This is a genomic window from Escherichia sp. E14S1, assembly GCF_004211995.1.
GTDB lineage: Bacteria > Pseudomonadota > Gammaproteobacteria > Enterobacterales > Enterobacteriaceae > Escherichia.
The window spans coordinates 184,561-241,218 of the sequence record NZ_RHJQ01000004.1 but is presented as its reverse complement, the minus strand read 5'-3'; the positions used below and the strand labels follow the sequence as shown (position 1 = coordinate 241,218).

Here is a 56,658-nt window from a genome sequence, read left to right as displayed (position 1 = left end):
TTTACGCCGTATTTAATTAAAGACACCGAAGTGGTCGATAAAGACGGGAAAAAACAGACGCTGAAAATTGGCTACATTGGCGTCGTGCCACCGCAGATTATGAGCTGGGATAAAGCCAATTTATCCGGCAAAGTCACCGTTAACGATATTACTGAAACAGTGCGCAAGTACGTACCAGAAATGCGCGAGAAAGGGGCCGATGTTGTTGTCGTCCTGGCGCATTCTGGTTTGTCTGCCGATCCGTATAAAGTGATGGCGGAAAACTCAGTTTATTATCTCAGTGAAATTCCGGGCGTTGACGCCATTATGTTTGGCCATGCTCACGCCGTCTTCCCGAGTAAAGATTTTGCCGATATTAAAGGCGCGGATATTGCCAAAGGTACGCTGAACGGCGTTCCGGCGGTAATGCCTGGCATGTGGGGCGATCATCTGGGCGTGGTTGATCTGCAACTCAATAATGACAGCGGGAAATGGCAGGTGACGCAGGCCAAAGCCGAAGCACGGCCTATTTACGATATCACCAATAAAAAATCTCTCGCGGCGGAAGACAGTCAACTGGTAGAAACGCTAAAGGTCGATCACGACGCCACACGCCAGTTTGTCAGCAAACCGATCGGTAAATCTGCCGACAATATGTATAGCTATCTGGCGCTGGTGCAGGATGATCCGACCGTGCAGGTGGTGAACAACGCGCAAAAAGCGTATGTCGAACATTACATTCAGGGCGATCCGGACCTGGCAAAACTGCCGGTGCTCTCTGCTGCCGCGCCGTTTAAAGTCGGTGGGCGTAAGAACGACCCTGCCAGTTATGTCGAAGTGGAAAAAGGCCAGTTGACCTTCCGTAATGCCGCCGATCTCTATCTCTATCCCAATACGCTTATCGTGGTGAAAGCCAGCGGTAAAGAGGTGAAAGAGTGGCTGGAATGCTCCGCCGGGCAGTTTAATCAGATAGACCCCAACAGCACTCAACCACAGTCACTCATCAACTGGGATGGTTTCCGTACCTATAACTTTGATGTGATTGATGGCGTGAATTATCAGATTGATGTTACCCAGCCCGCCCGCTATGACGGCGAATGTCAGGTGGTTAATGCCAATGCAGAGCGGATTAAGAACCTGACCTTTAACGGTAAACCCATTGATCCGAACGCCATGTTCCTCGTTGCCACCAATAACTATCGCGCTTACGGCGGCAAATTTGCCGGAACAGGTGATAGCCATATTGCCTTTGCTTCACCGGATGAGAACCGTTCGGTACTGGCAGCGTGGATTGCTGAAGAGTCTAAACGTGCGGGAGAAATCCACCCGGCGGCAGATAACAACTGGCGTCTAGCGCCGATTGCTGGCGATAAGAAACTGGATATCCGTTTCGAAACTTCCCCGTCAGATAAAGCCGCAGCATTTATTAAAGAGAAAGGGCTGTATCCGATGAATAAAGTCGCGACCGATGATATCGGCTTTGCGATTTATCAGGTGGATTTGAGTAAGTAAAACACTTCATTTTCGGCCTACAAATCATCAACCGCATCCGGCATTTATTGGCGGATGCGATGCTGGCGCATCTTATCCGCCCTACAAGCCATGAACCGTAGACCGGATAAGCGCAGCTCATCCGGCTCTTCCTGGCGGATGCGATGCTGGCGCATCTTATCCGCCCTACAAGCCATGAATCGTAGACCGGATAAGCGCAGCTCATCCGGCTCTTCCTGGCGGATGCGATACTGACGCATCTTATCCGCCTTACAAGCTATGAACCGTAGGCCGTAGAAGCGCAGCGCATCCGGCTGTTATGCCGCACGTTCATCCCGCACCGCCAACACCTCGGGCAAATTCAACTCAATCCAGTCCGCCAGTGCAGCAACCTTTTCGCTCACCTGCTCGCCCAGCGGCGTGAGGCTATATTCCACATGCGGCGGCACCACCGGATACGCGATACGGTTAAGAAAACCATCCTGCTCTAACGCCTGTAACGACTGCGCAAGCATCTTTTCACTCACCCCGCCGATTTTGCGCCGCAGGTCGCTAAAGCGATGAGTACCTTCGCGTAGCGCCACCAGAATCAATACCCCCCAACGGCTGGTGACGTGTTTCAACACCTCGCGCGAAGGGCACTGTTCAGCAAAGAGATTTCCCTCTTTCAGTTGTTGCGACAGGCTAACCTGACTCATCCCATACTTACCTTTTTGTACGTACTTACTAAAAGTAAGTTTAGGTGTTAGCGTATTTAAACACAAGACAAACAGATGGAGACTTCCCATGATCGCTATTACTGGCGCAACTGGCCAACTTGGTCACTATGTTATTGAATCCTTGATGAAATCGGTTTCTGCCAGCCAAATAGTGGCTATTGTCCGCAATCCGGAAAAAGCCCATGCATTGAACGCACAAGGCATTGCCGTGCGTCAGGCTGACTACGGAAATGAAGCCGCACTGACATCTGCGCTACAGGGCGTGGAAAAACTGCTGCTGATCTCTTCCAGCGAAGTGGGTCAACGTGCCCCGCAGCATCGTAATGTTATTAATGCCGCAAAAGCGGCTGGCGTGAAATTTATCGCTTATACCAGCCTGCTACATGCAGATACCTCACCGCTCGGCCTCGCCGATGAGCACATCGAAACCGAGAAAATGCTGGCTGATTCTGGCATCGTTTACACCCTGCTGCGCAACGGCTGGTACACCGAAAACTACCTCGCCAGCGCCCCGGCAGCACTGGAACACGGCGTATTTATCGGTGCGGCGGGCGATGGCAAAATCGCCTCAGCCATGCGCGCAGATTATGCAGAAGCTGCGGCGCGCGTAATGAGCGAAACAGGCCACGAAGGCAAAATTTATGAACTGGCAGGTGATAGTGCCTGGACGCTGACACAGTTAGCGGCAGAGCTGACCAAACAGAGCGGCAAACAGGTTACCTATCAAAACCTGAGTGAAGCCGATTTCGCCGCGGCACTGAAAAGCGTCGGACTGCCTGGCGGACTGGCGGATATGCTGGCGGATTCTGACGTTGGCGCATCGAAAGGCGGTCTGTTTGATGACAGCAAAACGCTTAGCAAATTAATTGGCTGCCCAACGACAACGTTAGCCGAAAGCGTAAGCCATCTTTTTAATGTTAATAACTAGTTAATTAAAGTGGCATCCTCCCGCATCCTCTCTGATAATGACGGGATGCCGGGAGCAATCACGTCTGCTTCCTGAACTTTCTTCTGACAGACCAATGGATGCCAGTAATGATTAGCGGCGTGCTGTACGCCCTGTTAGCAGGGTTGATGTGGGGGCTTATTTTTGTCGGGCCGTTGATCGTGCCAGAATACCCGGCGATGTTGCAGTCGATGGGGCGTTATCTGGCGTTAGGGTTAATTGCGCTGCCCATTGCCTGGCTGGGACGCGTGCGTCTGCGTCAGTTGGCGCGTCGCGACTGGCTTACCGCACTAATGCTCACCATGATGGGCAACCTCATCTATTACTTCTGTCTCGCCAGTGCCATTCAACGTACCGGCGCGCCTGTTTCCACGATGATTATCGGAACTCTGCCGGTAGTTATTCCTGTCTTCGCCAATCTGCTTTATAGCCAGCGCGACGGCAAACTCGCATGGGGGAAACTCGCCCCGGCGCTGGTTTGTATTGGCATCGGCCTGTCGTGTGTGAATATTGCTGAGTTAAACCACGGACTCCCCGATTTTGACTGGGCTCGTTATACCTCAGGCATCGTGCTGGCGTCAGTCTCTGTAGTCTGTTGGGCGTGGTATGCCCTGCGCAACGCCCGCTGGCTGCGGGAAAACCCAGACAAACATCCAATGATGTGGGCGACGGCCCAGGCACTGGTCACACTGCCGGTTTCTCTCATCGGCTATCTCGTCGCTTGTTACTGGCTGAATACCCAAACGCCGGACTTCTCCCTACCCTTTGGCCCCCGTCCGCTGGTGTTTATCAGCCTGATGATTGCGATTGCCGTGCTTTGCTCATGGGTCGGCGCGCTTTGCTGGAACGTCGCCAGCCAGCGATTACCGACAGTGATTCTCGGGCCGCTGATTGTTTTCGAAACGCTGGCAGGTTTGCTGTACACCTTTTTGCTACGCCAACAAATTCCACCGCTGATGACGCTGAGCGGTATCGCGCTGTTAGTGGTTGGCGTGGTCATTGCAGTCAGAGCAAAACCGGAAAAGCCTTTAACTGAATCTGTCTCAGAAAGTTGACATGCTGGCAGTGAGTTAAATAAGCCTCTGCTACGCAAGGGTTATAGCTTTTGCCTTAAAGATGCATTTAAAATACATCTTATATTATTAAGAATGAGGTATCCGCTATGGCTTATCGCGACCAACCTTTAGGTGAACTGGCGCTCTCTATTCCTCGCGCTTCGGCTCTGTTTCGTCAATATGATATGGATTACTGCTGTGGCGGTAAGCAGACGCTGGCTCGTGCTGCGGCACGTAAAGAGCTGGATGTTGACGTCATTGAGGCCGAGCTGGCAAAGCTTGCTGAACAACCGATTGAGAAAGACTGGCGTAGCGCGCCGCTGGCAGAAATCATCGACCATATCATCGTGCGCTACCACGATCGTCACCGCGAGCAACTGCCGGAGCTGATCCTGCAAGCGACTAAAGTCGAGCGCGTTCACGCCGACAAACCGAGCGTTCCAAAAGGGCTGACAAAATATCTGACTATGCTGCATGAAGAGCTTTCCAGCCACATGATGAAAGAAGAGCAGATCCTCTTCCCGATGATCAAACAAGGCATGGGCAGCCAGGCAATGGGGCCAATCAGCGTGATGGAAAGCGAGCACGATGAAGCGGGTGAACTGCTGGAAGTGATTAAACACACCACCAATAACGTCACACCGCCGCCGGAAGCCTGCACCACCTGGAAAGCGATGTATAACGGCATTAATGAACTGATTGATGACCTGATGGAGCACATCAGTCTGGAAAACAATGTACTGTTCCCGCGCGCGCTGGCGGGTGAGTGATTTGTTCGATCAACGATCCTGACATGAGCAGGATCGTTGATTATTAAGTGATTCAGTCATTCAATGGAAGTAATTCATTGTTGTAACTGGTGTATCTGCCTTCAACGGTAAGCAGACTGCCATTTTTATCAAGATGCGCCGCATTGAGTTGTCGAGTCTCATTACGCCGCTTCGCATCACGAACCAGCCCATCGCCTACGTAATAAATATAATGGTCATCATGAGCAAAGGTATCTGATAATCGACCATTAGCGTCTTTAAACCAGGTCCATTGGCCTTTCAGTTCAAAATGCTCAACCGTGTCTCCATTAATAAAATACGTATAGCGATCGTCATGTGCTAAATAATTTAATGGTGTGCCATCGGAGCTTTTATACCACTGCCATTGCCCATTGATATCAAAAATAGTCACATCATCGCTCGCAATGAAATAAACTTTGTTCCCTACAACATTAGCACCTTCCTGTAATTCTTGTTGTGGGCCTGGTAAATGTATGACCGACAGCGTTTTTTCGACTGCAGATATATATTTCACCAGATAGAGCGAATCTTTATATTGCGCCACATTCTCCGTCAGCGGGCGAAAATATTCCGGATCAACATCAGGAATAGTCGCAACCCGGCAATCATTAGCGTGCCGGGAAGCATCACGCGTCAACCATGTTACTTTATCCCGCTGCAGGTCAAACGTACTCCGGCAATTTTTACCGAACGCATAACGTTTCTCCCCGTCTTTATCGCGATAAATCAGCAGTGAACCGGCTATCCAGCGCACAATATGAAAGGTATCCGGATCGGCGTTGATGGCATCTCCATTCACAAAGACCTGCGATTTAGTCCGCCAGATTGTATCCCAGGGTCCCGGATTACTTTTGCTTTCGCAGCTATTAGGTGAATAAATAATGGGACGACGTGTCCAGGGTTTAATGTCAAGAATAGAATACCCTTGCGCACTACCTAACCAGCGCCCCTGAAAGTAAAGATTGCGACGATCTTTCAGCACATCCGCGGAATCAATTGAATTCATCCTCCCTCCCACCTGTTGCAGCGAATCCATATCGACCTGCTTTTCGCCGTGATTATCATCCGTGCGTTCGCCATCAAAATAGAGGCTGTCTTTATCGGCAGCAAAACGCCCCCATGCGCGGAATGTTGCGGCATCGACTTTCGGTATTCCCGGCGGGTTCTGAACTATTTTCCCTGCCCATAAAATATGGCGGCCATCAGTCAACCAGTCGAAACGCCAACCACCGTTGGTTCTGATATAAGCGCCACCATCCACCCGCACAAAATCATTATTGATATCATCAGGAGAATCATATTCATCATCAGTGCCGTCAGATACACGGCGCAGTTGTTTGAACTTCACCTGTGGTATATGAATATCCGGGAAATAGAGTCCGTAACCGTCGCTATCTTCAACGATATATTTTGTGCCTTGCCCCCACGGCTGGTAATAAAACACAGCAGTAGGCACACCGGAGCAGGCTAGTGAGGAGGTTGAAAATAAAGCCAGTGCGAGACAAAAGGGTTTAATTGGCAACATAGCGTCATCCTGAAGCTGTTAGCGTGAAGAGGTTATTTAAATAAGGGTTTAAGACCGCTCGGGGGTTGCTTCACCGATGACCAACCTCCCTTACCTAAGTTATAACGCAGCCATTCACCTTGTTGGGCGTGCTCTTTCCCAATTCCAGTCGCTTGTTGAGTGTAAAGCTGCCCGTCTGTTGATATAAACGTGTTAGTTAATCCCCAACTACCACCTGCTTCAAGTGAGTCGGAGAGATCCTCTGGCTTGAGATTAATCAACTCCCCTTCGCCCAGGGCGTTGGTTGTGACTTTATAAATTTGGTTCTTATATAAACCGGTATTCCGAACAAATAGATAAAAATATTCCGGATCAACTCCCGCCAGCGTTTCATAAATACACTCACTGCCCGCTGGAGTGGCTTTATGTTTGAGCCAGGACACGTTATTCAGACCAATATTAAAAGGTGCACAGCGATAGCTGGTATCCTCCAGCTCATAGTCATGCTCACCGCTTTTATCGCGATAAACCAACCGTTCGCCAGGCATCCAACGTTTAATCTGAAAGGTTTTGCGATCGGCGGGCAGCGGCTTGCCATTAACAATCACCTGCGAATTTGTCAGCACAACAAATTGCAGGGATGAATCATGCCGCACGATTTGAAACCCGTCAGTGCCTCCCAACCAGCGCCCCTTATGCCAAAGACTATTTTTATCACGCAGTAAATTCCAGATGTCCGTCTCTTCCAGAGTTGACATATCTACCTGCTTATCACCGCTATTATCATCGGTACGCTGACCGTCAAAATAGACGCTGCGTTTATCAGCAGCGAAAGCACCGAATGCCTGGAAACTGGCGGCATCGACATTAGGTTCACCGGATGGATTTTTCAGGACTTTGCCTGCCCAAAGGACAGAACGTCCATCGGTGAGCCAGGTATGCTGGCAATCCCCCTCATCATCGCAATCGAACTTATCGGGATTAAAATCGGACAGTAAACGGGTTTCTTGTTTATTGGCTAAATTGGCAATGCGCCAGAGGCGGGAAAAATTAACGTCCGGCAATTTGGAGAGGATCTCATCTTTTTCCCCCTTCTGTTCGGCAACATAAACCGTGCTTTTCTCCTGCTGGCGGTAATAAAAATCTGCGCCCCAGGAAGGTGAAATGGAGAGAGGTAATGCGGCGATTAATAACCAACTGTGCTTAGCCATAGTGAACTCTGCAATGAGTGGCAAAGATCCACGGTAAGCCCGCGCCTGAGAGCTGTCGATGACAGGAAGTATTTTTAGGAATGTATAAAGACAAAGGAGATTGCTGACAAAGTGTGCTTTGTTCATGCCGGATGCGGCGTAAACGCCTTATCCGGCCTACAAAAGCACGCAAATTCAATATATTGCAGAGGTTCTGTAGGCCTGATAAGCGTAGCGCATCAGGCAATTTTGCAGCCTGAAAGACACCCGCAGGTGCCTTAGCGGCATTACTTCGCCATGCGTTTTTTACCAATAAACAACCAGCCCAGCCCCAGCGCGATAAACCACAGTGGGGTAACCAGCAGCGCCTGGCGGGTGTCATCTTCCAGCGTCAGCAGCACGATGACGAACACAAAGAACGCCATACATACCCAGCACATCAGCTTGCCGAGCGGCATCTTGTAGATTGACTTCTCATGCAGGTGCGGACGCTGTTTGCGATACACAAGGTATGAGCAAAGGATAATCGTCCAGACAAACATAAACAGAATCGCGGAAACCGTCGTGATCATCGTGAACGCGCCAATCACGCTTGGATTCACGTACAACATCACCACGCCGCCGAGCAGACAGATACAAGAGAAGGTCAGCCCTTTCGCTGGTACGGCGCGTTTAGAGAGTTTAGCGAACGCTTTCGGCGCCACACCTTCCTGCGCCAGACCAAACAGCATGCGACTAGTAGAGAAGACACCACTGTTAGCGGAAGAAGCCGCAGACGTCAGCACCACAAAGTTGATCACGCTGGCAGCAGCAGGCAGCCCCACCAACACGAACAGTTCAACAAACGGGCTTTTATCCGGGACTACCGAACTCCACGGCGTCACGGACATAATCACGATCAGCGCGAAGACGTAGAACATAATGATGCGGATCGGAATAGAGTTAATTGCGCGCGGCAGTGATTTCTCTGGATCTTTGGTTTCCGCAGCAGTAGTACCTACCAGCTCAATCCCCACGAAAGCGAAAACCGCTATCTGGAATCCGGCAAAGAAGCCGCTTAAGCCTTTCGGGAACCAGCCGCCGTCATTCCACAAATGCGCAAATGACGCTTCCACACCGGTCGGAGACTGGAAGTGCATCATCACCATGACCAGGCCGACGATAATCAACGACACGATGGCGACGATTTTGATCATCGCAAACCAGAACTCCATCTCACCGAACATTTTCACGGTGGCGAGGTTCAGGGTCAGCAACAGCACAATAACCGCCAGCGAGGCGACCCAGTCAGATAGCCCCGGAAACCAGAACTGCGCATAAGCCGTGATGGCAACCACGTCCGCCATACCGGTAACCACCCAGCAGAACCAATAAGTCCAGCCAGTGAAATATCCTGCCCACGGCCCTAATAAATCGGAAGCGAAGTCACTAAAAGATTTGTATTCCAGATTCGAAAGCAGCAATTCCCCCATTGCCCGCATCACGAAAAAGAGCATAAAACCGATGATCATATAAACGAAAATGATCGACGGCCCGGCAAGACTGATTGTTTTACCGGAGCCCATAAACAACCCCGTACCAATGGCGCCGCCAATGGCAATAAGCTGAATATGCCGGTTTGTGAGATTGCGCCGTAGCGACTGTTCAGCCGGAGCCTGATCATCGGCAACGACTTTTACCTGATCTACCATGTTTTTTCTTCCTGTCTGTGTTATTCAGGCTCTGCGGCCTTTAGTCAGTCTATGATACGACGAATCTGTATCGGGACTCATCGATATTAGGAAACAATACGTGGGATGAATACTAAGATTTAGATCTAATGTTAATTTTATGTTTAAAGTGAGTGTCATATCACGGTGATAACGCGAAACAGCTCACAAAAATACACGCTTACGGAGTGTTTGCAACACAAAATATCGCCTATTGGCAAACTGAAGGGTTTATTGCTAAATGCCTGCTCCCCTCTGGCTCGAGGGGAACAGAATACGCTGTTTAGAGGATTTCCAGCAGCTCGACTTCAAACACCAGGGTGCTGAACGGAGGGATGGACGCGCCAGCGCCGCGCTCGCCATAGGCCAGTTCCTGCGGGATAGTCAGTTCCCACTTAGAACCTACTGGCATCAGAGTCAGTGCTTCAATCCAGCCAGGGATCACGCCGTTCACCGGGAATTCAGCCGGTTCGCCACGGGCAACAGAGCTGTCAAATACAGTGCCGTCGATCAATTTACCGGTGTAATGAACGCGGACGCGGTCGGTACGGGCAGGAATTGCGCCTTCGCCCTGGTTGATCACGCGGAATTGCAGGCCGGATTCAGTGCTGTTCACGCCTTCTTTTTTAGCGTTTTCTTCAAGATATTTCACACCTTCAGCAGCCATCGACTGGAAACGCTGACGACGAACAGCATCGGCACGTTCATGGATTTCACGCAGCGCGCGGTGCACCACATCAACCGGAACAGCCGGATGTTTGCCTTCCAGCGCGTCGGCAATACCTGCAACCAGCGCTTCTGGCAGCAGCCCTTCCAGACCAGATTCACTCAGTTGTTGCCCTACCTGCAAACCAATGCCGTAGCTTGCTTGCGCTTCGATGGTGTCAAAAGTTGGGGTGGTCATCGTATTTCCTTCCTCAGGGTATAAAGTAACGGGCAGCATATCAGCCACACTTCCTTGGGTAAAACTTTGTCGCGAGAGTGATGACAAATCCCGGGGAAAAAGAAACAATAGCAATATCCCGTATGAATATAATAGAGGCGGGTTTACCACGGACATCATAGCGTTAGCTTATTCATAGGCTATGATTGAGGAACAAGACGCGGAGCAGGAGGAAACCATGCCCGGGCGCTTTGAACTAAAACCAACCCTGGAGAAGGTCTGGCACGCGCCGGACAACTTTCGCTTCATGGATCCGCTACCACCGATGCATCGTCGGGGGATTATTATTGCCGCCATTATTTTGGTGGTCGGTTTTCTGCTTCCGTCTGAGGATGCGCCCGACTCCCCCGTCGTGACGCGTGAAGCGCAGCTGGATATTCAGTCGCAATCTCAGCCGCCGACAGAAGAACAACTTCGGGCGCAGCTAGTTACGCCGCAAAACGATCCGGATCAAGTTGCCCCGGTCGCTCCAGAACCAATACAGGAAGGTCAACCGGAAGAGCAGCAAACTACGCAAGCGCAACCTTTCCAGCCAGATAGCGGTATTAACAATCAATGGCGCTCTTATCGTGTTGAAGCCGGTAAAACGATGGCACAACTGTTCCGCGACCACGGTCTGCCTCCTACCGATGTATACGCAATGGCACAGGTAGAAGGCGCAGGTAAACCATTAAGTAATTTGCAAAACGGGCAGATAGTGAAAATCCGCCAGAACGCCAGCGGCGTGGTGACGGGCTTAACCATTGATACGGGGAATAATCAACAAGTCTTGTTTACCCGCCAGCCGGATGGCAGTTTTATTCGCGCTCGATAGCTGAAGGGTCAATCAGAAGCCAGCTAAGGACCGTTTCTTTGATGACCTTACGTCTGGCTTCCAGCGCCTGCGGTGAAACCATACTGATGTGATAAACCAGGCCAAGTGTATGCTGGTTTATCAAATAATATCCCCCGAGTGCAGCAATATTAATATTCACCTGCAGCGGGTCGATATCTGGCTTAAAAATATTACGTTTCTTCCCTTCAGCCAATAATGACTCCATTAACTGCAAGTGCGCGTGGTTAATATCCTGGAGGCGCTGTGATTTCGCATAATGCACACCTTTACTTTGGTTTTCGCTATGCACGATCTTTAGAAACCAGGGGTTAGATATATAATAATCCCAGGTGAAATCGATAATTTCCTCTATGGCTTTTTGTGGCGGAAGGCCAGAAACATCAAGGGATCTTTCTTTTTGCCGAATATCATTCCAGGTATATTCCAGAACTTCAATAAATAAATTTTCTTTGTTCCCGAAGTGGTGATAAACCGTCTGTTTACTGCACCCTGCGGCCTTCACAATATTATCGACTCTGGCCCCTTCGTAGCCATATTCGGCAAATTCATTGACTGCGCATAACAACAATTTTTCCTTCAGGTTTTGCGCGTGACTGGTATCAAGATACATTCCGCTTCCCCACGTCTTCTTCGTGATGGCTATCATAACCGTATTTGATCTCAGCGACAGCAAAAAGGCAAAACATTGTCTTTCATCGAGTTATCAAATGTCCTGTGATCATTATCGCAGATCAACCAACCAGATGGTTGATCTTTTTGCTAACTAGTTGCAAGCTAACCATCACTTAAGGAAACAATATTCAAAAAAAGAGGATTAACCTATGAAATCCACTCGTCCTGTTGCTGTCATCACTGGCGCTGCACGTGGTATTGGAAAGGGTTGTGCGCTGGAACTTGCTCGTGGCGGGTTTAACCTGCTGATTAACGATCGCCCTGATGCCGACAGCGTAGAAAAACTGCATATCACACAACAAGAATGTATAGCAGAAGGCGTGGAAGTCATTTGCTTCCCTGCCGATGTCGGCGATCTCTCCCTACATGAAGAGATGCTCGACGCGGCGCAAAACCAGTGGGGGCGTCTGGACTGTCTGCTCAACAACGCAGGGATTTCAGTGAAAAAGCGCGGTGACCTCCTCGATCTCGAACCAGACAGTTTCGACCAAAACATTGCCATCAATACCCGCGCACCGTTCTTCCTCGCTCAGGCATTCAGTAAACGTCTGCTCGCACAGCCGAAGCCGGAAGCGGAGCTGCCGCACCGTTCGATTATTTTTGTCAGTTCCATAAACGCCATCATGCTGGCGATGAATCGCGGCGAATACACCATTGCCAAAACCGCCGTTTCTGCCGCTGCTCGTCTGTTTGCCGCTCGCCTTTGTAACGAACAAATTGGCGTCTATGAAGTGCGCCCTGGCCTAATAAAAACCGATATGACCATTCCGGCAACCGCCTATTACGACGAATTGATTGCCAAAGGTCTGGTGCCGTGGGGACGTTGGGGTTATCCGGCTGATATCGCCTCCACTGTCCGCGCGATGGCGGAAGGCAAACTGATTTACACCTGTGGTCAGGCGGTCGCCATCGACGGCGGCTTAAGTATGCCGCGCTTCTGAGGCTGAATCATGAGAGATCTGTTACAACGCCCTGATTTATTCAGCATTAATACCGCGACGCTGGGTTATAAAACGCCGCTGCCCGCCATTATTGACGCTTGCGCCGCGCGCGGTATTGGCGCAATCGCTCCCTGGCGCAGAGAATTGCAGGGCGAAGATCTCCAGCAGATCGCCCGCCAACTCGCCGCCAGTAACATGAGCGTTTCCGGTTTGTGCCGTAGCACTTACTACACCGCACCGACGCTGGCGGAACGCAAACTAGCGATTGATGATAACCGCCGGGCGCTGGACGACGCCGCCGTGCTTAACGCCGCCTGTTATATGCAGGTGGTTGGTGGACTGCCAACGGGTACAAAAGATCTGTATGAGGCGCGGGAACAGGTGAAACAAGGGATTCGCCAGTTACTACCGCATTCGAAAGAGGTCGGCGTGCCGATTGCGCTGGAACCGCTGCACCCGATGACCGCAGCCGATCGTTCCTGTTTGTGCACGTTACGCCAGGCGCTGGACTGGTGTGATGAACTCGATCCCGATGGCGAATTTGGCCTCGGCGTCGCGGTAGATGTCTACCACGTTTGGTGGGACCCGGAGCTCGCCAGCCAAATCCTGCGTGCCGGAAAACGCATTCTCGCGTTTCATGTTTCCGACTGGTTAGTACCAACCACCGATCTGGTCAATGATCGGGGAATGCCGGGAGATGGCGTCATCAATATTCCGTCAATCCGTCGGCTGGTTGAAAACGCCGGATTTAATGGCGCTATTGAACTGGAAATATTCTCGCCGTACTGGTGGCAGAAAGATATTAACAGCACGCTGGATATTAGCGTCGATCGCATCGCGCATTATTGTTAAGGAATGAACATGAGTGACCAACCCGTTCTGTTCAGCAGAGCGGCGGCTTCCTGCCGCCTGACATTGAACCGTGAAGATAAATGTCATGCTATTAATGAAGAAATGATCGAATCTCTCGATCATTATTTAAATGAAATTGAAAACGACACCACATTACGATTAGTCGAATTAACTGCTACCGGCGATAAATTCTTTTGTGCAGGCGGCGATATTAAATCGTGGTCAGCCTATTCGCCATTAGATATGGGCAGAAAATGGATTAAACGCGGTAATGAGGTTTTTAATCGCCTGCGCAATTTACCCCAATTAACCGTTGCGAATCTCAACGGTCATACCATTGGCGGTGGGATTGAACTCGCCTTGTGCTGTGATATTCGTATCGCTCGCCCCCACGCGAAATTCTCTAATCCTGAAGTGATCCTCGGCATGGTGCCAGGCTGGATGGGCATCGAGCGCGTGCTTAATCAGGTCGGTCCGGTGGTCGGTCGCCAGATGCTGATGCTGGGGAAACGTCTGACGGCACATGAAGCCCAGGCGGCGAATTTAATTGATGAAGTGGTGGAAAAAGAACAGGTAGAAAGCTGGATGGCGAATCAGTTAGCGCAGCTGGAAAAATATGGTCCGGTGGCACTGGCGCATATTAAGCAACTGATTCTGGCGCTGGAAAATAAACACGCCGATTACTCGCACCAGTTACTGGCAGGGTTAATGTCCGCCACTCAGGATTGCCAGCAGGCGACGCGCGCGTTTGCCGAAAAAAGTAGCGTGAGCTTCCACAATCAATAAGGAAATTGTATGCGTAAGATAACAACCGCCGAGGCACTGGCGGCGCAAATTCAGGACGGCGCAACCATTGCCATTAGCGGTAACGGCGGCGGCATGGTGGAAGCTGACCATATTCTGGCAGCCATTGAAGCTCGTTTCCTACAAACCGGACACCCGCGCGATCTGACATTAATCCACTCGCTGGGTATTGGCGATCGCGACAGCAAAGGTACCAATCGCTTCGCTCATGCCGAAATGCTCAAACGCATAATTGCCGGACACTTTACCTGGTCGCCCAAAATGCAGGAACTGGTGAAAAACAATGCCATTGAAGCCTACTGCTTCCCGGGCGGCGTAATTCAGGCTCTGCTGCGGGAGATCGGCGCCGGACGTCCGGGACTTTTTACCCACGTAGGGTTGGGATCGTTTGTTGATCCGCGTAATGGCGGCGGGAAGTCAAACGCTTGCACCACCGATGATCTGGTAGAACTGATTGAAATTGATGGTGAAACCAAACTCCGCTATCGCCCTTTCAAAGTGGACTATGCCATTTTGCGCGGCACTTATGCCGATCCGCGTGGCAACGTCAGCCTCGAAGAAGAAGCGATTGATATGGATAGCTATTCAATGGCGCTGGCAGCACACAACAGCGGCGGCAAAGTGTTCGTACAGGTGCGCGATGTACTGGAAGCAGGCGCGCTTGAACCACGTAGAGTCAAGCTTCCGGGGATTCTGGTCGATGGCATCGTTGAACACCGCGAACAACCGCAAACCTATCTTGGTGGTTACGACCTGACAATTAGTGGTCAACATCGCCGTCTGAGTTCTAACGACGCTATTGAACTGGTTAGTCATCCGGTGCGTCGTCTGATTGCCCGTCGGGCAGCGCGCGAACTGGTGGCTGGCGCTTCAACCAACTTTGGCTTTGGTATTCCGGGCGGTATTCCTGGCGTTGCGCTGCGTGAAGGCGTGCCTTATCAAAGTTTGTGGCTAAGTGTTGAGCAAGGCGTACATAACGGCATGATGCTGGATGACGCGTTTTTTGGCTGCGCCCGTAACGCCGACGCCATTATCCCTTCGCTGGATCAATTCGAATTCTACAGCGGCGGCGGTATCGATATCACTTTCCTCGGCATGGGCGAGATGGATCAGCACGGCAACGTCAACGTTTCGCATCTCAACGGCAATCTGATCGGCCCCGGCGGCTTCCTCGAAATTGCACAAAACGCCCGAAAAGTGGTGTTCTGCGGCACGTTTGACGCCAAAGGCAGCAAAATCGATGTAACGCCAGATGGCCTGCATATCGCCCAGTCAGGTCAAATCCCCAAACTGGTTACTCAGGTGGAAAAAATTACCTTTAGCGCCGCGTACGCACAGCAAAGCGGTCAGGAGGTGCTGTATATCACCGAACGCGCGGTATTCCAGTTAACGGCAGAAGGCGTTGAATTAATTGAGATCGCACCAGGTGTGGAGATTGAGCGCGACATTCTGCCGTTCATGGCCTTCCGCCCGATTATCAGGCAACCACGTCTGATGGAAAGCAGCCTGTTTACGCCGATGGAGGATGCATGAGCCAGCTTGATGACGCCATCCTCGATTCGCTGACGCACGTCACTTTTCCAAAGGGGTTTGTGTCAGCAGAACCAACGTCAATTGTCACCGTTGAGGATGTTGATTACCCGATCTGGCAAGTTGATGCGCTGGTCGTTGGTAGCGGCGCAGCAGGATTACGTGCGGCGGTTGAGCTGAAACGTCGCCAGCAAAATGTACTGATCGCGACCGCCGGGTTATACATGGGGACGTCAGCGTGTTCCGGTTCTGATAAACAAACACTGTTTACCGCCGCTACTGCGGGCAATGGTGACAACTTCGCCAAACTGGCCGAGGCACTGGCGAGCGGTGGCGCAATGGATCACGACACCGCTTATGTCGAGGCGGTCGGTTCTCTGCATACCCTCGGCGGTCTGCAATATCTTGGTCTGGAATTACCGGAAGATCGCTATGGCGCAATTCTCCGTTATCAAACCGACCATGACGAAGCCGGACGCGCAACCTCCTGTGGACCGCGGACATCTCGCCTGATGGTAAAAGTATTGCTGGAGGAAGTGCAGCGCCTCGCCATCCCAATGTTGACCAGTGCAACGGTGATTAAGCTCCTGCATCAGTGCGGAGAGAATGGCGAAGATCGCGTTGCGGGGGCTATTCTCGCAACCGGTTCCCGCGCTCATAACCCCTGGGGGCTGGCCATTGTGACTACGCCCAATGTGGTACTGGCAACGGGCGGACCGGGCGAGCTTTATCGCGACAGTGTTTATCCACATAAATGCTTCGGCTCGCTGGGACTGGCCCTGGAAGAAGGTCTGACGCTAACCAATCTGACAGAAAGCCAGTTTGGTATAGGCACGCCACGCAGCACGTTTCCGTGGAATTTATCCGGCACCTATGTGCAGGTGATCCCGTATATCTATTCTGTGGATGCTGAGGGCAACGAGTATAACTTCCTTGCAGATTACTATCGCACCACCCAGGAACTGGCTTCAAACATCTTCCGTAAAGGCTATCAGTGGTCATTCCACGCCACACGAGTGATGGATTTTGGTTCAAGCTTGTTAGACATGGCGGTGGCGCAGGAACAGCAATCAGGTCGCCAGGTATTTATGGATTTCAATCGCAATCCTGAAGCGGTGCCTGGTGATTTGCCGTTCTCATTGGATCGATTGGACGACGACGTTCGCGCATATCTTGAAAACAACGGCGCCCTAGCGCAATCGCCCATCGAACGCCTGCAACGAATGAATCCGCTGTCTATCTCGCTGTACAAGATGCACGGCTACGATCTCACCACGCAGCCATTGCAGTTTGCCATGAATAATCAGCACATGAATGGCGGTATTGCGGTAGATATCTGGGGGCAAACCACCCTCCCCGGCTGTTTTGCCGTGGGGGAAGTTGCTGGTACGCACGGCGTCACTCGCCCCGGCGGCGCGGCGCTGAATGCCGGACAGGTTTTTGCAGTGCGCCTGGCGCGTTTTATTGGTTGCACGCAGAAGCAGTCTGTTGATGGGGATATTGCACAACTGACCGCTCCGGCCCTGGCGTCCATAAGAGAGATCATTACTCAGGCGCACGATAACGGGACCGGGATGCCATTGTCATTGGTTAAGGAAAAAATTCAGGCACGAATGTCTGATCATGCGGGGTTTATTTGCCATGCCGATAAAGTCCGACGTGCCACTCGTGATGCCCTGCTATTGAACGAATTTGTCCAACAGCATGGATTGGCTATCAAACATGTGGGCGAAGTTGCCGAGCTGTTTATGTGGCGGCATATGACGCTGACCTCTGCTGCCGTATTGACACAGTTGACGCATTATATTGATGCCGATGGTGGTAGCCGTGGGGCTCGTATTATTCTCGACGGAGATGGAAATTCGATTCCGCAAACACGAAATGGTTTTTGTGATGCTTGGCGCTTTCGTTCAGAGCGTACTGAGGATAAAAAAGATAAGCTACTTATTCATTATTGCAATGGTATCTTTCACGTCAGAAAAGCACCTGTTCGTGAGTTTCCCATTATCCGCGGCATTTGGTTTGAAAAAAACTGGCCTGGTTTTCTTAATGGGACAATTTACCAGCCACAGGATGAATGATATTGCAAAGGTTAATCACTATGCGAAATATAATTAGATCTATTAATGCTCTGCTTGCAACATTGAATATTACCATTTTGGCGATCATTGTGGCATGTGTGACATGGCAGGTGGTAGCACGATTTATATTTAAAAGCCCCAGTATATTTACGGATGAGCTCAGTCGTTTGCTTTTTATTTGTCTTGGCCTTTTTGGTGGTGCCTATACCGCGGGGCAGAACCGGCACCTGGCGATTGACCTGCTTCCTATGATGCTGAAAGGAAAAGCACGGCGTCATTTATTTTTGTGTATTCAGACTATCGTTATTATCTTCGCCACCATCATTATGGTATATGGTGGTGGGCTATTAACTATGGACACATTCGATTCAGGTCAAACCTCACCCGCTTTAGGCTGGCAGATGGGATATATCTATATGAGTATCCCGATTAGTGGTGTACTTATTATTATATACACCATAGATATGGTTTTAACAGAATTTAAACAACCGCTCTAAAGATAATAAACAACAACCAACCATAGTAGGAATGGAGAAATTATGGATTACTGGTTACCGATTATTGTGTTATTTGGTGCCTTCTTTTTTATGTTGGCATTAGGTGTACCTATTGTTTATGCCATTGGTTTATCGACACTGGCATCAATTTCCACACAACTCGATTTCAACTCAGCATTGAGTGTGGTTTCCCAAAAGTTAGCCTCCGGGTTAGATAGTTTTACGTTGTTGGCAATCCCATTTTTTATCTTGTCTGGCAACATTATGAATCATGGAGGAATAGCACGAAGGCTAATTAACTTTGCGCGAATTCTTGGCGGTCGTCTGCCTGGCTCACTTGCCCACTGTAATATTCTCGCCAATATGCTGTTCGGGGCAATTTCTGGTTCAGCCGTTGCTTCGGCGGCGGCGATGGGCGGTGTCATGCATCCGCAACAGGTTAAAGAAGGCTACGACCCGGCATTCAGCACTGCGGTTAACGTTGCTTCTGCTCCTACTGGTTTACTTATTCCACCAAGCAATACGTTGATCGTCTATTCACTGGTCAGCGGCGGTACGTCTATTGCTGCACTGTTCCTGGCAGGGTATGTTCCGGGAATTTTACTGGGCCTGGCGCTGATGGTCGTCGCCGGTATTATCGCGGTACGTCGCGGATACCCCAAACCAGAACGCCCAACTTTACGCCAGGCTGGAGTGGCTATATGGATGGCGATCCCCAGTATTTTCCTGATTGTGTTAATTATGGGCGGTGTACTAAGCGGTGTTTTTACCCCGACAGAGGCTTCGGCAATTGCGGTAATTTATACCCTTTTCCTTGCGCTGGTTCTTTATCGTGAAATCTCAGTTAAAGATTTGCCTAAAATATTTCTGGAATCCGTCATTACCACCGCAATTGTTTTGTTATTGATCGGTTCTTCAATGGGCATGTCATGGGCTATGTCCAACGCTGACGTACCCTTCCTGATCCTCGATTTGCTCAATACCATTTCTGATAATCCAATAGTAATCCTGCTTATTATCAATATTATCTTGTTGATCATTGGCACATTTATGGATATGACGCCAGCGGTACTGATTTTCACCCCGATATTCTTACCCGTCGTCACCGAGTTGGGCATGGACCCGATTCACTTTGGTATTGTCATGGTACTGAACATGTGTATCGGTATTTGTACTCCGCCTGTAGGCAGTGTGTTATTTGTCGGTTGTAGTGTATCTAAATTACCGATTAATAAAATTATCAAACCTATGCTGCCATTCTATGCCGTGATGGTATTGGTGCTGGCAATGGTGACCTATATTCCGCAAATCAGTATGGCATTGCCAAGAGCACTGGGCTACTGATATGCATTCACTGGCGGCACCTGCCGCCATATTTATTAGAAAAGGAACATCTATGAAAATAAAAGTATCCGCTGGCATTATTGGTGCTGTTCTTATGTTATCCGCAAGCCAGTCCTGGGCAGTGACATTAAAACTGAGTCATAATCAGGATAAGTCTCATCCTGTTCATAAAGCGATGGAGTTCTTTGCGAAAAAGAGCAAAGAGTACTCTAACGGTGATATTACTATTCGTATTTATCCAAATGGAACATTGGGTACTCAACGAGAAACAATGGAGCTGATTCGTTCTGGCGCTATTCCGCTGGTAAAAACCAATGCGGCAGAAATGGAAGCATTTGAAAATTCTTATAAATTATTTAGCCTGCCTTATTTGTTCCGCGATCGTGATCATTATTATCAGGTGATGCAGGGCGATATCGGGAGAAAAATCCTCGACTCAACGAAAAGCAAAGGTTATTTCGGGCTGACTTTTTATGATGGAGGCGCCCGCAGCTTCTACGGCAATAAACCGGTACTGAAACCAGACGATCTGAAAGGCATGAAAGTCCGTGTCCAGCCAAGTCCTGGCGCAGTTGAAATGATCAAAGTCATGGGCGGTAACCCGACGCCACTGGATTACGGCGAGCTGTATACAGCCTTACAGCAGGGCGTCGTCGATATGGCGGAAAACAGTGTGATGGCGCTGACCACCATGCGTCACGGTGAAGTGGCAAAATCCTTCAGCCTTGACGAACACACTATGGTTCCCGATGTGGTTCTGATGAGCAATGCTGCGTTTGATAAACTTAGCCCGGAAAATCAGGCTGCTATATTAAAAGCATCTAAAGAATCAATGAGCTACATGAAAGACTTGTGGAGCGAAGAAGAGAAACAAGAATTTGCGAAACTGGATAAAATGGGCGTGAAAGTCTACCAGGTTGATAAAGCTCCGTTTATCGAGAAAGTACAGCCAATGTACGCAAACTTCGCTAAGGATAACCCTGCCCTTGCCCCAATGCTGGCCGACATTCAGGCGACGAAGTAATTATCTTAATAGGGCTGCTTATTGCGGCCCTCATCGAATATATCGAAATAACTATTCTAAATTGACGCCCTGAACGCCTCTGCCATTAACTCTTGTTCACGACCAGGTAATCTAAGACGCTCGGCAATGGTTCGCCACTGACTGACAATTCCTCTAAAATTAGCAATAATGTCATCTGCTTCTGTCAAACCAAGTCGAAAATACTCCGCAACTTCTCGAGCTAATTCCAAATCAAGTGCATTAACGACCATTTCCCATCCACCAACATCATACTCATCTTTTACACTGGGAAATTTAGCGATGTAGAGATGTCCTGCTTCATCAACAACACTGGCTTTCGGACGTGCCCCTCCTAATGATCCCCCCGGAGCGATTAGCATTCTTAACCATTTTTGCCCCATGAGTTCTCTATTATCAGGATCTTCTTCAATTGCCCGGCTAGCTCTTTCCAGACTCGCTATTTCGGTAAATGGTGGGGCTGCAACATCAATGCGGTTATCAAGAAACTCTCCAGTGTCTTCAAGTTTATATCGAAGAGCCCCAACCCGATAAAGATCATGTACACCTAATAAATAATCAGACTCATAAAGGTGGGAGTCTTTATCAAATAATCCGTCTCGGATATCCCTCTCAAAACGCCGCTTCATTAGCATGCGTCCCCAACGATCCGGGCAGGAATCACTAAATGCACCAAATTTATCCTTAGGAGGAATTGGGTACTGTGCTCCCTCATACAACATTATTTCAGGATCTAACTGAATAAAATTAAGTGCAGGATCTGCAAGCGCCTTTTTATCGTACTCAAACTCAAATATCTCACGCGCCCGGGTGCGACGACTGTGCAAATAACCAATACGCGCAGGACCATCCAGGCCTTCCCAATCCGCATACACTCCGATTAATGCCATAATTAATTTCCTTTTATCGGTTTTTTTATCGGTTGTAATAGTGCAGCAAGAGAGGTGGACGTTTCCCCTGGATTAGTTGGCGTTGAGTCTTTTGCCAGCGCTGTTAAATCCGTGGTGAGATGACCTTCTTTCTCGCGTTTCGTCTGAAATGAGGCTGTCTGAATCCCTTCGTCATTCTTACCGGATGAACGAGCAAGCCCTCTTTTTTTAATCAAACGGGAATCCTGGAGCTGACGCCCTAAGTCGTCTTCAGCTGCAAGCTTATTTAAATCGGTTTCCAGACCCAAAACCTGCATCACAGACAAATATGCCCCTATCGTGACCCCTGCACTTCCTGACTCCAGAGAACGCAATGTTATTGGCGACATCCCGGCACGTTCAGCAACTTGCTTTGCGGTAAGCCTGCGTCGTAAACGAGCAAGTTTCAGCCGCTCACCAAATTCACTAAGCATCTGATTCGTATAAGGGAGTAACGGTGCTGTTTTTTTACCCATAGCGATAATATTTTATCTTTTTACGACCATAATAACCATAATATTAGCATTTTTTTGGTTAAACGATCTTTTACTTTGCACATCAAGCAATCAGCCCCATAGAAGCGATAATATTTTATCTTTTTATCTAAAAAAACAATAAAATAACAGCGCATTTGCACCTAACTTATTGTTTTTATTATCTTACAAGGGAGACGCTGTATTGATGCTTTTGTCATGTTTTCCGCGTAAAAAAACATGACACGAGCTACCAGCGGCGAGGCTGGGGGCCAGGTATGGGTCCTGAGAATTTTTTATAAAAGGAATAGTAAGAGAACTTTATGAAGGGAACAGCTGTTTCTGAGGTTTTTATCACTAAAAGCAAAACGCCGACACAAGGTCGGCGTTTTTACGTCTCGTTGAATAACGAATTATTCAGCTACTACGTTTACGATCACTTTCGCGAATACTTCGCTGTGAACCTGGAAGCTCACTTCGTGTTCGCCAGTGGTACGCAGAACGCCGTTCGGCAGACGAACTTCGCTCTTAGCCACTTCAACGCCAGCTGCAGTTACAGCGTCAGCGATGTCGCGAGTACCGATGGAACCGAACAGTTTACCTTCGTCGCCAGCTTTAGACGCGATGGTAACAGTTTCCAGTGCATTGATTTTCTCAGCGCGAGCATTAGCTGCTGCCAGAACTTCAGCCAGTTTAGCTTCCAGTTCAGCGCGACGTGCTTCGAAGAATTCAATGTTTTTCTTGGTAGCTGGAACAGCTTTACCCTGCGGTACCAGGAAGTTACGAGCATAGCCCGCTTTAACGTTTACCTGATCACCCAGGCTACCCAGGTTTGCTACTTTATCAAGCAGAATAACTTGCATTACCTTATCCTCTCAAAGTCGTATTAATGGACCGTGACCGATTACTGATGGCGATCAGTGTACGGCAGCAGGGACAGGTAGCGAGCGCGTTTGATAGCGCGAGCCAGCTGACGCTGGTATTTTGCACGGGTACCGGTGATACGGCTTGGGACAATCTTACCGCTTTCGGTGATGTAGTTTTTCAGCGTAGCGATATCTTTATAGTCGATCTCTTGAACGCCTTCCGCGGTGAAACGGCAGAACTTGCGACGACGGAAATAACGTGCCATATGGCTAGTCTCCAGAATCTATCAATTCAATCTGCTCGGCATGCAAAACCATTTTGCTCAGACCGTTCTTTGCCTTGTGGCATGAAATGAACCCCTGAACGGTTATGCGACTGCCGACCGTTATACTGTGAGTAATGGCCTGGTTTTCGTGTCCGCTAACAATAACGGGCATTTGGCACCACGCCTGCCGGTGAAAACCGGCTTCCTCCTGCACAGAACGATGCTCAAGCACGAACTGGCAGTGAGGAATTCCTGATGGACTGACCTTGCGAAGGGGAGTCCTGCACACGGTGCCGGACAACACCAGACGGTTGGTCATCAGAAATTACTCTTCAGAATCCCCAGCTTCAGCATCATCTGCGGTTTCGTTTGCGAAATCATCGCGACGCTCACGGCGCTCGTCTTTCGCTTTAACCATCGGAGATGCTTCGGTAACAGCGTGCTTGGTACGCATAACCATGCTGCGGATAACGGCATCGTTGAAGCGGAAGGTAGTTTCCAGCTCATCGATCACTTCCTGCGGAGCTTCAACGTTCATCAGAACGTAGTGTGCTTTGTGCAGTTTGTTGATCGGGTAAGCCAGCTGACGGCGGCCCCAGTCTTCCAGACGGTGGATCTTGCCTTCTGCACCAGTGATGGCAGCAGTGTAGCGCTCGATCATGCCCGGAACCTGTTCGCTCTGGTCAGGATGGACCATAAAAACGATTTCGTAATGACGCATCGAATTGCTCCTTACGGATTATTCAGCCTCCTGTCTGGGTCAGCCGAATCCCGGGGAGGCAAGGAACGTGTTAAAGGTCGGCTGAAAAATGACGCGTTATAGTACTTGTATGCCCCGCTAAACTCAAGGCCAGCCGACAAATAAATCTCATCTTTCGCCAAATCGTACTAACCCGCTGATTTGAAGTTCATCACATCCCATCAGGGCGTTTTTTTGAACAACTGCATCAGAAATGGTCACCATCAACTTCTTTATCATTGATTAAAATTAAATCAGAAGATCATTACAGAGGAGCGCACACAAAGTCAGCCGTTGAGGAGGTATCTATGTTCAGCCGTGTTTTAGCCCTTCTGGCTGTGCTTTTGCTAAGTGCAAATACATGGGCAGCCATTGAAATTAATAACCACCAGGCCAGAAATATGGACGACGTGCAGAGCTTAGGCGTGATTTATATCAACCATAACTTCGCCACTGAAAGTGAAGCTCGCCAGGCACTGAATGAAGAGACAGATGCGCAAGGCGCAACGTACTACCACGTGATTCTGATGCGGGAACCGGGGAGTAACGGCAATATGCACGCCAGCGCGGATATTTATCGCTAGCACCAGGTATAACCAACGAAACATTGCCATAGTTTGCTTTGCCCCCTTCACAGGGGGCATTTTTTTGAAAAAACGGCTGCGGAATCAGACCAGTTATCTCCCGAAGAAGGAAATTTCCGCAGCACGTATTTTACTTCTGCCCGTAATAGGCGTTGGGACCGTGCTTACGCATGAAGTGTTTATTCATCAGGAAGCTGTCGATGTGATTCAGTTGTGGGTTAATACTGCGGGCAATCCACGCCATTTTCGCCACTTCTTCCATCACCACCGCGTTATGCACCGCATCGTGGGCATCTTTCCCCCAGGCAAACGGTCCGTGCTGATACACCACAATTCCCGGCGTATGCAGTGGCTCGGCGTCACCCAGCGTTTCGATAATCACTTTGCCAGTGTTCTGTTCGTACTCGCCCTGCACCTCTTCTTCGCTTAACCCGCGCGTACACGGGATATCGCCCAAAAAGTAGTCAGCGTGCGTGGTGCCTAACGCCGGGATCGCCAGCCCTGCCTGCGCCCATGCGGTGGCATGAGTGGAGTGGGTATGGACAATGCCGCCGAGCGACGGATAACGGCGGTAGAGTTCGAGATGCGTCGCGGTGTCGGAAGACGGGCGATACTTCCCGTCCACCACCTTGCCGCTCATATCGACCACCACCATATCGTCCGCTTTCATGGTTTCGTAGGCGACGCCGCTGGGCTTGATCACCACCAGCCCGCGTTCGCGGTCAATGGCGCTGACGTTGCCCCAGGTAAAGGTCACCAGCCCGTAACGCGGCAGATCCATGTTGGCTTCAAACACCTGCTGTTTCAGCTTTTGCATTATGCCGCCTCCACCATGCCCGCTTTGGCCATGCGCGCTTTTACCCAGTCACGCGCTTTCGCCACTTCTGCCGCCGGGTCTTCCGCCGTTTCGCTCCACATCTCAATCAGGTACGGCCCGCAATAGCCACTCTGCTTGAGCGTTTCGAAGCAACGTTCGAAATCCACTACACCTTCGCCAAAAGGCACGTTTTTGAAGACACCCGGTTTAGTGTCTTTCACATGCACCGCGACGATATGCCCGATTCCGGCCTGCAATTCCATCTGCACGTCATTGTCCCACGCCGACAGGTTGCCGATATCCGGGTAGAGCTGGAACCACGGATTGTTGAGATAGTGCGCGTAGCCCAGCGCCTTGCTGATAGAGTTCATCAATGGGTAATCCATGATCTCCATTGCCAGCGTGACCTGCGCGCGGCTCGCCATCTCAACGCTCTCTTTCAGGCCGTCACGGAAACGACGACGCGTTTCGTTATTGGCTTCCTGATAGTAAACGTCATAGCCCGCCAACTGGATCACGCGAATGCCGACGTCCTGGGCGAACTGGATAGCTTTACGCATAATCTCCAGCCCCTGCGCCCGCACTGCATCATCTTCGCTACCCAGCGGGAAACGACGATGGGCAGAAAGGCACATGGACGGCACGCGCACGCCGGTTTCAACAATCGCGTTGACCAGCGCCAGACGCTGCTCGCGACTCCAGTCGAGGCGCGACAGGCGATCGTCCGTTTCATCCACTGACATCTCGACAAAATCGAAGCCTAATGTTTTTGCCAGTAGCAGTCGTTCCAGCCAGCACTCCCCGGCGGGGAGCGCTTTTTCATAGATGCCAAGCGGGATTTGTTTGGACAACATATCCGCTCCTTAGCCCCACAGCTGGGCGATGGAACGTTTGAACTGACGCGCAGCTTCAACCGGAGAAGCGGCATCACGGATGCTGCGACCTGCGATAAACACATGAATCGGAATACCTTTGAACAGCGGCAGATCTTCCAGCGCCAGACCACCGGTGACGGTTACTTTGAAGCCCATATCGGAAAGACGTTTGATCGCGGTAATGTCCGCTTCGCCCCATGCCACGCCTGCGGCCTGCGCGTCACGACTGCGGTGATAAACCACCTGCTGAATGCCTGCGTCACGCCACTGCTGCGCCTGTTCCCAGGTCCAATAACCGGTCAGTTCGATCTGCACGTCGCCGTTAAACTCTTTTGCTACGTCCAGCGCACCTTTGGCGGTGTTGATATCCGCACAGCAAATTACGGTCACCCAGTCAGCGTTGGCTTCGAAGCACATACGAGAAAGGATTTTGCCCGCATCGGCAATTTTGGCATCTGCCAGCACGATTTTGTGCGGGTAGAGCGCTTTCAGGTCACGAACCGCACGCACGCCTTCGCCCACGCATAGAATGGTGCCCACTTCGATAATGTCGACTTCTTCGGCAATCAAGCGAGTGGTTTCGTAGGCGCTATCCATAGTCTGGTTGTCCAGCGCGACTTGCAACATCGGTAATGACATGTTCAATTCCTTCTTAAGCTGCCGCGTTGGTGCGGTCAATGAGATCCAGTACTTCCTGCTCGGTACGGCAGGCACGTAAACGGTCGAAATTCTCTTCATCTTCAAACAGGTTGACGATCTGCATGATGCCCACTTCCTGGTGAGTGTTGGCATCAACCGCCGCCATAGTGATGAGGATATCCACCGGGTCGTTATCTTCGTGGTTGAACTCCAGCGGCTTTTTCAGCGTCACCAGCGCAAAACCGGTTTTCTTAACGCCCTCTTCCGGGCGACCGTGCGGCATTGCCAGGCCTGGTGCGAGCACAAAGTACGGGCCGTGCTGTTCAACCGCATCCAGAATCGCCTGGTAGTAACGCGGCTCGACGACATCCGCCGCCACCAGCAGGTCAACGCCGATTTTCACTGCGTCCTGCCATGTCTCAGCTTCAGCCTGCAGACGGATAGATTTATTCTCCGCCAGCGAATCACGTAATTTCATGGCGCGTCCTTACTTCACATCCTGCGGGAAATGTTCTTTGATCACTTCCAGCAGTTTCGGGCCAAAGTCGGCAGGAGAGAGCATGTTGCGCACGCCAACCACGTATTTGTTGCCGGTCACGGTGATTTCGCCCGCAATGTGCGTAGAAGCGATGATGATATCCGCGCCGCTCAACTCGCTTTTGTATTCGCCAACCGCGCAGCTGTTTACCGTGTGGTCGATGTTCGACTGGGTTAAAAACTGGTCCACTTTCATCTTCATGATCATGGAACTGCCTTGTCCGTTGCCACACACAGCCAGAATACGTACGGTCATAATCAAAACTCCTTATTAAGCAGACTGTTCTGCCAGTTGTTTTTCTGCATCTTCTTCTGCGCGCAGCGCGCGGCCAGCGAAGAACATATAAGCCAGTGCAATTACAATGATGACGGCCATAAAGGCGATACCGATGGAGAAGAAGCCCTGCATCATCGGCGGTGCCAGAATTGACCAGTCCGCCATACCCATCCAGGCACTCATACCGGTGAGTTTCACCGCCCAGACGCAACCAAAGATTTCAATCATCCCCATCACCAGACAAATTTTCAGCGCCGCACGCCAGCCGCCGAAGTGGTTAGCGAACACGCCGATGGTGGCGTTGGAGAAGAACATCGGGATAAAGCCAGGAATAATCAGAATGGAGGAACCGCAGGCGACCAGGATGCCAACCGCAATCAGCTGACCGATGGTGCCCCACATAAAGCCCCAGACTACGGCGTTCGGCGCGAAGCTATAGATAGCCGCACAGTCAATCGCCAGAACCGCACCTGGGATCAGACGCTGGGAGATACCGTTAAATGCTTCAGAGAGTTCCGCCACAAACATGCGCACGCCCTGAGTGATGATGAAAATCGCCACCGCAAAGGAGAAACCGGTTTGCAGAATGTAGACCGTCCAGTGCACTTTGCCCGCCATCGCCTGCACGGTATCGATACCGAAGGAGAGCAGAATGGCGCCAAAGAAGATGGTCATGACAATCGCCGTGGAGACGATGTTGTCGTGGAAAATGTTCAGCCAGCCAGGCAGTTTGAGGTCTTCAACGCTCTCCTCTTTTTTGCCCAGGAACGGCGCGACTTTATAAGCAATCCATGATGCAAACTGCTGTTGGTGACCGATGGAGAAACCGCAGCCATCCGTCACTTCCTGAGTCGGCTTGTACATCATGTTGGAGGTAATGCCCCAGTAGAGCGAAACCAGAATCGCGGTGCAGATAATGGTCGTCCACATGGAATAACCGAAAATAAACAGCGTAACGGCAATCAGCCCCGCCTGCTGGAACATGATGTGACCAGTCAGCATGATGGTGCGAATACCGGTAATACGACGCAGCAGCACGTAACAGATGTTCAGCGCCAGAGCCAGCAACACCGCATAACCCACCCAGCTATAGGCATCGCCCATGCGCTCGATAGTGGCCATCATCGAAGCGTAAGTATCTGAAATCGCACCGTTGATACCGTAGACTTCCGACATTTTCGCCACCACCGGTTTGAAGGTGCTGGTCAGGATGCCGGACCCTGCCTGCAACAACATGAAACCAATAATGGTTTTAATCGTCCCTTTAATAATAACGCTGACACTTTTGCGCAGTAGGATGTAGCCCAGACAGGTCACAATACCCAGCAACAACGGGGCATTGGTCATGACCTGGTTAAAAAACACGGTAAAGATGTTGTAGAGGATCTCCATAACGATCTCCTGAAGAAGAGGTAACCGGGTATTCCGCACACCCGGAATGTTGTGCATTCACTCTAATTTTCAAAAATAATCACAACAAGATTATTTATGATTAAATGTGACGCGGCACGCAAATAATTCCACATGGATAGAGTGGGATTCATGCAACGAAACAATTACTCATTTAAATTCATTTAGTTAAATGAATTACACATTCCGTTAAATCTTTCCACACTCAAAATCCACAACAACTCCCCTGGCAAAAAGTCAAAAAATGGTCATTGCCTTCCTGAAAAAATAGTGTCAGGATTAATCAAAACCAATCACATATTGATTAAAACTGAACATCATGAAGGTAAATGGCGATGAGTAAAGTGAAAAGTATCACCCGTGAATCCTGGATCCTGAGCACTTTCCCGGAGTGGGGTAGCTGGCTGAATGAAGAAATTGAACAAGAGCAGGTAGCTCCTGGTACATTCGCGATGTGGTGGCTCGGTTGTACTGGGATCTGGCTGAAATCGGAAGGTGGCACCAACGTTTGTGTTGATTTCTGGTGCGGTACTGGCAAACAAAGTCACGGTAACCCGCTGATGAAACAGGGTCATCAGATGCAGCGCATGGCTGGTGTGAAAAAACTGCAGCCAAACCTGCGTACCACCCCGTTTGTTCTTGATCCATTTGCGATTCGCCAGATCGACGCCGTACTGGCAACTCACGATCACAACGATCATATCGACGTCAACGTCGCTGCTGCCGTGATGCAGAACTGTGCTGATGACGTACCGTTTATCGGACCGAAAACCTGCGTGGATTTATGGATTGGCTGGGGAGTACCAAAAGAGCGCTGCATCGTGGTCAAACCAGGCGATGTGGTAAAAGTGAAAGACATTGAAATTCATGCCCTTGACGCGTTCGACCGTACTGCACTGATCACCCTACCAGCGGATCAAAAAGCGGCTGGCGTGCTGCCAGACGGCATGGACGATCGCGCAGTAAACTATCTGTTCAAAACACCGGGCGGTTCCCTGTATCACAGCGGCGATTCCCACTACTCTAACTACTATGCAAAACATGGCAACGAGCATCAGATCGACGTGGCGTTAGGATCGTACGGTGAGAACCCTCGCGGTATTACCGACAAAATGACCAGCGCCGATATGCTGCGTATGGGCGAAGCGTTGAATGCGAAAGTAGTTATCCCGTTCCACCATGATATCTGGTCAAACTTCCAGGCCGATCCGCAGGAAATCCGCGTACTGTGGGAGATGAAAAAAGATCGTCTGAAGTATGGCTTTAAGCCATTTATCTGGCAGGTCGGTGGCAAGTTTACCTGGCCGTTGGATAAAGATAACTTCGAGTATCACTATCCGCGTGGTTTTGACGATTGCTTCACTATTGAACCGGATCTGCCGTTCAAATCGTTCCTGTAATCTGTCGTTGATACCGGGTAGCGTGGATCTGTTCGCGCTATCCGGCGTAGTATTTCCTGGCTATTTCAAATATCATCTAAAAAAATCAAATTTTATCGGAATAGCTCATGACTGAAGCACAAAGACATCAAATCCTCCTGGAAATGCTCGCACAATTGGGCTTTGTGACCGTGGAGAAAGTCGTTGAGCGTCTGGGAATTTCGCCTGCCACTGCGCGACGCGATATCAATAAACTCGACGAAAGCGGCAAACTGAAAAAAGTGCGCAATGGCGCCGAAGCGATTACCCAGCAGCGCCCGCGATGGACGCCGATGAATCTGCATCAGGCGCAGAATCACGATGAAAAAGTACGTATCGCTAAAGCGGCATCACAACTGGTCAATCCGGGCGAAAGCGTGGTCATCAACTGCGGCTCTACCGCGTTTCTGCTCGGCCGGGAAATGTGTGGCAAACCGGTACAAATCATCACTAATTATCTCCCGCTGGCAAACTATCTGATCGATCAGGAACATGACAGCGTGATCATCATGGGCGGGCAGTACAACAAAAGTCAGTCCATCACCTTAAGCCCACAGGGCAGCGAAAACAGTCTCTATGCCGGGCACTGGATGTTTACCAGCGGCAAAGGGCTGACCGCAGAAGGGTTATATAAAACCGATATGCTGACAGCGATGGCAGAGCAGAAGATGCTGAGCGTGGTAGGGAAACTGGTAGTGCTGGTCGATAGCAGTAAGATTGGTGAACGCGCGGGGATGCTCTTTAGCCGCGCCGATCAAATCGATATGCTGATCACCGGCAAAAATGCTAACCCAGAGATCCTGCAACAGCTGGAAGCGCAAGGGGTCAGCATTCTGCGTGTTTAAAGATGCTGGTGGAAAAACGTCACTGCAGCATCTAACGCCTCGGGTGTAATACGGTGGCGCACGCCAGGCTGCCATAAACAGGTTAACTGTTTATCTCGTCCCGTTTCTCTTAATGCCTGCTGCAAACGTAGTGATTCCTCGGCAGGCACAACATCATCGTCAAGGCCATGCCACAACAGCAGTGGCCTGCTTCCCAGTTCGTCCAGGTGGTTTGTCGCTTCCCACTCTGCCAGTGGAGCAATAATGTTATCAAATTCGTTTTGCTGTGCTGGCGTTTCAGGCTTCAACGGTGGAAACAGTGAACGGGCAAGCGATGTGAAATAGCCAGACCCCATCATGCTGGCGGTACATTTCACCGTGGGGTGGCGAGCGGTAATCCCCAACGCGGTCATTGCGCCCATCGACGCGCCACCAACCGCCAGGCGTTCATCACGCAGCCAGTTTTCTTCGGCTATTGCCGCACGTAAAGTAGTGAATTCCTGCATACTTTGTAGCAAGATTTGCCAGAATTGATTTAAACGCCTCGCTGCGTCGCCACTAAAACGGCTACCGTGATTGGGCGCATCCGGCATGATCACCCGGAAACCAGCCTGCGCCAGCGCGACGGCAAAATAGCTATAAACCAGGCTGGATGAAGTAAATCCGTGATAAAAAATCACACACGGTAATGGGGGTTCTTTTTGCCCTATGGGATAAGCGTGAAGAACGGGAATATCAGCCAGCACGCGTGATTCTAATTCAATCATCTTTTTCTCCTTTGAGTCTGGTATGACATGAAGAAATCCTTAGCACAAGTTTCTGCTGACCGTATTAGTTCATAATGTTGAGATGTGGATTACGCTTTCACAACGTTTTCATTCGAAAATCGCGTACCAGGTAACAATTCGGGAACATTCCCCTCAAGTTAAATAAATAAGGCACTACACTATGGTTAGCAGGAAACGTAATAGCGTTATTTATCGGTTTGCCAGTTTATTATTGGTGTTGATGCTAAGCGCCTGTAGCGCACTGCAAGGTACGCCACAGCCAGCACCGCCAGTAACGGACCATCCGCAAGAGATTCGCCGTGACCAGACACAAGGGTTACAGCGAATAGGTAGCGTAAGCACGATGGTACGGGGCTCTCCGGATGACGCATTAGCAGAAATCAGAGCGAAAGCTGTCGCTGCAAAAGCTGATTATTACGTTGTCGTAATGGTGGATGAAACCATCGTGACAGGACAGTGGTATTCACAAGCCATTTTGTACCGTAAATAAATCAGACAACTTACATAGTCAGCTTTACATTGCTTTGCGTCCCTATGCGTTTACCTGTGCACAATAAATTACCGGCTGGAAGCTCGGGCGTTTATTACCGCGATGGAATGCCCTGCAACATGTGGGGAAACGAAAAATGGAGCTGACGATGAAACAATTACTTGCCTCACCCTCGCTGCAATTAGTGACTTATCCTGCGAGCGCCACGGCACAGTCTGCAGAATTCGCCAGTGCTGACTGCGTGACGGGCCTGAATGAAATAGGTCAGATCTCGGTTAGCAATATTTCAGGGGATCCGCAGGACGTGGAACGTATCGTGGCGTTAAAGGCCGATGAACAAGGGGCATCATGGTATCGCATTATTACCATGTATGAAGACCAGCAGCCCGATAACTGGCGTGTACAGGCGATACTGTATGCGTGAGTGTCATCTACAGCAAATGAACAATGCCGGATGCGGCGCGAGCGCCTTGTCCGGCCTACAATTTTCACATATTTCATTTAGTTAATCGAAACCAGCGTCGCATCCGTCGTATACGCTTACAAACACACTCCCCCCGTCGCCCGCAGCAATAAATCATTCTGGATCTGCTCTGACAACCGCACGCCACCGCGCGTATTTAACATCACCTGACACCACGCCTGCGCCATTGGCGGAGAAGCATATTTCAACATTTGCGCGCCGCAGCCCAGCAAAAATAATTGATGTGTTATCTCCCGTCCCAATTCCTCAGCCGGTTTGCGCAGTTGCTGCTGTAAACGACGAACCGCGCGATCAAAATAACGATCTTGCCCTTTCACTTCCATAAACGCTTCCGACAGCAAGTCGTATACGCCCGCTTGCTTATTAAGAACGCGCAGCACATCGAGGCACATAATATTGCCAGAGCCTTCCCAGATGCTGTTCACTGGCATCTCTCGATAAAGTCGCGGTAGTTCGCTCTCTTCGCAATAGCCAATACCGCCCAGTACCTCCATCGCTTCAGCCACAAACGGAATGCCACGTTTGCAGATCACAAATTTCGCCGCAGGCGTAAATAAGCGCGCCCATAGGGCTTCTTTAGCATCGGCACGTCGATCCCAGGCCCGCGCCAGACGAAACAACAATGCTGTTTGCCCTTCAAGCTGAAGCGCCATGCGACTTAAGACATGGCGCATCAGAGGCTGTTCTATTAACGGATTACCAAATACATGACGCTGATGTGCGTGATAAATCGCCAGCGAGAACGCACGGCGCATCATGGCGTGGCTGCCCAGTGCACAATCAAAACGCGTCATCCCGCCCATTTTCAGGATCAGGCGAATCCCTTCCCCTTCCTGACCCAACAACCAGCCAATGGCATCCTGAAACTCCACTTCGCAACTGGCATTGGAACGATTACCCAACTTATCTTTCAGACGCTCCAGCCGAATCGCGTTGCGTTGCCCGTCAGGCAAAAATCGCGGCACAAAAAAGCAGGACAAACCGCCCGCGGTCTGCGCCAGCACTAGATGCGCGTCGCTTTGTGGCACCGAGAAAAACCATTTATGCCCCACCAGCCGATAAGAGCCATCTTCCAGACGCTCTGCACGGGTGGTGTTGCTCATGACATCGGAACCGCCCTGCTTTTCCGTCATTCCCATGCCAATCAACAAACCGCGTTTTTGCCCGCCTGGCAATAAGTGAGAATCGTAGCGATCGCTCAGCAGCGGGGTGGTCCAGTCCTGAAACGGCGCGGGTAGCATCTGTAACAGCAATGGCGTGGCGGCAAAGGTCATCGTTATCGGACATAACGACCCGGCCTCAACCTGCGCGTGCAACATAAAACGCGCCGCCCGCGCCACAAATGCGCCAGAACGAGCATCTTCTTCCCAGGCCAGGTTGTGTACCCGATTGGTACATAACGCCTGCATCAGCAGGTGCCATGCGGGATGGAAACGAACATCGTCCAGACGTCGCCCCTGGGCATCGTAGCGCAACAGTTCAGGTGGGTTTACATTCGCCAGCCGCCCCAGTTCAAGGGATTCTGCCGTTCCGAGTTGCTGACCAATACTGGCAAGAAAATCGCTATCCCAGCCAGCGCCTTCGCGCGTTACCGCTTCGCAGAGCGCGCCATCAGACAGGTATAAATTGCTGTTATTTAAGGGTATAGGTTGGTTAAAAACAGTGTGAGTTTGCCAGTGCACGGTGTCTCCCTCCATCAATGGCAGTCACCATTAGTATGGTCACTGCCACGGATTCCTGACAGAAAGAGATTGCTAAAACATTCTTAACCCGCAATGTAGTGCGGAACAAAACGCGAAGTGTCTTTAGTGATCAGCGTGTTATCTTCGCGGATACCCATACCGCACGCTTCATCATCGACAATCCAGCTACCAATCAGCGTGTAACTATCGCCAAATCGCGGTAGCGGTTGAAACGCCTGATAGATCATCGGTTCATCGGCGTAATCACCATCAGCGTGGTCAACGACGTTATTCTGGCCGTCGAAAATGGTGACGTTACCGCCCTCGCGTGAGTAGATCGGTTTACGCACATAGCTTTCGCCAGCGGCGATCTGCGGTTTTTCACCCTCAAACCAGGACGCCAGAAGATTAGGATGACCAGGAAAGAAGCGCCAAAGCAGCGGCATTAGCCCTTTGTTACTCAAGATACTTTTCCATAACGGCTCCACCCACTGCTCACGACGCTTGCGCAGCAGCGGACCGTTATCGTCACGCATCATCCACTCCAGCGGATACAGCTTAAATGCACGCTGGACGACATTATCATCAAGATCGGTCAGTACACCGCCGACGCCCAAACCGAGATCTTCAATGTAGATAAACCGCGACTCCTGTCCTGCCTGCTGAGCGCAGTCCTGCAAGTACAGCACGGTACTCCTGTCTTCGTCGGTGTCCTGACAGCAGCAAAAATAAAACGGCTCCCGGCTATAAAGCTCGCTAAAGCGTGAAATCAGGCGCTCCTGAATGGCATTGTACTGATCGGCATCGCGCGGAATAACGCCGCTGCGCCGAGCATCTTCCAGCCACAACCACTGGAAATAAGCCGACTCGTACAATGAAGTTGGCGTATCGGCGTTGTACTCCAGCAACTTAACCGGCGCATTACCACACCAGGCAAAATCCATACGGCCATACAGCGAAGGATCGCGTGCGCGCCAGCTTTCGGCGATCACATCCCAGTACAACGGCGGGATCGCCAGTTGCGTCAGGATCTCTTCATCTTTAACCGCACGATCCACCACCTCCAGGCACATCTGATGCAGTTCCGCAGTCGGTTTTTCGATCTGCTCTTCAATCTGGCGCAGAGTAAAGCGGTAAGCCCGACTCTCATCCCAATAGATTTCATTGTCGATGATATGAAAGTCAAATCCGTTATCGGCGGCAATCCGGTCCAGATCCCGCCGCACAGGAACATTGTGTCTCAGCATGATTAGCCTCCCCAATGCCCGCGGGCGCTGGACGAGCGACCATAGCCGCCGCGAGAAACGGTAGACGCTTTTTTGGTGGTAAAGCCGCCCGTGGAGTAAGACTCTTTTTTGCCAGAACCGGAGCGCCAGGAGTAATAACCGGAAGTGTTGCGCCAGACGGGACGGGAAGCAAATGAGGATCCGCCGCTGTTATAAACAAACGGCTCATCGCGATCTTTACGAATAACCCGGCTTAACAAAAATCCAGAAATGACCGGGATCCAACTCTGTTCAACATTGTCGTAATAGCAATTTTCATACTTAAAATGGCAATTTTGCTGAGTCATATTCTTCGGAACATCGGCATAAAATGCCGCTTTGGCATTGTTCCAGCCATGAGCACAGATGTCTGAATTATTACCGTCATCAATGCAATCCTGCACTGTCGCGTAAAACGTTCCGTCGCCGTCGTTATCGACATCGCTACTTTCACTCCATCCTTTGACTATTAAAAAAGCGGCGCCGCCCATTAACACCAACGTTAAGTATTTTTGTGCGTAGCGATTGCGGCGTGGCTCAAAAGGATTATTCGGTCTACCAATGCGACTGATCGCTCCGTGACCAATTTTACTGTTATTTCTTGATTTGCGTTTTCTGGCCATGATCGTCCATTACCATGTCATACAAGCTGCGTTAAAAATACCGCCAGCCAGCGCGGCGGTTCCCATAAACATTCCTGCGGCGGTATTGTGATTAATAATTTTTTCGCTTAATGCGGGCATATAAAGTCTGACACCAGCAAAAACGAGTAACTGAATCACCAGTGCAATCCCGCCCCAGGCGAAATAATCCGGAATGCTCACCGCATTGATTGCCGCACTGGATAACGGGATCACGTAACCCAACAATGTACCGCTGAACGCCAGTGACGCCGCGGTATTATTGTTTTTGATTAACTGCCATTCGTTGTGTGGTGTAATTTTAGAATAGATAAAAAGAAAAATAATTACCATCGCCACGCCAATAAAAAAATAGGCGCTAAAAGCAAGAAGTGAATCCAGTATATGCATCGTAAACGTCCCTGTAATTAACCAATAATATGAAGTGATGTCAGCGGGATATCGACGCCCAGCGCGCGCGAAAATAACCACTCCGGCTCGCCGAGATCGTTAAAAGATTCCTCACCATTTAACAGCAAATATTCGTAAGTATCTTCGGTCACTTGCCGTTGGTAGCCCATGGTAAAATTATGGACCTCCCATTTGGCATGGTTTTGATTTTCTACTTTTTCCAGCATGTAGACGGGTTCGATATTTCCCGGTTCTTCGCTGTTAAAAAATCGCTGCCAGCGTTTTTCCTGCCAGTTTAAGGTCATTGCCCCCATCGCTTTGGCGTTGATCGCCTCGCGCCAGTGACTCTCTTTACTGATACCGTAGCTCTCTTCATAGACAAAGAGCTTGATATCATCAATGTCATCAATATCTTCGCCGCCGGTGGTATTGATTTGCAGAAATTCATCGCCCGAAGTGTAGTAGCGGAAAATCTGGCTACCGCCGCCCAGATCGATGTGGCTGACAGCTGCTACCGTGTATTCTTCACCCGGCAGCGCAATCAGCAATTCATCTTCCAGCAAACGAAACGTTAACGAGTCGAGCGTAAAGCCACTATTGAGATGAAGTCCCAGCGGACCGCGAACGATAACAGGCTTATCATCCTGACCAAACAGGCGCTGGAAAAAACCAGACATATTTTATCCTTAAATTAGCAGCCAGCCTTTTAGTGAGGCTGGCAAAAAATTACTCACCCTGTTGGCGTTGCAGCCTTGCCAGCACATCCTGGGCATTGCTTTTGTTAACACCACCAATCCCCACTTCCGCCAGTTTTTCGTCGAGATCGCGACCGTCTGCCACTTTTTCCAGCTGCACGGCGGCATCCAGCCGGGCCTGGCGCTCAGCCTGACGCGTTTGCAGGCGTTTTAATGACTCTGCAGCTGTCGAAACGCTGGAAGAGGCACCAACAGTCGAGGTCGTTACGGCCTGCTGCGCACGCTGCATGGCTTCAGTAGCTTTAACGACTTCCATTTGTTGCTCAAACTGGGAAATACGCTGTGCCGTTGCCGTAACGGCTTTTTCCACACCATCGCGGGAGACTTCCAGATTCGACAACACCTGTTCTTCAGCGGTAATAAGATTCTCAAGGCGCGCAATTTCTTCGGCGACTTCGTTAATTAACGATGGGTTAACGTTCTTGCTTAATGCTTCCAGCGCACGGGCTTCCAGACTGGTTTTACGCTCGCGTAAATCTTTCAGCTTATCGTTACTTAATTTCACCCGCGCCAGCAGATCGACGCGAGATTTTCCGGCTTTATCCAGTTCAGCTTTGGCGTCCCGAATATGTTGTTCCAGCATGCGCACGCCCTGGGTTTCTTCAATGGATTCTTCCGCCTGGGAGATAAACGATTTCCCCAGCGTAAATAAACTTTTTAAAATTCCCATAAATACCTGTCCTTGTAATTAGTGTGAATATTCTTCAGTAATTTCAGCTAAATCCAATGCATTATCCACCAGCGAGGTTATTTCAAGCAGGATATCTTCAAGAGAAGATTTAAGCGATAATGCCCCGAAAACAATGTAATACTCTTCCTGTTGCACGCTGGAGATCCCCACCGATGACAGCGGCATAATTTTCTGATTTCTTAAAAGGAATGTATTAAATTCATTTGGATTATTGATATAGCTTACCGGACAAATAAATGTTTCGATAATCATCTGGCGAGAAGTAAAAAGAACATTGATTTGCAAATCGCCGTAATCATTCATTTTAATAATTAATGCATTTTCACTATTTGTTACATCAATATTTTGTTTAGGTACAGCTTGTAACGCTGTCGCCAGCGCCAACGGATTCCATATCATATATTATTCCATATATATTAAATTTAATTATTAATAAGGTGAATATTTATAGAGCGTAATTATCTTACCAGCTATAGATAAAAAAAAACCATCCAAATCTGGATGGTTTTTCTTAAATCAGAGGGATTAGCTGCGCTGGCGAACCGCTTCAAATAAGCAAATTCCGGTCGCAACCGAAACGTTCAGCGAAGAAACACTTCCTGCCATTGGGATGCTGATCAACTCATCGCAATGTTCACGGGTCAGACGACGCATACCTTCACCTTCCGCGCCCATCACCAGCGCCAGTCGTCCGGTCATTTTGCTCTGATAGAGCGTATGATCCGCCTCGCCTGCCGTACCGACGATCCAGATGTTCTCTTCCTGCAACATACGCATGGTGCGCGCAAGGTTAGTCACCCGAATCAGCGGAACGCTTTCTGCCGCGCCGCAGGCTACTTTTTTCGCCGTGGCGTTGAGCTGTGCGGAGCGATCTTTCGGCACAATCACCGCATGAACGCCAGCGGCGTCCGCGCTACGCAGGCACGCACCGAGGTTGTGCGGATCGGTTACACCGTCGAGGATCAGCAGGAACGGTTGTTCGAGCGAAGCGATCAGATCCGGCAGATCGTTTTCCTGATACTGCCGTCCTGGTTTCACACGGGCGATAATGCCCTGATGCACGGCACCGTCGCTTTTCTCATCGAGATATTGGCGGTTTGCCAACTGGATAACCACGCCCTGAGACTCAAGGGCGTGAATCAGCGGTAACAGACGTTTATCTTCACGGCCTTTTAAAATAAAGACTTCCTGAAAACGTTCAGGGGCGCGCTCCAGCAGGGCCTGCACTGCGTGGATGCCGTAAATCATTTCGCTCATTAATGTACTCGTTGTTTACGTTTTGCCTGATGCACTACGTTTATCCGGCCTACATGATCTCTGCAATATATTGAATTTGCGTGATTATGTAGGCCGGATAAGGCGTTCACACCGCATCCGGCATGAACAAAGCGCATTTTGTCAGCAATCTAACCCTCTTCTGTTTGAAGAGGGTAATGATCACTCTGCCACTTTTTTCTTCGCCGCACGCTTCGCTTTGGTCGCTGCGGCTATTTTCTGCGTTTTAGCCGATGGCTTTTTCGCTTTTCTCGCATCTTTCTTCGCCGCTTTCGGCTTCGGTTTTTTCTCGCCACGGAAGGCACTGTCTGGCTCAAAGTTTACCTTTTTACCGACCTGACGACGCTTGCCGCCTTTTTTGCCTGCATCGCCTTTTTTCGCTTTCTCGCGCGCCGTTTTACCGACGTTGCGCGGTGCGCGTTCGCTGGAGATCAGGCTAAAGTCGATTTTGCGCTCGTCCATATTAACCGCTTCGACGCGAACTTCCACGCGATCGCCCAGGCGATAAGTCTGGCCGCTGGATTCGCCCATCAGGCGTTGCCCTACCTGGTCAAAGCGATAGTAGTCATTGTCCAGCGAAGAGACGTGGACCAGACCATCAATGAACAGGTCGTCGAGACGAACAAAGAAGCCAAAACCAGTGACGCTGGCAATAACGCCTTTAAAGACGTTGCCCACCTGGTCGAGCATGAAGTCACACTTCAGCCAGTCAGCCACATCGCGCGTTGCTTCGTCGGCACGACGTTCCGCCATGGAACAGTGCTGACCCAGTTGCAACATCTCTTCCATCGAATAATGGTAGCCGCCGGTTTCAGTGGTGTTGCCCTGATGCCCCTGCTCTTTCGCCAGCAGATACTTAATGGCGCGGTGCAGCGTCAGGTCAGGATAACGACGAATCGGCGAAGTAAAGTGCGCATAGGACTGCAATGCCAGACCGAAGTGACCACGGTTTTCCGGATCGTAAATCGCCTGTTTCATCGAGCGCAGCAGCATGGTTTGCAGCATTTCTGCATCAGGACGATCGGCAACCGACTCCAGCAGCTCCGCGTAGTCACGCGGTTCCGGCTTGTTGCCGCCCGGCAGTTCCAGCCCCAGCTCCGCCAGCACTGAACGGAAAGAGGTAATAGCCTCGGTGCTCGGCTTGTCGTGAATACGGAACAGTGCCGGTTCTTTGGCTTTCTCAACGAAACGCGCCGCCGAGATATTCGCCAGAATCATACACTCTTCAATTAACTTGTTTGCGTCGTTACGCTGGGTCTGTTCGATACGCTCAATACGGCGTTCAGCGTTGAAAATAAACTTCGCTTCTTCGCTCTCAAACGAGATCCCACCGCGTTCTTCACGGGCTTTATCCAGCACTTTATAGAGGTTATGCAACTCTTCGAGATGCTTAACCAGCGGGGCGTACTGCTCGCGCAGATCCTGATCGCCCTGCAGAATATGCCAGACTTTGGTGTAGGTCAGACGCGCGTGAGAGCTCATCACCGCTTCATAGAATTTGTAGCCAGTCAGGCGGCCTTTCGACGAAATTGTCATCTCGCACACCATACACAGGCGGTCTACCTGCGGGTTGAGCGAGCACAGGCCGTTAGAGAGCACTTCCGGCAGCATCGGGATAACCTGCGAAGGGAAATACACCGACGTACCACGGTTACGCGCTTCGCTGTCCAGCGGTGTTGGCGGACGCACATAGTAGCTGACGTCGGCAATCGCGACCCATAAACGCCAACCGCCGCCGCGTTTTTTCTCGCAGTAAACTGCATCGTCAAAGTCACGGGCGTCTTCGCCATCAATGGTGACCAGCGGTAAATCGCGCAGATCGACACGACCTGCTTTTGCTTCTTCCGGCACTTCTTCTTTCAGCCCGGCAACCTGTTGCTCAACAGCCTGCGGCCAGATGTACGGAATTTCATGGGTACGCAGAGCGATATCAACCGCCATGCCGGTGCCCATATTGTCGCCCAGCACTTCGACGATTTTACCCACCGCTTTGGTACGGCGAGTCGGGCGTTGGGTCAGTTCAACAACCACCACAAAGCCCATCCGCGCGCCCATGATCTGATCGGGCGGGATTAAAATATCGAAGCTCAGACGGCTGTCGTCAGGAACCACAAAGCCGACGCCCGCTTCGGTAAAGTAGCGACCAACAATCTGGCTGGTTTTTGGCACCAGTACGCGAACAATACGCGCTTCACGACGACCTTTACGGTCAGCGCCCAGCGGCTGCGCCAGCACCTGATCGCCATGAATGCAGGTTTTCATCTGCTCGCTAGAGAGATACAAATCATCTTTACGTCCTTCAACCCGCAGAAAGCCGTAGCCATCACGGTGGCCAATAACGGTACCTTTCACCAGGTCGAGGCGTTCCGGCAGCGCATAGCACTGACGGCGAGTGAAGACCAGTTGACCATCGCGCTCCATCGCGCGCAGGCGGCGACGCAGGCCTTCAAGCTGCTCTTCGCCTTCAATGTGCAGTTCTACCGCCAGCTCATCACGGCTGGCCGGTTTTTCACGTTTGGTTAAATGTTCGAGGATAAATTCCCGACTAGGGATGGGATTCGCGTATTTTTCAGCTTCGCGTTCCTGGAAAGGATCTTGTGACATCTCGGTTCCTCCGTTGTCATCTCTGATGAAGATTTTCGTCACTCCACCAGCAATAATTTATAAAGCGGTTGATTCTCTTCAACCAAATCGGCAAGCGTGTAGTTATCCAGTTCCGTAAGAAAACTTTGCACGGCCTTAGAAAGTGCCTGTTTCAACCGACAGGCAGGTGTAATGTGGCAAAACTCACTACTGCAATTCACCAGCGATAAAGGTTCCAGCTCGCGCACCACATCACCAATACGTATCGCACTCGCCGGTTTACCCAGGCGAATGCCGCCATTTTTTCCACGAACAGCAGTCACGTAGCCGGCACGACTAAGTTGATTGATTATTTTGACCATATGATTACGGGAGACGCCGTAGACGTCAGTCACTTCAGAAATACTGGTCATCCGCCCTTCTGGCAATGATGCCATATAGATCAGCGCACGTAATCCGTAATCAGTGAAACTCGTTAACTGCACATCAACCTCAAAAAAGGGAAATCGGGAAAAAATACATTTATATTGATGATAAACCAGCCACAAGCTGTGTCGCTAATTTATTTCAGTTTGGGGAAGGAAAAAAGCGAGGATTTAACACTGTGTCGGATAGCGTAATGGCTTACCCGACACAGCAATGTATCACACTGTTAGCCCAGCAGGCAAAATATCTGCCGGGCGTCCCAGAATTACGCGTCGAACGGGTCGCGCAGAATCATGGTTTCAGTACGATCCGGGCCGGTAGAGATGATATCGATCGGTACACCGGTCAGCTCTTCAATGCGCTTGATGTAGTTCAGCGCCGCCTGCGGCAGGCCGCTACGATCTTTCACGCCGAAGGTGGATTCAGACCAGCCCGGCATGGTTTCGTAAATCGGCTCAACACCTTTCCAGTCGTCAGCTGCCAGCGGAGTGGTAGTCACTTCGCGACCATCCGGCATACGGTAAGCCACGCAGAGTTTCACCTCTTTCAGACCATCCAGAACGTCCAGTTTGGTCAGGCAGAAGCCAGACAGGGAGTTCAGCTGTACCGCACGGCGAACGGCAACGGTGTCCAGCCAGCCGGTACGACGACGACGACCCGTAGTTGCGCCGAATTCGTTACCCTGCTTGCAGAGGAACTCGCCAGTTTCATCAAACAGTTCGGTCGGGAACGGACCTGCACCTACACGAGTGGAGTAAGCTTTGAGGATACCCAGAACGTAATCAACATAACGCGGGCCCAGGCCGGAACCGGTCGCCACGCCACCAGCAGTGGTGTTGGAGGAAGTTACATACGGATAAGTACCGTGGTCGATATCCAGCAGCGTACCCTGCGCACCTTCGAACATGACGAAATCGCCACGCTGACGCGCCTGGTCGAGCAGGTCAGAAACGTCAACCACCATAGAAGTCAGGATGTCGGCAACTGCCATCGTATCATCCAGAACCTTCTGGTAATCAACCGCTTCAGCTTTGTAGTAGTTAACCAACTGGAAGTTGTGATATTCCATCACTTCTTTCAGTTTTTCAGCGAAGGTTTCTTTGTCGAAAAGGTCGCCAACACGCAGACCGCGACGTGCTACTTTATCTTCATAAGCAGGCCCGATACCACGACCGGTGGTGCCGATCGCTTTCGCGCCACGCGCTTTCTCACGCGCGTTATCCAGCGCAACGTGATAATCAAGGATCAGCGGACATGCTTCAGACAGCAGTAGACGCTCACGAACGGGGATGCCACGGTCTTCCAGTTCTTTCATCTCTTTCATCAGCGCGGCCGGAGACAGCACAACACCGTTACCGATGATGCTGGTTACATTCTCGCGGAGAATACCTGATGGAATAAGATGGAGAACGGTTTTTTCACCGTTGATTACGAGAGTATGGCCTGCGTTGTGACCGCCCTGGTAGCGTACAACATATTTAGCCCGTTCAGTCAGAAGATCGACGATCTTACCTTTACCTTCGTCACCCCATTGGGTGCCCAGTACGACGACGTTGTTACCCATTTTTCAAAATCACCGTTTGCTTAAAAATGGATTCTACCATCGCTTTTTCAGAGTTACAGCACTTTTTGCATCCAAAAATGACCTTAGCCAGCCTATTTTTTGCTCAGCCAATCGTTTTCCTCAACATGTAGTAGACCACAACGCCCGCAACCACAAGTCCACCGCCAAAACGACGTAAAATATTATCGGGTAAATTAGTCATTGCGGAGATCATCTTCTTCCATGCCTTCGGGTAAAGCATCGGCCCTAAACCTTCCAAGACTAAAACCAGGGCAAGCGCCAGCCAGATTGTCGAATTCATTCATTATCCTTATAGAAAAAGAAAACCACCGACATCCCTGAGGATGCGGTGGCTTTATTGACCTGTACCGCGGTCGTTATCTTAACGCGTCGCGGAACTCGGCGTCTTCATGTAGCGGAAGAAATCGCTGTCCGGGCTCATGACCATCACGTCCTGATTGCCAGAGAAGCTGTTCTCATAAGCACGCAGGCTACGAATGAACGCGTAGAAGTCCGGATCCTTGCTGAATGCGTCTGCAAACAGCTTGGCAGCTTCGGCATCACCTTCACCGCGCATGATACGGCCCTGACGTTCTGCTTCTGCCAGCGTTCTGGTGACTTCATAGTCAGCAGTCGCACGCAGTTTTTCTGCTTCTTCCTGACCTTGTGAACGATGACGACGCGCTACCGCTTCACGCTCGGCGCGCATACGGTTGTAGATCGCTTCAGACACTTCGGTCGGCAGGTTGATCTGCTTGATACGCACATCGACAACTTCAATACCCAGCGCCGCCATACTGTTCGGGTTGATGACCGGAACTTTGCCCTTCGTCTCAGCCGTTACGCGCTCTGCCGCTTCGGCAATGGCGTTATCTGCTGCCGGGGTAGTAACTTCATCTTCTGTACCCGCAGAACCAGAGTTCAGCGCGTCACGCACTTCCAGGGTCAGACGACCACGGGAATCGGTGACGATGTCTTTCACGTCCAGACGACCAATTTCAGAACGCAGACGGTCAGAGAACTTACGTTTCAACAGCACTTCCGCTTGCGAAATGTCGCCACCACCCGTTGCCAGGTAGTAACGGCTGAAATCGCTGATGCGCCATTTGATGTAAGAGTCGACGATCAGGTCTTTCTTCTCTTTGGTCACAAAGCGGTCTGCCTGGTTGTCCATGGTCTGAATACGCGCGTCGAGCATTTTCACCGTTTCAATGAACGGTATCTTGAAATGCAGACCCGGCTCATAAACCAGAGGTTTGTTGTCATCGTCACGCAGTACCTTACCAAAACGCAGCGTAATACCGCGCTCACCTTCTTTGACGACAAAGACAGACATGTAAAGCACTACCAGCACGATGATGATAATCGCGATAACTGACTTACGCATCGTTATTCCCCCTGACGCTGGTAGTCGTTACGCTGCGCGTTGGCGCGGCGTTGGTCCATAATATCGCCCTGACTGGTGGACGACGTGTTGCTTACTCCACTGGTTGTGGAGGAAGAGGCTGGCGGCAGACGCAGCAGATTGCTGGCACCGTTATCGCTCTTCGCCGCAGGCGCGTTACCACCTTTCAGCATCTGGTCTAACGGCAGAACCATCAGGTTGCCACCTTTATCGTTAACCAGCACTTTGCGGGTGTTGCCCAACACTTTTTCCATCGTCTCGATATACAGACGCTCGCGAGTAATTTCCGGCGCAGCTTTATATTCCGGCAGAAGTTTAGCAAAGCGCGCCACTTCACCCTGAGCTTCCAGGATGGTCTGGGCCTTGTACGCACGCGCCTCTTCGAGGATACGTTGCGCCTGACCGTTCGCACGCGGCTGAACTTCGTTGGTATACGCTTCTGCTTCACGAATGTATTGCTGTTCGTTTTCACGCGCGGCAATCGCATCATCAAACGCCGCTTTTACTTCTTCCGGCGGACGAGCAGCCTGGAAGTTGACGTCCAGCAGCGTGATACCCATGTCATACGGGCGGATAGTCTCTTCCAGTTCGCGCTGAGTATCGCTACGAATCACGGTACGACCTTCCGTCAGAATGCGGTCCATGGTGTATTTACCGATAACCCCACGCAGGGCGCTGTCGGTAGCCTGACGCAGGCTGTCATCCGGGCTGGTCACGCTATACAGATATTTTTCCGGATTGGTGACGCGGTACTGCACGTTCATCTCAACGCGCACTACGTTTTCATCGGACGTCAGCATCACACCGGAAGCGGCCAGTTCACGCACGGCTTCCACGTTCACCGGTTTGACTTCGTCGATAAACGTCGGTTTCCAGTTCAGACCCGGCTCAACCAGATGGCTGAATTTGCCAAAGCGTGTTACCACGCCGCGTTCGGCTTCTTTAATGGTGTAGAAACCACTGGCCGCCCAGATAATGACAATCGCTGCCGCTGCGATGGTAACGACACGACCGCCAAGCTGCGGGCGCGGGCCTTGCGATGAACTGCCACCGCCAGAACCAGTGCCTTTACCGCCGCCCAGACCACCGAGCTTTTTGCTCAGTTTGCGGAAGATATCATCTAAATCAGGTGGCCCTTGATCGCGACCGCCTTTGTTTCCATTTCCCTCAGAGTTGCCGCCAGGTTTGCTGCTTCCCCACGGGTCGCGGTCTTGTCCGTTATTACCGGGCTGATTCCACGCCATGTTTGTGCTCCATATTTGTTATGCGGTGATCCCTGTTGTCTTTCGACGCCAGAGGATATGACTCCACGCTTCAGACGCTACGCCGTTAGATCAGGTAATCGATCAACGCCGGTTCTTGTTTACAGAGGCGACGCCAGTCAACGATCGGCATACGAACTTGCAGACTTACGCTGCCGTCCTCCTCCATCCACTCTTTTTCTATTGCCTGAAGCTGATAAAAACGACTTCTCAGACGCCCTTCCTGCGGCGGCAAACGCAATGTATGCTGCGCCACCTCGCCGGAAAGCCGCTCCGTCAAAGCCTGAAAAAGCTGTGGTATCCCCGCTCCGGTCTGTGCGGAAAGCCAGACACGGATCGGTTTGTTCTCTTCGTCCCGATCAATACGCGGTTCGAAATCTTCCAGCATATCGATCTTGTTCATCACCAGCAGAGTTGGGATCTCGTGAGCATCGATCTCTTCAAGAACCGTATTCACCGCTTCGATGTTTTCTTGTACACGCACATCTGCCGCATCAATGACGTGCAGCAGCAATGTGGCTTGCCGCGTCTCTTGTAACGTGGCTTTAAATGCCGCCACCAGATCGTGCGGCAGATGGCGAATAAACCCTACGGTATCTGCCAGCACGGTTTCACCGACATCTGCGACGTCAATACGCCGCAACGTCGGGTCGAGGGTGGCAAACAACTGGTCTGCCGCGTAGACCCGCGCTTCGGTGATGCGATTGAAAAGGGTAGATTTACCGGCGTTGGTATATCCCACCAGCGAAACAGTAGGGACGTCGGCTTTGATACGTGATTGCCGCCCCTGCTCACGCTGCTTTTCAACTCTTTCCAGGCGCGACTGTATCTGTACGATGCGATTACGCAACAAACGACGGTCGGTTTCGAGCTGGGTTTCACCCGGCCCCCGCAAACCGATCCCGCCTTTCTGTCTTTCAAGGTGGGTCCAGCCACGCACCAGGCGCGTAGCCAGATGGCGCAGCTGCGCCAGCTCAACCTGCAACTTACCCTCATGGGTACGCGCACGTTGGGCGAAAATATCTAAAATAAGGCCGGTGCGGTCGATAACACGACACTCGCACAAACGCTCCAGGTTACGCTCCTGCGCCGGGCTCAGGGCATGGTCAAAAAGAACGACCGAAGCTCCCGTCGCTTTTACGGCTTCCGCAATTTCAACTGCTTTACCTTCACCTACAAAATACTTTGGGTGCGGCGCTTTACGGCTACCGGTAATCACCTGCAATGCTTCGACACCGGCGGAAGAAACCAGAGATTCAAACTCCTGGAGGTCTTCCATATCTTTGTCTTGCGTAAAATAGATGTGTACCAGTACCGCCTGCTCACCAGCATCATAACGGTCAAACAAGCGTATAACCCTCTAAATAGATCAGCGGGGAACGCAGGATCGCTGGCTCCCCGTGTAAAAAAAACAGCCCGAAACCTTATTCGGTTTCTTCGCTGTCCTGTTGCGCGGAAGTATTCTGCGCGCTGCTACCATGATGGTAGTTACTGCTGGTACCGCCACCGGCGTTGTTACTGTGATGAGAAACCGGGCGAGACGGGACAACAGTAGAAATCGCGTGCTTATAAACCATCTGGCTGACCGTGTTTTTCAACAGGATCACGAACTGATCAAAAGACTCGATTTGTCCTTGCAGCTTAATACCATTCACCAAATAAATAGAAACTGGAACACGTTCCCGACGCAGTGCGTTCAGGAACGGATCTTGTAAAGATTGCCCCTTAGCCATTCTCTCTTTTCCTTATATGCTTATTTGTACTTTGAACCTTTCGATTCTGAAAAAATTGCGCACGATACGTCTCAATTGTACACATTCAGCCTGCGATAGCACCAACAACCTGTAATACTTCGTCACGCGCCTGTTCTGGTTTTTCACTGTCAAGCCAGTGAACCCCTTCCCAACCACGCAGCCAGGTTATCTGCCGCTTCGCCAACTGTCTCGTGGCGCAAACACCTCGATAAACCATTTCATCGTATGAGATTTCGCCTTCAAGGTAAGACCACATCTGGCGATAACCCACGCAACGAATGGAAGGCAAATCCGTATGCAAATCTCCTCGGGCAAAAAGCGCCCGGACTTCTGCTTCAAAACCTGAAGCCAACATCTGATGAAAACGCTGCTCAATTCGTTGATGGAGCAGTTCACGGCTCGCCGGGGCGATGGCGAACTGATGCACCTGATACGGTAGAGCGTCTCCTGACGTTTGCGTCAGTTCCGTTAAAGTTTTACCCGAAATGAAAAAAACTTCCAGTGCTCGGGAAAGCCTTTGTGGATCATTTGGATGAATCCTTGCTGCCGCAACCGGATCGATCTCCTGAAGTTGACGATGCAATGACTCCCAACCTTGCTCTGCCGCCTGTTGCTCAATTCTGGCCCGTACTTCCGGGTCCGCCGACGGTAGTGGCGACAACCCTTCCAGCAACGCCTTGAAATACAACATCGTACCGCCCACTAACAGCGGGATCCGCCCCGCCGCCGTGATATCGGCCATTTCCGCCAGCGCATCGCGGCGAAAATCAGCGGCCGAATAAGCCTGCGACGGATCGCGAATATCCAGCAATCGGTGCGGCGCGGCGAGTAATTCTTCAGCGTTCGGCTTCGCCGTCCCGATATCCATCCCTTTGTAAATAAGGGCAGAATCAACGCTTATCAACTCTACTGGTAAAATTTTACGCAGCTCAATAGCTAACGCCGTTTTACCGGAGGCCGTCGGCCCCATCAAAAAAATCGCCTTAGGCAGGCTCGCCTTACTGATATCACTCATCTTTCAGGGCTTTTATCGCCGGATGTAAATCAACAGATTGTAACAGACCACCCGGCGGCGTTTTCACAAGCTGCGGACATAACCGTTCTACGTCCGTCAGCAGGGTAATGGCCTGTGCCATTGACCACTGCGCATGTTCGCTCATCAGATTTCGTGCAATCCACTGTGCAATATTGCCAGGTTCGAATACGGACTGCTTCGCCAGGTAGCCTATCAGTTCAGGAATCAAGATTTGTAAATTTTGTTGGCGTAAGGGTAAAGGCACGGCCCTGATGGTCACATGCTGCGCATCGGACTGAAATTCAATACCCAATTCCGCCAGTGCAGACTGCGCTTTTTCTAAGGCCGATCTTTCTTCACCAGAGACTTTTAGCCGCAGCGGAATAAGCAGCGGCTGAGCGCAGACCGGCGCATCTCCCGGCGTTAACTGCGCCTGACGTAACCAGCGTTCCGCCACCGGCAGGGCTAAAAGTGAAATATTGCCGTCACGTTCTAGTAGCGCACAGTCCGAATGGACGATAGTCAACACCCGACCAAAGCTTTGACCATTCGCAGCCAGCGTAAGTTCCTGCGATTCTTGCACTTTTGGTTTGTGCATCGCTGCAGGCGTTTGCAAAAGCTGGCGATACACATCGCCTTGCTGTTTCTGGTAGCCCGGTTGCGCGTTCGGCCACGGGGCGGCCTGACGGCTACCGCTACTTGCAGCAGGCGCAGGAGATGAAGACGGAGAGTAACGCGGAGCCACTGGCTCACGAACTGCCGGTTCAGCAAAGTGATTACGCCCTGCTGCCACGCGGTTTTCGGGTATATGGCGCGGTGCTGACTGGGCGTTATCTTCCAACGGCAAAGGCGTTTCCAGCTGCTGTTGCAGCACGCTCAGCACGCCCTGATAGATAAAGTCATGCACCAGACGCGACTGATGGAAACGCACTTCGTGTTTGGCGGGGTGCACGTTGACGTCCACCTGATGCGGGTCGATCTCCAGATATAGCACAAATGCCGGTTGCTGATCGGCCCCCAGTTTGTCTTCGCAGGCCTGGCGGATCGCGTGATTGATCAGGCGATCGCGCATCATGCGACCATTCACGTAGCAATACTGAATTTCCGCCAGTGCGGGCGTGATGTGATTCGGATCGGCCACCCAGCCGCGCAGCGTGAGATCGCCGTGTTGCCATTCAATCGCCAGCGCATGTTCGAGAAAAGCGGTGCCGCAAATCGCCCCTAAACGGCGTTCTTTTTGCCCGCCTTCCGGCACTGCGCGGTACTGGCGTACGATTTTTCCGTTATGCGACAGGTTGATAGTGACGTCGAAACGCGCCAGCGCAATGCGGCGGATGATTTCATCGATATGGTTAAATTCAGTTTTCTCAGTGCGCAGGAATTTGCGCCGCGCCGGGGTATTGTAGAACAGGTCCAGCACTTCCAGCGTCGTTCCCACCGGATGGGCCGCCGGTTTTACCGTCACGTCCATATCGCGGCCTTCGGCATAAGCCTGCCAGGCCTCCTGCTGCTCCGCGGTACGCGAAGTGAGCGTCAGACGGGAAACCGAACTGATACTCGCCAGCGCCTCACCGCGAAAGCCCAGGCTGATAATGGCTTCGAGATCGTCCAGAGAGGCGATTTTACTGGTGGCATGACGCGCGAGCGCCAGCGCCAGCTCATCTTTTTTGATACCGCAGCCGTTATCACGAATGCGGATAAGTTTCGCCCCACCGCGTTCGATATCAATATCGATACGCGTCGCGCCCGCATCGAGGCTGTTTTCCACCAGTTCTTTGACTACCGACGCAGGTCGCTCGACCACCTCACCTGCGGCAATCTGGTTCGCCAGTTGTGGCGGTAAGACCTGAATTGGCATCAATAATCCTTAGTTTGGCAGCGTGCGATCTGGCGTCGTCACCGTACTGGCAGTTTGTGCCGTTGCACCCTGCGGCGCAGACTGCATTGGATGCGCAAGGAAGTAATTGCGCAGGCCGTTGTAAATGGCTTCTGCCAGTTGTTGTTGGTAATCGTCGCTCGCCAGCAAACGTTCTTCGCTGTTATTGCTGATAAAACCAGTTTCGACCAGTACTGACGGGATATCCGGCGAACGCAGAACGCCGAGACTGGCGTGTTCTGGTCGGCGTTTATGAATTTCGCCAATGCGTTGCAACTGACTGATCATATTGGTCGCCACATCATACCCTACCCGCTGGGAATGACCGAATTGTAAATCCAGCACCGCCTGGCTTAGGTACGGGTCGGCCTGACTGTTCGCCAGCACATCGCCCGCCCCGCCCAGCAGCTCCGACTGCTTCTCATGCTGTTCCAGCCAGCTTGCCATTTCGCTGTTGGCGCGACGGTTTGAGAGCACCCATACGGAGGCACCGGTGGCACTACGGTTTGGTGCGGCATCGGCATGAATCGACACAAGGAAATTGGCGTTTTGCTTACGTGCCACATCACTGCGCCCCATCACCGAGATAAAGTAATCCCCGTCACGGGTTAAAACGCCCTTAAACATCGGATCGTTATTGAGCAAGGTACGTAATTTACGCGCAATGGCGATGGTGACATTTTTCTCCCGCGTACCACCAGGGCCGATAGCGCCAGGGTCCTGACCGCCGTGTCCAGCATCAATAGCGATGACAATTTTATCGCCAGTGTTAGCCGTCGCGCGCGCTGCCGGACGCGTTACCGTATTGCTGCTGATAACACCCGTGGTACGGTTGCTTTCTGTTTTAAACGGATTGCGCGCCGGTTCGCTGACACGCGGGGCAACCACTGGCGGAGCCTCAACGCGTTTAGCAACCACAGGCGGTGGAGGGGGCGGTGGCGGCGCATCGGCATTAATCGTAAAGACAACGGTGTAATTGCTGCCATTCTGCCGCTTCACCGCTTCGGTTTTACCGTTTTCGGTAAGATCGACCACCAGCCGCAACGTTTGTGCATCTTTAGGCGTTCCAGAGCGAATCGCCTTCACCAGATTATTACCGCTGAACAACAACGGCAGCCCCTGAATCACGCCCGTTTGTTTGATATCGAGCGCCACGGTGCGTTTGCTTTGATGGCTAAACGCATAATCAGGATCGCCATTAAAACTTAACGTTATCCGCGCCTGTTGATTACCGTTAGAAACCTGAATATCAGAGAGCGTCGCGGCGCCAGCCTGCGCGCACAGCAGCACCAACGCCGCCACCAACCAATTTCTGATGCGATACATCATCCCGCCACCTTTTAAAGGTTAACCGGCTAAACGCGCCAGCAACAATTCACCCGCAGAGGAAACCGCACTCACGCGCGCCTCACGGCCTTGTGCCTGATAATCAATGTGTATTTCGACATCCGGGTCAGGAAGAACACCTGTACCTTGTTGTGGCCACTCCACCAGGCAGATGGCATCGTTGGCAAAATAGTCGCGGATCCCCATAAACTCCAACTCCTCGGGATCGGCAAGGCGGTACAAATCAAAGTGATAAACCATTAAATTGTCGAGCGTATAGGGTTCGACCAGCGTATAAGTGGGGCTTTTGACATTACCCTGATGACCCAGAGCTTGTAAAAAGCCCCGGCTGAAGGTGGTTTTACCTGCGCCTAAATCGCCATACAGATAGATTACGGTTGCGCCATCGCAGGCTTTCGCTACCCGCTCGCCCAGGTCTAATGTTGCCTGCTCATCAGGGAGCGGAATTACTCGATTCATCATGGTTTTTATCAGTCACTTCCGGGTTAACAATACGCTGTAGCGTGGAAAAGAGATCGGTTGCCAGCATCCCGCGCGTACCAAAACGCGCTGCCAGTACGTCAGCTGCCGCACCGTGTGCGACACAGCCCGCGCACGCTGCATCATACGGCGATAATTTTTGCCCAAGCAATGCGCCAATAATACCAGAGAGCACATCGCCCATGCCGCCGCTCGCCATGCCTGCATTTCCGGCGTCAATAATACCTAAAGCGTCAGGATGTGCGGCGACCACGGTTCCGGCACCTTTCAGCACCGCTACGCCGCCATAACGTTGTACCAGACGTTGTGCGTAATGTAAGCGGTCACTTTCAATTTCAGCGACGGAACAGCCTAACAACCGCGCAGCCTCGCCAGGATGCGGCGTGATCACGCGATTGTGACGCTTATCGGGATTGATTGCCAGCAGGTTCAATGCATCGGCATCCCACAACATCGGTTTACGAAAATTCTCAACTTTTTGCAGGGCTTTTTTTCCCCATTCTTGCTGGCCCAAACCTGGGCCAATCACCACCACATCGGCCCATTCCAGGCTGTCTGTAAGAGAGTCCATAGTCAGTTCATGCACCATCAATTCCGGTCGTGCGGTCAGCAGCGGCGCAATGTTTTCACTGCGGGTCAGCACTCTGACCAAACCAGCGCCAGCACGCAGCGCCGCTTCTCCTGTCATACGAATAGCTCCTGCCGTGCCGTGATCGCCACCGATAATCACCAGCCGCCCGTGATCACCTTTATGCGAAGTCGGGCGACGCGGTTTCAGCCAGTGAGAAAGTTGTTCAGCAGAAAACCGTTGAATTTTCGTCTCCTGACCTGCCAGCCAGCTATCCAGCCCCAGAGAGTCAAAATGCAGTTGTCCGGTAACATCCCGCGCTTTCCCGGTGAGCAAGCCAGGTTTCAGCGCAATAAAGGTGATGGTGTGATCGGCGTTGATCACCGCACCTGGCGTGGCGCCGGTTTCCGCCAACAGGCCGGAAGGGATATCAACCGCCACAATCGGCGCGGGATGGGTATTAGCATGGTCGATTAATTGGCTAATAGATTCACGAGGCGCTTGCTGCAATCCAGTGCCGAGCAGCGCATCGACGATCAGATCCACCGACTCGGGCCAGACAATATTCGTCGCATGGATTTCGCCTCCCGCGTTTAACCATGCCTCGCGTGCCAGCGCGGCCTCTTCCGGCAACGGTTTGTCACTTTCCTGGGCCAGCAGCGTGACATCAATGCCGACCGCTTTTGCCAGCCGCGCGACCACGTAACCATCACCGCCGTTATTGCCGTGACCGCACAGCACCAGCCAGTGGCGGGCGTCAGGATAAGCAGCACGACACACCTGAAATGCGGCTTCGCCAGCGCGAAGCATCAGCTCATAGAGCGTTAGCCCCAGCGCATCTGCCGCCTCACGTTCGCCGCGGCGGATATCGTCGGCGTGCCAGACGGTGTGTGGTATACTTACGGGGTTTTTCTTCATTGTATGGTCCGTCATGTCAGAGCCCCTCGATCTCAATCAGTTAGCGCAAAAAATTAAACAGTGGGGGCTGGAACTGGGCTTTCAGCAGGTGGGTATTACCGATACCGATCTCAGCGAGTCCGAGCCCAAACTGCAAGCATGGCTGGACAAACAGTACCACGGCGAAATGGACTGGATGGCGCGTCACGGTATGCTGCGCGCCCGCCCCCACGAGTTATTGCCCGGTACGCTGCGCGTGATCAGCGTGCGGATGAATTATCTTCCTGCCAACGCCGCATTTGCCAGCACGCTGAAAAATCCCAAACTCGGCTATGTTAGCCGTTATGCGCTGGGCCGTGACTATCACAAGCTTCTGCGCAACCGACTCAAAAAGCTGGGCGAGATGATTCAGCAACATTGTGTTTCGCTGAATTTTAGACCGTTTGTCGATTCTGCGCCTATTCTCGAGCGCCCGTTAGCTGAAAAAGCTGGACTTGGCTGGACAGGTAAGCACTCACTTATCCTCAATCGCGAGGCCGGTTCGTTCTTCTTTTTAGGTGAATTGCTGGTCGATATTCCTCTGCCCGTGGATCAACCGGTCGAGGAAGGATGCGGTAAATGCGTGGCCTGTATGACGATTTGCCCGACCGGCGCCATCGTCGAGCCATATACCGTCGATGCTCGCCGTTGTATTTCTTATCTGACGATTGAGCTGGAAGGGGCTATCCCGGAAGAGTTGCGACCGTTAATGGGAAACCGTATTTACGGCTGTGATGACTGTCAGCTTATCTGCCCGTGGAATCGCTATTCACAACTGACAACTGAAGACGATTTCAGCCCGCGCAAACCACTACACGCACCGGAACTCATTGAGCTTTTTGCATGGAGCGAAGAGAAATTCTTAAAAGTCACGGAAGGATCGGCGATTCGCCGTATAGGTCACCTGCGTTGGCTGCGTAATATCGCCGTAGCATTAGGCAATGCGCCCTGGGATGAAGCGATTCTGACGGCGCTGGAAAGTCGTAAAGGTGAGCACCCACTTCTTGATGAGCATATAGCGTGGGCGATTGCGCAGCAAATTGAGAGACGAAATGCGTGCGTGGTCGAAGTGCAATTACCAAAAAAACAGCGTCTGGTTCGTGTAATTGAAAAGGGACTACCACGTGACGCCTGATTCATCCACAGCTTGTGAATAAAAATAAAAACGCATTGCAATTCAAGACGAATATCATCGTCAAGTGATCGATACGACAAAATGCAATCTTAATTTTCAACTTATATATCAACAAGTTAAAAAATTACTATTCACCGTGCGAAGTTTTTCTGAAATTAAGATTACAGCCCGGACCTGTGGATAACTCTGTTTACAAGAGTTTGTCAGAGGCAACAAAAACCAGCAATAACGCATCGCGTCGCTGTGGATATTTTATTGGGGGAAGAATTTGGAGCGGGAAACGAGACT

61 protein-coding genes (1 of these 61 only partly in view) are annotated in these 56,658 nt (G+C 51.1%); 19 read left to right on the top strand and 42 right to left on the bottom strand.

What is annotated here, in order from left to right; translation table 11 throughout:
• Positions 1-1,491 carry the 3' portion of a 2',3'-cyclic-nucleotide 2'-phosphodiesterase gene (gene cpdB, locus D9734_RS05875; protein ID WP_130206043.1) on the top strand. It extends 453 nt beyond the left edge of the window, so only the last 1,491 of its 1,944 coding nucleotides appear in the window; the start codon falls outside the window, past its left edge; the stop codon is at positions 1,489-1,491.
• Between the two features lie 44 nt (positions 1,492-1,535).
• On the opposite strand, the gene D9734_RS05870 is transcribed toward cpdB, so the two are convergent.
• On the bottom strand, positions 1,536-1,730 hold the full coding sequence (locus tag D9734_RS05870) for a hypothetical protein (protein WP_130206041.1): 195 nt from the start codon (positions 1,728-1,730) through the stop codon (positions 1,536-1,538).
• A gap of 57 nt (positions 1,731-1,787) precedes the next feature.
• Positions 1,788-2,168 (bottom strand): helix-turn-helix domain-containing protein, encoded by a 381-nt coding sequence (locus D9734_RS05865; protein ID WP_000084622.1) that lies wholly within the window; start codon positions 2,166-2,168, stop codon positions 1,788-1,790.
• Between the two features lie 88 nt (positions 2,169-2,256).
• Between D9734_RS05865 and qorB the strand changes: the two genes are divergently transcribed.
• The 3 genes from qorB to ytfE all read left to right on the top strand — a co-directional run bounded on the left by qorB (position 2,257) and on the right by ytfE (position 4,960).
• A complete protein-coding gene (qorB, locus tag D9734_RS05860; RefSeq protein WP_130206039.1) occupies positions 2,257-3,117 on the top strand; it encodes an NAD(P)H:quinone oxidoreductase in 861 nt (286 codons plus the stop codon).
• 107 nt (positions 3,118-3,224) lie between these two features.
• Positions 3,225-4,190: a DMT family transporter gene (locus D9734_RS05855; protein ID WP_130206104.1), complete on the top strand. Its 966-nt coding sequence runs from the start codon at positions 3,225-3,227 to the stop codon at positions 4,188-4,190.
• A 107-nt stretch (positions 4,191-4,297) separates the two neighbouring features.
• Positions 4,298-4,960, top strand: coding sequence for an iron-sulfur cluster repair protein YtfE (gene ytfE / locus D9734_RS05850; RefSeq protein WP_130206037.1), 663 nt, complete (start codon positions 4,298-4,300; stop codon positions 4,958-4,960).
• Between the two features lie 52 nt (positions 4,961-5,012).
• Here the strand turns inward: ytfE and D9734_RS05845 are convergent, their stop codons facing one another.
• The 4 genes from D9734_RS05845 to fklB all read right to left on the bottom strand — a co-directional run bounded on the left by D9734_RS05845 (position 5,013) and on the right by fklB (position 10,288).
• Entirely contained in the window at positions 5,013-6,506 is a 1,494-nt protein-coding gene (locus D9734_RS05845; RefSeq protein ID WP_130206035.1) for a hypothetical protein, read from the bottom strand.
• Positions 6,507-6,538: 32 nt separating this feature from the next.
• The gene (locus D9734_RS05840) at positions 6,539-7,696 is read right to left on the bottom strand and encodes a hypothetical protein (RefSeq protein ID WP_130206102.1); all 1,158 of its coding nucleotides are present in this window, start codon (positions 7,694-7,696) and stop codon (positions 6,539-6,541) included.
• A gap of 266 nt (positions 7,697-7,962) precedes the next feature.
• Entirely contained in the window at positions 7,963-9,366 is a 1,404-nt protein-coding gene (gene cycA, locus D9734_RS05835) for a D-serine/D-alanine/glycine transporter (RefSeq protein WP_130206033.1), read from the bottom strand.
• Between the two features lie 301 nt (positions 9,367-9,667).
• Positions 9,668-10,288 carry an FKBP-type peptidyl-prolyl cis-trans isomerase gene (gene fklB / locus D9734_RS05830; protein ID WP_064525832.1) on the bottom strand — a complete coding sequence of 207 codons (621 nt, stop codon included), beginning with the start codon at positions 10,286-10,288 and terminating at the stop codon, positions 9,668-9,670.
• 217 nt (positions 10,289-10,505) lie between these two features.
• Here fklB and ytfB point away from each other — a divergent pair, with 217 nt between their 5' ends.
• A complete protein-coding gene (gene ytfB, locus D9734_RS05825; RefSeq protein WP_130206031.1) occupies positions 10,506-11,141 on the top strand; it encodes a cell division protein YtfB in 636 nt (211 codons plus the stop codon).
• Here the strand turns inward: ytfB and D9734_RS05820 are convergent.
• Entirely contained in the window at positions 11,125-11,772 is a 648-nt protein-coding gene (locus D9734_RS05820) for a TetR/AcrR family transcriptional regulator (protein ID WP_130206029.1), read from the bottom strand. The genes ytfB and D9734_RS05820 overlap by 17 nt on opposite strands.
• Positions 11,773-11,983: 211 nt before the next feature.
• On the opposite strand from D9734_RS05820, the gene D9734_RS05815 reads away from it, so the two are divergent.
• Genes D9734_RS05815 through D9734_RS05780 form a run of 8 tightly spaced genes read left to right on the top strand, consistent with a single transcriptional unit; the run spans position 11,984 to position 20,907 of the window.
• Positions 11,984-12,775 carry a 3-ketoacyl-ACP reductase gene (locus D9734_RS05815; RefSeq protein ID WP_001597585.1) on the top strand — a complete coding sequence of 264 codons (792 nt, stop codon included), beginning with the start codon at positions 11,984-11,986 and terminating at the stop codon, positions 12,773-12,775.
• A 9-nt stretch (positions 12,776-12,784) separates the two neighbouring features.
• Positions 12,785-13,627 (top strand): sugar phosphate isomerase/epimerase family protein, encoded by an 843-nt coding sequence (locus D9734_RS05810; protein WP_130206027.1) that lies wholly within the window; start codon positions 12,785-12,787, stop codon positions 13,625-13,627.
• Positions 13,628-13,636: 9 nt separating this feature from the next.
• The gene (locus tag D9734_RS05805; protein ID WP_130206025.1) at positions 13,637-14,413 is read left to right on the top strand and encodes an enoyl-CoA hydratase/isomerase family protein; all 777 of its coding nucleotides are present in this window, start codon (positions 13,637-13,639) and stop codon (positions 14,411-14,413) included.
• A gap of 9 nt (positions 14,414-14,422) precedes the next feature.
• Positions 14,423-15,964 (top strand): CoA-transferase, encoded by a 1,542-nt coding sequence (locus D9734_RS05800; protein WP_130206023.1) that lies wholly within the window; start codon positions 14,423-14,425, stop codon positions 15,962-15,964.
• Entirely contained in the window at positions 15,961-18,042 is a 2,082-nt protein-coding gene (locus D9734_RS05795; protein ID WP_130206021.1) for an FAD-binding protein, read from the top strand. The genes D9734_RS05800 and D9734_RS05795 overlap by 4 nt, the downstream gene beginning before the upstream one ends.
• A gap of 20 nt (positions 18,043-18,062) precedes the next feature.
• Complete coding sequence (locus tag D9734_RS05790; RefSeq protein WP_130206019.1) at positions 18,063-18,539, top strand: TRAP transporter small permease; 477 nt, start codon at positions 18,063-18,065, stop codon at positions 18,537-18,539.
• Between the two features lie 42 nt (positions 18,540-18,581).
• Positions 18,582-19,883: a TRAP transporter large permease gene (locus tag D9734_RS05785; RefSeq protein WP_130206017.1), complete on the top strand. Its 1,302-nt coding sequence runs from the start codon at positions 18,582-18,584 to the stop codon at positions 19,881-19,883.
• Between the two features lie 52 nt (positions 19,884-19,935).
• Positions 19,936-20,907, top strand: coding sequence for a TRAP transporter substrate-binding protein (locus D9734_RS05780; RefSeq protein ID WP_130206015.1), 972 nt, complete (start codon positions 19,936-19,938; stop codon positions 20,905-20,907).
• A 56-nt stretch (positions 20,908-20,963) separates the two neighbouring features.
• On the opposite strand, the gene D9734_RS05775 is transcribed toward D9734_RS05780, so the two are convergent.
• The 6 genes from D9734_RS05775 to rpsF form a co-directional block, all read right to left on the bottom strand.
• On the bottom strand, positions 20,964-21,815 hold the full coding sequence (locus tag D9734_RS05775; RefSeq protein WP_130206013.1) for a hypothetical protein: 852 nt from the start codon (positions 21,813-21,815) through the stop codon (positions 20,964-20,966).
• A gap of 2 nt (positions 21,816-21,817) precedes the next feature.
• A complete protein-coding gene (locus tag D9734_RS05770) occupies positions 21,818-22,309 on the bottom strand; it encodes a helix-turn-helix transcriptional regulator (RefSeq protein ID WP_130206011.1) in 492 nt (163 codons plus the stop codon).
• A 410-nt stretch (positions 22,310-22,719) separates the two neighbouring features.
• Positions 22,720-23,169 (bottom strand): 50S ribosomal protein L9, encoded by a 450-nt coding sequence (gene rplI, locus D9734_RS05760; protein WP_001196062.1) that lies wholly within the window; start codon positions 23,167-23,169, stop codon positions 22,720-22,722.
• Between the two features lie 41 nt (positions 23,170-23,210).
• On the bottom strand, positions 23,211-23,438 hold the full coding sequence (rpsR, locus tag D9734_RS05755) for a 30S ribosomal protein S18 (protein WP_000135199.1): 228 nt from the start codon (positions 23,436-23,438) through the stop codon (positions 23,211-23,213).
• A gap of 4 nt (positions 23,439-23,442) precedes the next feature.
• Positions 23,443-23,757: a primosomal replication protein N gene (priB, locus tag D9734_RS05750; RefSeq protein WP_001296681.1), complete on the bottom strand. Its 315-nt coding sequence runs from the start codon at positions 23,755-23,757 to the stop codon at positions 23,443-23,445.
• Positions 23,758-23,763: 6 nt separating this feature from the next.
• A complete protein-coding gene (rpsF, locus tag D9734_RS05745; RefSeq protein WP_001216676.1) occupies positions 23,764-24,159 on the bottom strand; it encodes a 30S ribosomal protein S6 in 396 nt (131 codons plus the stop codon).
• A gap of 326 nt (positions 24,160-24,485) precedes the next feature.
• Here rpsF and yjfY point away from each other — a divergent pair, with 326 nt between their 5' ends.
• Positions 24,486-24,761, top strand: coding sequence for a DUF1471 family protein YjfY (gene yjfY, locus D9734_RS05740; protein ID WP_000492914.1), 276 nt, complete (start codon positions 24,486-24,488; stop codon positions 24,759-24,761).
• Between the two features lie 130 nt (positions 24,762-24,891).
• Here the strand turns inward: yjfY and ulaF are convergent, their stop codons facing one another.
• Genes ulaF through ulaA form a run of 6 tightly spaced genes read right to left on the bottom strand, consistent with a single transcriptional unit; the run spans position 24,892 to position 29,298 of the window.
• Complete coding sequence (gene ulaF / locus D9734_RS05735) at positions 24,892-25,578, bottom strand: L-ribulose-5-phosphate 4-epimerase UlaF (RefSeq protein WP_130206009.1); 687 nt, start codon at positions 25,576-25,578, stop codon at positions 24,892-24,894.
• Positions 25,578-26,432, bottom strand: a complete 855-nt coding sequence (gene ulaE / locus D9734_RS05730) for an L-ribulose-5-phosphate 3-epimerase UlaE (RefSeq protein ID WP_130206007.1) — start codon at positions 26,430-26,432, stop codon at positions 25,578-25,580. The genes ulaF and ulaE overlap by 1 nt, the downstream gene beginning before the upstream one ends.
• Before the next feature lie 9 nt (positions 26,433-26,441).
• On the bottom strand, positions 26,442-27,092 hold the full coding sequence (gene ulaD, locus D9734_RS05725; protein WP_023216462.1) for a 3-keto-L-gulonate-6-phosphate decarboxylase UlaD: 651 nt from the start codon (positions 27,090-27,092) through the stop codon (positions 26,442-26,444).
• Between the two features lie 13 nt (positions 27,093-27,105).
• Entirely contained in the window at positions 27,106-27,570 is a 465-nt protein-coding gene (gene ulaC / locus D9734_RS05720) for a PTS ascorbate transporter subunit IIA (protein WP_000776505.1), read from the bottom strand.
• Positions 27,571-27,579: 9 nt separating this feature from the next.
• Entirely contained in the window at positions 27,580-27,885 is a 306-nt protein-coding gene (ulaB, locus tag D9734_RS05715) for a PTS ascorbate transporter subunit IIB (RefSeq protein ID WP_000218362.1), read from the bottom strand.
• A 15-nt stretch (positions 27,886-27,900) separates the two neighbouring features.
• Positions 27,901-29,298, bottom strand: coding sequence for a PTS ascorbate transporter subunit IIC (gene ulaA / locus D9734_RS05710; protein ID WP_001355100.1), 1,398 nt, complete (start codon positions 29,296-29,298; stop codon positions 27,901-27,903).
• Positions 29,299-29,651: 353 nt separating this feature from the next.
• On the opposite strand from ulaA, the gene ulaG reads away from it, so the two are divergent.
• Positions 29,652-30,716 (top strand): L-ascorbate 6-phosphate lactonase, encoded by a 1,065-nt coding sequence (gene ulaG / locus D9734_RS05705; RefSeq protein WP_001295191.1) that lies wholly within the window; start codon positions 29,652-29,654, stop codon positions 30,714-30,716.
• A gap of 107 nt (positions 30,717-30,823) precedes the next feature.
• The gene (ulaR, locus tag D9734_RS05700) at positions 30,824-31,579 is read left to right on the top strand and encodes an HTH-type transcriptional regulator UlaR (protein WP_000133631.1); all 756 of its coding nucleotides are present in this window, start codon (positions 30,824-30,826) and stop codon (positions 31,577-31,579) included.
• On the opposite strand, the gene yjfP is transcribed toward ulaR, so the two are convergent.
• Positions 31,576-32,325, bottom strand: coding sequence for an esterase (gene yjfP / locus D9734_RS05695; protein WP_130206005.1), 750 nt, complete (start codon positions 32,323-32,325; stop codon positions 31,576-31,578). The two genes, ulaR and yjfP, sit on opposite strands and share 4 nt — an antisense overlap.
• Before the next feature lie 181 nt (positions 32,326-32,506).
• Here yjfP and bsmA point away from each other — a divergent pair, with 181 nt between their 5' ends.
• Both bsmA and yjfN read left to right on the top strand, forming a co-directional pair.
• Positions 32,507-32,836, top strand: a complete 330-nt coding sequence (gene bsmA, locus D9734_RS05690; RefSeq protein ID WP_000254636.1) for a biofilm peroxide resistance protein BsmA — start codon at positions 32,507-32,509, stop codon at positions 32,834-32,836.
• Between the two features lie 148 nt (positions 32,837-32,984).
• On the top strand, positions 32,985-33,260 hold the full coding sequence (yjfN, locus tag D9734_RS05685; RefSeq protein WP_000811566.1) for a DUF1471 family protease activator YjfN: 276 nt from the start codon (positions 32,985-32,987) through the stop codon (positions 33,258-33,260).
• 116 nt (positions 33,261-33,376) lie between these two features.
• Here yjfN and D9734_RS05680 read toward each other — a convergent pair whose 3' ends face one another.
• The 21 genes from D9734_RS05680 to nnr all read right to left on the bottom strand — a co-directional run bounded on the left by D9734_RS05680 (position 33,377) and on the right by nnr (position 55,232).
• The gene (locus tag D9734_RS05680) at positions 33,377-35,002 is read right to left on the bottom strand and encodes an isovaleryl-CoA dehydrogenase (protein WP_130206003.1); all 1,626 of its coding nucleotides are present in this window, start codon (positions 35,000-35,002) and stop codon (positions 33,377-33,379) included.
• A gap of 83 nt (positions 35,003-35,085) precedes the next feature.
• Positions 35,086-36,249 carry a glutathionylspermidine synthase family protein gene (locus D9734_RS05675; protein ID WP_130206001.1) on the bottom strand — a complete coding sequence of 388 codons (1,164 nt, stop codon included), beginning with the start codon at positions 36,247-36,249 and terminating at the stop codon, positions 35,086-35,088.
• Positions 36,250-36,251: 2 nt separating this feature from the next.
• Entirely contained in the window at positions 36,252-36,890 is a 639-nt protein-coding gene (locus tag D9734_RS05670; RefSeq protein ID WP_130205999.1) for a DUF1190 domain-containing protein, read from the bottom strand.
• A 9-nt stretch (positions 36,891-36,899) separates the two neighbouring features.
• Entirely contained in the window at positions 36,900-37,298 is a 399-nt protein-coding gene (locus D9734_RS05665; protein WP_000547760.1) for a DUF350 domain-containing protein, read from the bottom strand.
• Positions 37,299-37,315: 17 nt separating this feature from the next.
• On the bottom strand, positions 37,316-37,975 hold the full coding sequence (locus tag D9734_RS05660; RefSeq protein ID WP_130205997.1) for a YjfK family protein: 660 nt from the start codon (positions 37,973-37,975) through the stop codon (positions 37,316-37,318).
• A gap of 49 nt (positions 37,976-38,024) precedes the next feature.
• On the bottom strand, positions 38,025-38,723 hold the full coding sequence (locus D9734_RS05655; RefSeq protein ID WP_130205995.1) for a PspA/IM30 family protein: 699 nt from the start codon (positions 38,721-38,723) through the stop codon (positions 38,025-38,027).
• 18 nt (positions 38,724-38,741) lie between these two features.
• Positions 38,742-39,143 carry a DUF2170 family protein gene (locus D9734_RS05650; RefSeq protein ID WP_130205993.1) on the bottom strand — a complete coding sequence of 134 codons (402 nt, stop codon included), beginning with the start codon at positions 39,141-39,143 and terminating at the stop codon, positions 38,742-38,744.
• Positions 39,144-39,269: 126 nt separating this feature from the next.
• On the bottom strand, positions 39,270-40,001 hold the full coding sequence (gene rlmB, locus D9734_RS05645; protein WP_001293284.1) for a 23S rRNA (guanosine(2251)-2'-O)-methyltransferase RlmB: 732 nt from the start codon (positions 39,999-40,001) through the stop codon (positions 39,270-39,272).
• A gap of 180 nt (positions 40,002-40,181) precedes the next feature.
• Positions 40,182-42,623: a ribonuclease R gene (gene rnr, locus D9734_RS05640; protein ID WP_130205991.1), complete on the bottom strand. Its 2,442-nt coding sequence runs from the start codon at positions 42,621-42,623 to the stop codon at positions 40,182-40,184.
• Between the two features lie 38 nt (positions 42,624-42,661).
• Positions 42,662-43,087 carry a nitric oxide-sensing transcriptional repressor NsrR gene (gene nsrR, locus D9734_RS05635; RefSeq protein WP_001177639.1) on the bottom strand — a complete coding sequence of 142 codons (426 nt, stop codon included), beginning with the start codon at positions 43,085-43,087 and terminating at the stop codon, positions 42,662-42,664.
• A gap of 206 nt (positions 43,088-43,293) precedes the next feature.
• The gene (gene purA, locus D9734_RS05630) at positions 43,294-44,592 is read right to left on the bottom strand and encodes an adenylosuccinate synthase (protein WP_000527955.1); all 1,299 of its coding nucleotides are present in this window, start codon (positions 44,590-44,592) and stop codon (positions 43,294-43,296) included.
• Positions 44,593-44,695: 103 nt separating this feature from the next.
• Entirely contained in the window at positions 44,696-44,893 is a 198-nt protein-coding gene (locus D9734_RS05625; RefSeq protein WP_001089295.1) for a DUF2065 domain-containing protein, read from the bottom strand.
• A gap of 81 nt (positions 44,894-44,974) precedes the next feature.
• Positions 44,975-45,979, bottom strand: coding sequence for a protease modulator HflC (hflC, locus tag D9734_RS05620; protein ID WP_001232411.1), 1,005 nt, complete (start codon positions 45,977-45,979; stop codon positions 44,975-44,977).
• A 2-nt stretch (positions 45,980-45,981) separates the two neighbouring features.
• On the bottom strand, positions 45,982-47,241 hold the full coding sequence (gene hflK, locus D9734_RS05615) for an FtsH protease activity modulator HflK (protein WP_130205989.1): 1,260 nt from the start codon (positions 47,239-47,241) through the stop codon (positions 45,982-45,984).
• Positions 47,242-47,326: 85 nt separating this feature from the next.
• A complete protein-coding gene (hflX, locus tag D9734_RS05610; RefSeq protein ID WP_000460360.1) occupies positions 47,327-48,607 on the bottom strand; it encodes a ribosome rescue GTPase HflX in 1,281 nt (426 codons plus the stop codon).
• 76 nt (positions 48,608-48,683) lie between these two features.
• A complete protein-coding gene (gene hfq, locus D9734_RS05605; protein ID WP_001051883.1) occupies positions 48,684-48,992 on the bottom strand; it encodes an RNA chaperone Hfq in 309 nt (102 codons plus the stop codon).
• Between the two features lie 85 nt (positions 48,993-49,077).
• Positions 49,078-50,028, bottom strand: a complete 951-nt coding sequence (miaA, locus tag D9734_RS05600; protein ID WP_001280339.1) for a tRNA (adenosine(37)-N6)-dimethylallyltransferase MiaA — start codon at positions 50,026-50,028, stop codon at positions 49,078-49,080.
• Positions 50,021-51,886 (bottom strand): DNA mismatch repair endonuclease MutL, encoded by a 1,866-nt coding sequence (gene mutL, locus D9734_RS05595; protein WP_130205987.1) that lies wholly within the window; start codon positions 51,884-51,886, stop codon positions 50,021-50,023. Before mutL ends, miaA begins: the two co-directional genes overlap by 8 nt.
• 9 nt (positions 51,887-51,895) lie before the next feature.
• Positions 51,896-53,233 carry an N-acetylmuramoyl-L-alanine amidase AmiB gene (gene amiB / locus D9734_RS05590; RefSeq protein WP_130205985.1) on the bottom strand — a complete coding sequence of 446 codons (1,338 nt, stop codon included), beginning with the start codon at positions 53,231-53,233 and terminating at the stop codon, positions 51,896-51,898.
• 18 nt (positions 53,234-53,251) lie between these two features.
• Entirely contained in the window at positions 53,252-53,713 is a 462-nt protein-coding gene (gene tsaE, locus D9734_RS05585) for a tRNA (adenosine(37)-N6)-threonylcarbamoyltransferase complex ATPase subunit type 1 TsaE (protein WP_000981977.1), read from the bottom strand.
• Positions 53,685-55,232: a bifunctional ADP-dependent NAD(P)H-hydrate dehydratase/NAD(P)H-hydrate epimerase gene (gene nnr / locus D9734_RS05580; RefSeq protein ID WP_130205983.1), complete on the bottom strand. Its 1,548-nt coding sequence runs from the start codon at positions 55,230-55,232 to the stop codon at positions 53,685-53,687. Before nnr ends, tsaE begins: the two co-directional genes overlap by 29 nt.
• Between nnr and queG the strand changes: the two genes are divergently transcribed.
• Positions 55,231-56,370, top strand: a complete 1,140-nt coding sequence (gene queG, locus D9734_RS05575; protein WP_130205981.1) for a tRNA epoxyqueuosine(34) reductase QueG — start codon at positions 55,231-55,233, stop codon at positions 56,368-56,370. The two genes, nnr and queG, sit on opposite strands and share 2 nt — an antisense overlap.
• On the opposite strand, the gene D9734_RS05570 is transcribed toward queG, so the two are convergent.
• The gene (locus D9734_RS05570) at positions 56,353-56,406 is read right to left on the bottom strand and encodes a hypothetical protein (RefSeq protein WP_100699686.1); all 54 of its coding nucleotides are present in this window, start codon (positions 56,404-56,406) and stop codon (positions 56,353-56,355) included. The two genes, queG and D9734_RS05570, sit on opposite strands and share 18 nt — an antisense overlap.
• Between the last annotated feature and the right edge of the window lie 252 nt (positions 56,407-56,658).

Bases quoted from the DNA above. Each gene is read 5' to 3' on its own strand.
- D9734_RS05780 (WP_130206015.1), top strand. From the start codon at position 19,936: ATGAAAATAAAAGTATCCGCTGGCATTATTGGTGCTGTTCTTATGTTA.
- D9734_RS05655 (WP_130205995.1), bottom strand. From the start codon at position 38,723: ATGGGAATTTTAAAAAGTTTATTTACGCTGGGGAAATCGTTTATCTCC.
- ulaG (WP_001295191.1), top strand. From the start codon at position 29,652: ATGAGTAAAGTGAAAAGTATCACCCGTGAATCCTGGATCCTGAGCACT.
- D9734_RS05845 (WP_130206035.1), bottom strand. From the start codon at position 6,506: ATGTTGCCAATTAAACCCTTTTGTCTCGCACTGGCTTTATTTTCAACC.
- D9734_RS05650 (WP_130205993.1), bottom strand. From the start codon at position 39,143: ATGATATGGAATCCGTTGGCGCTGGCGACAGCGTTACAAGCTGTACCT.
- D9734_RS05805 (WP_130206025.1), top strand. From the start codon at position 13,637: ATGAGTGACCAACCCGTTCTGTTCAGCAGAGCGGCGGCTTCCTGCCGC.
- ulaC (WP_000776505.1), bottom strand. From the start codon at position 27,570: ATGAAATTACGTGATTCGCTGGCGGAGAATAAATCTATCCGTCTGCAG.
- D9734_RS05840 (WP_130206102.1), bottom strand. From the start codon at position 7,696: ATGGCTAAGCACAGTTGGTTATTAATCGCCGCATTACCTCTCTCCATT.
- ulaB (WP_000218362.1), bottom strand. From the start codon at position 27,885: ATGACCGTACGTATTCTGGCTGTGTGTGGCAACGGACAAGGCAGTTCC.
- rlmB (WP_001293284.1), bottom strand. From the start codon at position 40,001: ATGAGCGAAATGATTTACGGCATCCACGCAGTGCAGGCCCTGCTGGAG.
- ytfE (WP_130206037.1), top strand. From the start codon at position 4,298: ATGGCTTATCGCGACCAACCTTTAGGTGAACTGGCGCTCTCTATTCCT.
- qorB (WP_130206039.1), top strand. From the start codon at position 2,257: ATGATCGCTATTACTGGCGCAACTGGCCAACTTGGTCACTATGTTATT.
- ulaE (WP_130206007.1), bottom strand. From the start codon at position 26,432: ATGTTGTCCAAACAAATCCCGCTTGGCATCTATGAAAAAGCGCTCCCC.
- hflC (WP_001232411.1), bottom strand. From the start codon at position 45,979: ATGCGTAAGTCAGTTATCGCGATTATCATCATCGTGCTGGTAGTGCTT.
- D9734_RS05770 (WP_130206011.1), bottom strand. From the start codon at position 22,309: ATGGGTAAAAAAACAGCACCGTTACTCCCTTATACGAATCAGATGCTT.
- D9734_RS05810 (WP_130206027.1), top strand. From the start codon at position 12,785: ATGAGAGATCTGTTACAACGCCCTGATTTATTCAGCATTAATACCGCG.
- ulaF (WP_130206009.1), bottom strand. From the start codon at position 25,578: ATGCAAAAGCTGAAACAGCAGGTGTTTGAAGCCAACATGGATCTGCCG.
- D9734_RS05675 (WP_130206001.1), bottom strand. From the start codon at position 36,249: ATGCTGAGACACAATGTTCCTGTGCGGCGGGATCTGGACCGGATTGCC.
- purA (WP_000527955.1), bottom strand. From the start codon at position 44,592: ATGGGTAACAACGTCGTCGTACTGGGCACCCAATGGGGTGACGAAGGT.
- rnr (WP_130205991.1), bottom strand. From the start codon at position 42,623: ATGTCACAAGATCCTTTCCAGGAACGCGAAGCTGAAAAATACGCGAAT.
- priB (WP_001296681.1), bottom strand. From the start codon at position 23,757: ATGACCAACCGTCTGGTGTTGTCCGGCACCGTGTGCAGGACTCCCCTT.
- rplI (WP_001196062.1), bottom strand. From the start codon at position 23,169: ATGCAAGTTATTCTGCTTGATAAAGTAGCAAACCTGGGTAGCCTGGGT.
- D9734_RS05800 (WP_130206023.1), top strand. From the start codon at position 14,423: ATGCGTAAGATAACAACCGCCGAGGCACTGGCGGCGCAAATTCAGGAC.
- ytfB (WP_130206031.1), top strand. From the start codon at position 10,506: ATGCCCGGGCGCTTTGAACTAAAACCAACCCTGGAGAAGGTCTGGCAC.
- D9734_RS05820 (WP_130206029.1), bottom strand. From the start codon at position 11,772: ATGTATCTTGATACCAGTCACGCGCAAAACCTGAAGGAAAAATTGTTG.
- D9734_RS05665 (WP_000547760.1), bottom strand. From the start codon at position 37,298: ATGCATATACTGGATTCACTTCTTGCTTTTAGCGCCTATTTTTTTATT.
- rpsF (WP_001216676.1), bottom strand. From the start codon at position 24,159: ATGCGTCATTACGAAATCGTTTTTATGGTCCATCCTGACCAGAGCGAA.
- yjfN (WP_000811566.1), top strand. From the start codon at position 32,985: ATGAAACAATTACTTGCCTCACCCTCGCTGCAATTAGTGACTTATCCT.
- nnr (WP_130205983.1), bottom strand. From the start codon at position 55,232: ATGACGGACCATACAATGAAGAAAAACCCCGTAAGTATACCACACACC.
- rpsR (WP_000135199.1), bottom strand. From the start codon at position 23,438: ATGGCACGTTATTTCCGTCGTCGCAAGTTCTGCCGTTTCACCGCGGAA.
- D9734_RS05870 (WP_130206041.1), bottom strand. From the start codon at position 1,730: ATGCGTCAGTATCGCATCCGCCAGGAAGAGCCGGATGAGCTGCGCTTA.
- D9734_RS05855 (WP_130206104.1), top strand. From the start codon at position 3,225: ATGATTAGCGGCGTGCTGTACGCCCTGTTAGCAGGGTTGATGTGGGGG.
- D9734_RS05785 (WP_130206017.1), top strand. From the start codon at position 18,582: ATGGATTACTGGTTACCGATTATTGTGTTATTTGGTGCCTTCTTTTTT.
- D9734_RS05625 (WP_001089295.1), bottom strand. From the start codon at position 44,893: ATGAATTCGACAATCTGGCTGGCGCTTGCCCTGGTTTTAGTCTTGGAA.
- cycA (WP_130206033.1), bottom strand. From the start codon at position 9,366: ATGGTAGATCAGGTAAAAGTCGTTGCCGATGATCAGGCTCCGGCTGAA.
- miaA (WP_001280339.1), bottom strand. From the start codon at position 50,028: ATGAGTGATATCAGTAAGGCGAGCCTGCCTAAGGCGATTTTTTTGATG.
- amiB (WP_130205985.1), bottom strand. From the start codon at position 53,233: ATGATGTATCGCATCAGAAATTGGTTGGTGGCGGCGTTGGTGCTGCTG.
- ulaA (WP_001355100.1), bottom strand. From the start codon at position 29,298: ATGGAGATCCTCTACAACATCTTTACCGTGTTTTTTAACCAGGTCATG.
- D9734_RS05670 (WP_130205999.1), bottom strand. From the start codon at position 36,890: ATGGCCAGAAAACGCAAATCAAGAAATAACAGTAAAATTGGTCACGGA.
- D9734_RS05660 (WP_130205997.1), bottom strand. From the start codon at position 37,975: ATGTCTGGTTTTTTCCAGCGCCTGTTTGGTCAGGATGATAAGCCTGTT.
- mutL (WP_130205987.1), bottom strand. From the start codon at position 51,886: ATGCCAATTCAGGTCTTACCGCCACAACTGGCGAACCAGATTGCCGCA.
- D9734_RS05775 (WP_130206013.1), bottom strand. From the start codon at position 21,815: ATGGCATTAATCGGAGTGTATGCGGATTGGGAAGGCCTGGATGGTCCT.
- ulaD (WP_023216462.1), bottom strand. From the start codon at position 27,092: ATGTCATTACCGATGTTGCAAGTCGCGCTGGACAACCAGACTATGGAT.
- hflK (WP_130205989.1), bottom strand. From the start codon at position 47,241: ATGGCGTGGAATCAGCCCGGTAATAACGGACAAGACCGCGACCCGTGG.
- fklB (WP_064525832.1), bottom strand. From the start codon at position 10,288: ATGACCACCCCAACTTTTGACACCATCGAAGCGCAAGCAAGCTACGGC.
- yjfY (WP_000492914.1), top strand. From the start codon at position 24,486: ATGTTCAGCCGTGTTTTAGCCCTTCTGGCTGTGCTTTTGCTAAGTGCA.
- bsmA (WP_000254636.1), top strand. From the start codon at position 32,507: ATGGTTAGCAGGAAACGTAATAGCGTTATTTATCGGTTTGCCAGTTTA.
- queG (WP_130205981.1), top strand. From the start codon at position 55,231: ATGTCAGAGCCCCTCGATCTCAATCAGTTAGCGCAAAAAATTAAACAG.
- yjfP (WP_130206005.1), bottom strand. From the start codon at position 32,325: ATGATTGAATTAGAATCACGCGTGCTGGCTGATATTCCCGTTCTTCAC.
- D9734_RS05795 (WP_130206021.1), top strand. From the start codon at position 15,961: ATGAGCCAGCTTGATGACGCCATCCTCGATTCGCTGACGCACGTCACT.
- D9734_RS05790 (WP_130206019.1), top strand. From the start codon at position 18,063: ATGCGAAATATAATTAGATCTATTAATGCTCTGCTTGCAACATTGAAT.
- tsaE (WP_000981977.1), bottom strand. From the start codon at position 53,713: ATGATGAATCGAGTAATTCCGCTCCCTGATGAGCAGGCAACATTAGAC.
- D9734_RS05865 (WP_000084622.1), bottom strand. From the start codon at position 2,168: ATGAGTCAGGTTAGCCTGTCGCAACAACTGAAAGAGGGAAATCTCTTT.
- hfq (WP_001051883.1), bottom strand. From the start codon at position 48,992: ATGGCTAAGGGGCAATCTTTACAAGATCCGTTCCTGAACGCACTGCGT.
- ulaR (WP_000133631.1), top strand. From the start codon at position 30,824: ATGACTGAAGCACAAAGACATCAAATCCTCCTGGAAATGCTCGCACAA.
- D9734_RS05815 (WP_001597585.1), top strand. From the start codon at position 11,984: ATGAAATCCACTCGTCCTGTTGCTGTCATCACTGGCGCTGCACGTGGT.